The sequence below is a fragment of the Agromyces sp. NPDC055658 genome (assembly GCF_053618155.1).
Genome location: NZ_JBSHHD010000018.1, coordinates 1 through 54542, shown reverse-complemented (window position 1 = coordinate 54542; position 54542 = coordinate 1). Strand labels below are relative to the sequence as shown.

Sequence of the window (54542 nt, the reverse complement as noted above, 5' to 3'; positions counted from 1 at the left end):
GAACTGCCAAATGGAATCGTGATGCAGTCGAACGCGAGGCTCTCGTGTTCGGTATTTCTCGAACGATTCCCGCCACTGAACGCAAGGATCTGACTGCCTTCATCGGAGGTTCATTCACCGGCTATGGAGAGACCCTGCTCAGTGCAGACACGATCAAGGCAGTCGAACGGATTCTCGGCAAGGAAGCTGAGAAGTATCTCCTCGTAGATGGAACAAAGGGTGGCGACAAGCAACTTTTCGCTGCAAGGGTGAAGGGCGGGGATGCCTATTCGGAGTTTCATTTCGGCGCAGGCGAGGCCAGCGTCATCCGTATCGTCAGCGACATTGAGATGAGCTCGGACAATTCTCTGATTCTCATCGAAGAGATCGAGAACGGACTTCACCCGGTCGCCACACGGCGACTCGTCGAATACCTGATCGAGGTCGCCCGACGCAAGTCATGTCAGATTGTCTTCACGACCCACTCAAACGACGCACTCCTCCCTTTGCCCGATGAAGCGGTATGGGCGTGCGGCAACGGCGAACTAATCCAAGGAAAACTAGACGTCAACGCACTCAGAACTCTCACCGGCGAGGTAGATGCCAGTCTCGCGATCTTCGTTGAGGATGAGTTCGGAGAAGAGATGGCGCTGGCCGCGCTCAGGCAGTACTCAAGGACTCATGGCGTGAGCATGCTGGGCGTTGCCATCCACGCTGTTTCAGGCGCGGGCACTGCGAAGAAACTCGCCATCACGCACAACGAAAACCCGGCAATCACGTTTGGAGCGATGGCGATACTCGACGGAGACAAACGGCACGATACAGAACCTGAGAAGTATGTAGTGTGTTTTCCCGGCTCCTCGGATCCGGAACTCTTCGTGGCTCATTTCGTAGCCGACCGTTTGGATGAACTTGCCCCGAGGCTCGCGCTGAACCTCAATCTGCAGTTCTCCGACGGCAACCGAGTCAAGGAAGTCGTACGCGAACGACTACGAACGAATCATGATCCTCACGTGCTGTTCGAGCAGATCGGCGAGGATCTCGAGTTCACATCTGGCACCACCGTCGCACGTGCGTTCTTGACCCAATGGGCGGAGCACAGCCCAAACGATCTCATCGAGATCTTTGCTCCGGCTGCCTCGATTATTCCGGGGCATCCGCCGTTTGCCACTGAGTCTCCGGAAGGCGCCGAACAAGTTGCATCCTGAACTCACCGCCCTCCGCCTCATCGATTCATCCAACTGGCCGACTCGAGACTCGCTCCGGACGTGGAGAATCCCATGCGACTGACCCGTATCGAGTTCAAGGGCTATAAGCGCCTTCAATCGGCACAATGCAACGTCGACGGGCGCACAATCGCCTTCATCGGTCCAAACGAGGCCGGGAAGTCGTCAGTGCTGCAGGGCCTATCGTGGCTTTCGACGCCCAATGGTGTGCTCCCCGCCGCCTACCTCAATCGAGGATCAGCTCCTGGCGAGAAGGATGCCGTCGTCCGCGCCGTCTTTCGAGTTGAGACTTCAGACATCGCCGCAATCGAGAAGCTCGACATCGACGCGGCGGAGAAAATCTCCCTCAACTTGGTACCCGAGTTCCGTGTATCGAAGACCGCCAATGGCACACTCCGTACAGGCCTCGCGAACACTCTGACGCGACGGTCGGCCCCATTCGATCGAGCGCTCGCCACCACGCGTAGCACGCTGTCGTTCTTCCAACGTCGCCCCGAGAGTGTCGACGATCAAGCCATGCTTAACAGCGTCGTCGCGATGCTCGACCGAATCGAGACCGAACTCCAGTCGACCTCCCCTTGGACGGACGAGCGGGTCGATCAACTCGAAGTCGCTTTCGTGACCATACGCGATTGGCACAACTCCTCCGGCACTTCGGTGTTGAACATGAAGCAGGCAAGTCAGAAACTGGCGAGCACCATCCATGCGGTCGGGATCGCGTTGGTAGCAGCGCGAAAGCCAGATCCGAGCGCCGCGATTCGGCAGCTCTTACTGAGGAATATGCCGCAGTTCATTCTCTTCGGCGACGAAGATCGAATCCTTGAGCCCGAATACAACCTCGCGGATCCGACGTTGCTTAGCCAGCCTCCAGCGCCACTTGTAAACGCGCTCCGAGTTGCTGGCTCCACCCCGCACGCTGTTTGGGACGTTGTTCAATCAGGAGATGTTTCTTCTCTTCGAACCCTCGAACGGAAACTCAATGAGCACCTCCGTTCGCGTGTTGAGCCCGCATGGACTCAATCCCGGCTGACTCTCGAAACCGTGATCAATCGCAATGGGATGCTCGAATTCAATATCAATGAACTTGATAGCCCGGACCTAATCGTCACACCGATCGCGGAGCGCAGCGACGGCCTGCGCGCCTTCCTGGCTCTAGTGTGCTTTCTACTTGCGGCTGACCTTGAGACCCCTCCCATCTTGATGATCGACGAAGCCGAACGAAACCTTCATTACGACGCACAAGCGGACCTCGTGCGGGTTCTGACGAACGACTTGCAAGTCTCGAAGGTGCTTTATACAACTCACTCTCCGGGCTGTCTTCCGCTCGACCTCGGTACGAACATCCGTGTGGTGCAGCCCGACAGGGCGGACCGGACGAGGAGCACCCTTGAGAACAACTTCTGGACAGACGCAGAACCGGGATTCTCCAGACTGCTTTTCGCGATGGGCGCGGAGGTCGCAGCGTTCTCCGCGTTCAGACGAGCAGTGCTTGCTGAAGGTGTGAGCGAGATGGTTCTCCTGCCGACTCTCCTTCGCAACGCAACCGGTGGGCGCGAACTCGACTTCCAAGTTGCCTTCGGCCTGTCCAACATGTCGGCACCGACAGCACTCGGGTCGGTTGCTCTTATCACCACATTCCTCGTAGACGGCGATGCGAGCGGTGATGTCAAGCGAAGGCAACTACTCAGCGAGGGCGTCCCAAAGACACACATCCTCCAACTCCCAAGGTCCAAAGCGATCGAGGATCTTGTCGACCGCAACGCCTACCTCGACGCCGTCGATGAGTGGCTAAGCGAGATGGGCAAGGCACGGATAGTCAGGAGCAGTCTCAGTGCATCGAGCTCCATTGCTCGCGCGGTTGATGACTACTGCAAGGACCATCTTGCAATGCCTCGCGGAGCGAGCCACAAGATCATCTGCATCAAGCTGGCTGCTAGGGGCGCCTCGTTGCCTCTCAGCGCTTCCGGCCGACGGACGTTGCAGGCGCTGCGAAAGAAGATTGAGGACGCGCTTGCTGCTCCTTATACGCTCGCGCGATCAGAAGGTACTCCGGACCGATAGCGGCAGGTACGAACGACGAATTAGCTCAACATCTAATGCATCTCTATGACCGATCGCGCGACAAGCCCACGACTGACCACCCACCGACGACATCGAGGTCGCGCCACCCAAACGGGTAGGCCTGCCGTTGACTCCCCCCGCCGACCGGCGTAGACCTGAGGCAGCCCGAGAAGGAGGTGCCGTCATGGCGAAGGATCTCTTGGTCACCCTCGAGGATCAGCCCGGCGAGGGGGCTCGACTCGGCGAGGCGCTCGGCAACGCGGGCGTCAACATCGAGGGCCTCTGCGCGCTCATGGAGCGCGGTCGGGGCGCCGTCCACATCCTCGTCGAAGACGTCGCGGGCGCCAGGGCGGCGCTCGAGTGCGCCGGCATCACGGTCGATGCCGAGACCGACGTCATCGTCAGTCCGGCGCTGCCCGAGCCCGAACTCGACACGCCGGGCGTGTTCGGTGGGATGGCTCGCGCCCTCGCCGAGGCCGGCATCAACATCTCGCTCGTCTACGTGGCATCCCGAAACCGGGTCGTGCTCGCGACGAGCGACAACCAGAAGGCCACGCAGCTGCTGCAGTCGATGATGTAGCGACGACTAGCCGTCTCGAGATCAGTCGCGAACGCCGCGGCGATCGGGATCGTACGCCCTGATCTCGAACTCGCTGGGCGGGGGCAGCTGCGTCATGCTGTCGCCCTCGTACCAGAAGCACTCGATACCGGCGAGCACCTCCTGGCCGGTGTGGGCGTGACGTGTGAAGAGAATGACCTCCCCGGTCCCGTCGCGGTGGATCGCCTCGGTGATGATCCGCATCCCGGGTCGGGCAGCGGGAAGCACGAAGTCGACCGAGGCGCACCCACAGGCACAGCCACCACTGACCTCAACGGCTGCCGCCTGCCGACGGAGTTCGACTGCGCCGGGGAACTCGGGCTCGACGAGCGCGTCGAGGAAGGCACGCTCACGACTGCTCAGCGGGCGCGGAATCGGATTCGCCACATCACCCATCTTGCAGCCCCATGAGGCCCTTCGGGCTGACTGCGCTCAAGCTGCCGCACTACGCATTGATCCCGCCTCCTGAGTCGGCGACGCCACCGAAGCCACCGGCGAACTGACCTTCCATTCGATCCGCATCGGCCCGCGCTCACCGCGTTCGGTCGCGAGCGGAGGCACCGGCTCCCGAGTTGCTTCCTGCGCGACGCCGGTGGTCGACTCGGCGAGACGCTCGGCCACGAGCGTCCACATCGAGAGCCGAGGCCCCCTCGCCCCCGGCCCATGCCGGCACATCGTGACAGGTCACGCGGGCTCGTCGCCCTGATTCGTACTCCCCGCACGTGAAGCCGACGTCTCCGCTTCGACTGACCCGGACCCTTCGCTTGAAGCGACGGTGGCGATGCTCGCTGCCGTCATCGTCGACGATTGAATGGAGAAGCGCCCTGTGTTCGTGATCGAACCGGATCCCGAGCGGCCTCGGAAGCGCCGTGTCGTCGATCGAGAACGAGATGCCGCGCTCGTACCCCTCGGCATGCGCGCGTACGAAGCGATCCGGCTGATGAAGCTCGTGTGGGGCGAGCGGGTGATCCCGTTCGAATACGAGCTCGAGCCCGTCGCCGCCGAAGCCGGCAAGCGCTTCGTCGGTCGCGTCTCTGGCTTCGGCACGAGCCCGATCGCCGCTGAGCAGGCCGGCACCTCCCGATACCGCTTCGCCAATGATGAGGAACGACGCGCTGCCGAGCGACTCGTGGCCGAGGCGCTGCTCGTCTACGGGGACTTCTACGACGGCCTGGACCACCCCGACGGAGTCTTCACCGTCGAGGTGCCGACGGAGGCGTACGGAACCTTCGCCTACACCCTTTCTTCCTTCGGTTACGTGACCAACGCGACTTCGCCCGGCACCACGGCTGGGAGCACCCGATGAGCGGCGAAGAATGCGATCATCGCCGACTCGCCTCCGAAGCGGGCGGATGCCGCTCCTGACCAGCCTCGGAGTCCGAGTGACGCTCGCACCCGGCAATCGGCGTGCAACGCCGAATGATGGATGCCACGGCGCGCGACTTCTCCTCCACAGGGCCACGTGTACGTCGATTATCCACAGGCAGAATCCCAGATCATCACTGATTTCAAGCGATTTCGAATGTCAGTGGGTGGGTACAGGATTGAACCATGGAAGAGACCTCGCCACCCGGGCACACCGCACCCGCGGCGCAGGCCGCGCTGCACGCGCTGGCCGCCCTCGAGCGCGAGGTGGCGAGTCTCCGTGAGGCGTGGACCGGCGCGATGCCGGCGTGGGGCGCGAGCTTCGGCTCGACGCAGTTCGACCTCGAGCAGATGAGCGACCCGGGTCTCATCCGGGTCACCGACGCCCTCGCGAAGACGCGGCGCGACATCGACGCCGTGCTCGCCCGGGTCGCCGCCGAGGTCGCGCGCCGCTCCGGGCCCGAGTTCGGCGAGACCGGGCTCGCGAAGGCGCAGGGGTTCCACAATCCGACCCGGCTCATCGCGGCATCCACCGGGGCATCGCGCACCGACGCGCAGCGGCTGATCGCGGTGGGCACCGCCACCGCCGAGCGGCACACCTTCAGCGGCGAGCGGGCGCCCTCGAGGCATCCGCACGTGGCGGCTGCGCTCGCGACGGCGGCGATCGGTCTCGACGCGGCATCCGCGATCACCTCGATGCTCGACCGGGCGTGGGCGAGGGCCGACGCCTCTCGAATCAATGTCGTCGAAGCGGCGCTCGTCGAGCTGGCGGCGCAGGTTCCGCTCGAGACCCTCCTGCGCGGAGTCCGCGAGGCCGAGGCGAGGCTCGACCCCGACGGCGTCGAACCCCGCGACGACGAACTCCGCACCGAGCGCTCGTTGACGATGCGCGAAGACCGCCACGGCATGGTGCACCTGCAGGCCCGGCTCGACCCAGAGAGCGCCGCGCCGGTCAAGGCCGCGATCGAGGCGCTCGTGAGCGATGCGCTGCGCCGACGTCGGCCGGTCGACGGCGACCACGCGCCCGTCGTCGACGACGACCGCTCGATCCCGCAGATCCAGGCCGACGCACTCGCCGCGCTCGCGCGCCACACACTCGGCTGCACCCAGACCCTCACGCCCCTCGCGAAGACCACGGTCGTCGTGCGCGTCGACCTCGACACGCTCGTGAGCGGCCTCGGGCACGCCAACATCGACGGGCTCGACCAGCCCGTCCCGGCGTCGACCGTGCGCCGCATGGCCGCCGACGCCGAGGTCATCCCCGCTGTGCTCGGCGGCGAGAGCCTCCCGCTCGACCTCGGTAGGGCGGCCCGGCTCTTCACCAAGGCGCAGCGCCTCGCCCTCGGCGAGCGCGACGGCGGCTGCGCCTCGTGCGGCCAGAACATCTCCTACGTCGAGGCCCATCACATCCGCTGGTGGGAGCGAGATGCCGGCCCGACCGACCTCTCGAACGGGGTGATGCTCTGCAGCTTCTGCCACCACCGCGTGCACCGCGACGGGTGGAGGATCGACGCGGGCCCGAGCGAGGTGTGGTTCATTCCGCCACCGCACATCGACCCCGATCAACTGCCGCGGCTCGGCGGCCGGGCGCGATTCGAGCTGCGCGACGGTCGGGCGGCCTGACCGCGCGCGCGGTGCTGTTCGTGGCGCCCGCCTCGCGCGACGCATGGGTTGCCGCCCGCCCAGCGCCACCGGGCAGGGCCTGACCGCACGCTGCGCGGCTCGTGCGCCCAGTCTGAACGACGCGTCGGCGGACCCCGGCCCGGCACCACCCGGGCGGACGCCAACGCTCGCCCACCGCACAGGAGTCCCTCCTAGGCTGAGAGCGTGCCCCGACTCCACGCAGAACCCGACCGCTCCAAGTGGGTGCCCGTCACCGACTCCCTCGGATTCCGCGGCCGTCGCGCCCGCAAGCAGGCGATCGGCATGCTGCTGGCGCAGGCGAAGGGACCGAGCGTCGAGCCCGTGAAGCGCGGTGGCGGATTCAGCGCGTGGGCGATGAGCCAGGCCGTGCCCTTCCTGATGCGCAAGGCGGCGGGGCGGGTGCTCGTCTGGGTCTGGAAGGCCGAGCCCGACCTGCTGGTGGTGATGGCCCAGGTGCAGGCGGCGACCCCCGAGATCCGCATCGCGCGAGCCTCGATGCCGATCGAGTACGACGACACCGAGGAGTTCCGCGGCACCTACCTCGGAGTGGGCGAGAAGCTCGCCATGCCGCTTCCGCCGGGCGGTCGCCCGCCGTTCGCCACGTACACGTGGGATCTCGGCACGCACCTCGTGACCGTCACAGCCGTGTGCAGCGACCGCGAACGGTTCGGAACCGTCATCGGTGCGGTCGACGACCTCGCCCGCGGCATCCGCATCGTCGACGACCTCACCGTCGGCGAATCGGCGCCGGTGCTGCGCATCGATCCCGCCTAGACCGCTCACGCTCGCGGATTGGCCGGCCTCCCGGTTCGAGCCCGACTGAACAACTGTTCGGTGGTGCCCAACGAAAGGTTCGGACGCTTATGGTTCATCAATGAACGTCGTTGAAAACGGGCCCACTCGGGCTAGCCCGGTTTCCGTTTCCGTCGTTTCGGTCACCTTCGGCTCGTTGTCCCTTGTCGTGCTGTTCCTCGCCGCCCTGATCGCATCGTTGTATCTGGACGTGCACACGGACGTCGACATGACCTGGATCTGGATGATGATCGTTGTCGTAGCCCTACTGGTCTACGTTGTCGCCTTGCTACTTGCGATTACCGGTGTGGTGTTTGGGATCATTGCTGCGGTGCGTGATTCCCGATATCCGCTGGTTTGGGTGGGACTCGGGCTTGCGCTAGGAGGAGTCGCCGCGTGCGTCGCGAGCTTGAGCCTCATCACTCCATGATCGCTGTCGGCCGAGCGCGCGGAGCACGGCCGCGCCGTGGGCTGAGCCGCCCCGCACCGGTTACGGCGTCGGGTTCGAGCGCTCCACGACGACGTCGCGTTGCGGGCCGTACTCGAGCGGCGATGCCACGAACGCGATCACCGCGACGAGCGAAAGGGCCGAGACAGCGACGCAGACGCGTGACATGACGACGGAGGTGCGTTCGCCTGCGACGCGGCGCACGGCGACGAAGATGCTCCAGCCGATGAGTGCGCCGGCGGTGTTGACGATGAGGTCGGTGGTGTCGAAGCTGCCCGTCGAGATGACGTGCTGCACCGTCTCGAGCACGAGGCTCGTGGCAAGCGCGGCGAGGCCGGTCTTCCACCACTTCCAGGCCGGCGCGAGGGCTCCGGCGAACAGCCCGAAGGGCACGAAGAGCGCGAGGTTGATCAGGAGCTCAGCCGGTTTGCTCGCCCCGTCGTCTCCGGCCGGTACGAACGGCACCAGCTTGATCGGCCGGGCCAGGCCTGCAGCTTCGCCGATCCACGGCACGTCGAGCTTCCACAGCACCACCCATGCGAGGAGCGCGAGGTACACCGCGAACGCGACGATGAGGATGCCGCGGCTGCGGTTCGTTCGCGGCTGGTTCGAAGAGGTCACAGGGCATTCTCTCGCTGCGAGCCTCGGGAACCGCCGAGCCCGGCGGCCGCAACCTCGCGCACCGCATCCAGCACCACCTGCAGCGCCGGCGAGTCCGCCTGGCTCCGCCGATGCACCGCCGACACCCCGCGCGTCGACGCCGGGCGAACCGTCGGAATCGCCACGAGATCCGGGTGCAGAGCCGGTCGTCCCATCCGCGGCACGAGCGCGACCCCGAGCCCGGCCCGCACGAGCTCGAGATGGTTCTCGAACTCCATCGACTCGTGCACGACCCGCGGCGCGTTCGAGACGCCGTCGAAGAGGCGCCGCAGCCACTGCCGGCAGATGGTCGAGTCGAACGTCGCGATCCATTCCTCGTCGGCGAGGTCGGCCGGCGTCAGTTCAGTGACCCCGGCGAGCGCAAGCCTGTGGTCGCGCCGCAGGATCACGTCCGCGACATCCATGAAGAGGGGCGTCTCGACGAGGTGATCGGGCATCGCGAGAGCGACCCCGCCCCACCGGTGCACGATGCCGAGGTCGCGCTGGCCCGACGCGACGAGCGCGATCGTCTCCCACGGCTCGCTCTCGCGCATCGGCACCCGCAGGTCGGGGTGCTCCGCGCGCAGGCGCGGCAGCACATCGACGAGGATGCCTCGCACGGCGGTGGAGAACGCACCGATGCGCACCTCGCCCGTGACTCGGCGGGGCGCACCGTCGGCAGCACTCACCCCGCCGGCCAGGTGCAGGTCGGCCTCGAGGCGCTCGAGGTCGGCGAGCACGGTCGCCGACGACGTGACGAGGTGGCGCCCGGCGTCGGTGAGCACGACACCGCGGCCGGCCCGCTCGAGCAGGGCCACGCGCGTGCCGCGCTCGAGGCGCTTGATCTGCTGCGACACGGCCGACGGCGTGAAGCCGAGCGCGTCGGCCGCCGCGGCGACGCTTCCGTTGGTGGCCACGGCGCGCAGCGCGACCACGGCTTCGAGATCGATCATGTACGGATGCTACCGAATCGAGCGCAGAAATGATCGCTGGTGTTTCCGGATGCCTCGGCGCGAAGCTGGTTCCATGACGAGACGCGACATGCTGCTGGCCGCCCTGGTGGCGACGATGTGGGGCTTCAACTTCGTCGTGATCGACTGGGGCATGGCCGGCATCCCGCCGCTGTTCTTCGTCGCCGTGCGCTTCGCGGTCGTGGCCCTCGCCGTGGTCGTCGTGCCCCGCCCGCTCGCGAGCTGGAAGACCGTCGTCGGCGTCGGCCTCTTCATGAGCCTCGGCCAGTTCGCCCTGCTCTACACGTCGATCGCGCTCGGGCTGCAGCCCGGCATCGCGGCGCTGCTGCTGCAGGCGCAGGTCGTGCTGACGATCGTGGTGGCGGCGCTCGCCCTGCGCGAGCGCCCGAGCCGCATGCAGACGATCGGCGTGCTCGTCGGCACCGTCGGGCTCGGCGTCGTGGCGCTCGGTCGCGGCGGCGATGCGCCGGCGATCGCGGTCGTGCTGTGCCTGCTCGCCGCGCTGTCGTGGGCGATCGGCAACGTCATCTCGCGCAAGGCCGGCCCGGTCGCGCCCGCGAAGCGCTTCGGCGCGCTGTCGCTGACGGTGTGGTCGTCGCTCGTCGTGCCGCTGCCGGCACTCGGCCTGTCGGCGCTCATCGAGGGGCCCGATGCGATCGCGGCGGGCATCGCGGCGTTCGGCTGGCGGCCCATCGTGTCGACGCTCTACACGGCCGGGCTCTGCACCCTCGTCGGCTACGCGATCTTCAACGCGCTGCTCGCGCGCAACCGCTCGGCGTCGGTGGTGCCGTGGGTGCTGCTCGCGCCCGTCGTGGCGATGGCGTCGGCGGCGCTGCTGCTGGGGCAGATCCCGAACGTGTGGGAGACCGTCGGCGGGCTCGTGCTCGTCGCCGGGGTGTTCATCGCGAATGCGCCGGTGCGGTGGCGCGCAGAGCGGGCGCTTGCCGAGCCCGAACCGGTCGCAGCATCCTCGTCGTCAGCCGTCAGAGGGCACGCGCACTAGGTTCTCGCGAGCCGAAGCCCCTTCTCGGTGAAGTAGCTCACTTCGCCATCGGCATCCTCGATCCCGAAGACGAACTTTCCCGAGGCGGTCGCGCGCACATCGACGACTTGGCCGCGTCCGCGCGGCGTGACCACCTCGGCTCCCGGTGTGAAGATCGTTTCGCTCATGCGCCCGATCATGCTGGCACGCCGCGGGGGCCGGCTCCCCCGTGCGGCGTATCATCTCGCTCGACGATGACGTAGATCGCCGCTCGCGCGGTGGTCTCGATACGCGCTCCGCGCTACTCGACCGACCAAGTGCTCCTCACAACCACCCGCGGTCGCGGGCGATCGTGAGCGCCTCGATGCGGTTGCGGGCGTCGAGCTTGCCGATCGCGTTCGAGAGGTAGTTGCGCACGGTGCTCGTCGACAGGAAGAACCGTTCGGCGATGTCGTGGATCGTCGCCCCATCGGCCGAGGCCCGCAGCACGTCGGCCTCGCGCGCGGTCAGCGGGTTGTCGCGCACGCCGAGCGCCTCGGCGGCCAGCTTCGAGTCCACGACCCGCTCCCCCGCTCGCACCCGCCGGATCGCCGCGGCGAGCTGCTCGACGGGGTCGTCCTTCACGAGGAATCCGTTCGCCCCCGCAGCGAGCGCCCGCGCGAGGTAGCCGGGCCGGCCGAACGTCGTCACCACGACGACGAGGCAGCCGGGCACCGCCGACCGCAGCGGCCCGATCACGTCGAGGCCGCTCGCGCCCGGCAGCTCGATGTCGAGCAGCACGACGTCGGGATGCAGGCGCTCGGCGGCGGCCACCACCTCGTCGCCGCGCTCGACCGCGCCGACGACCGTGAGGTCGGGCTCGAGCTCGAGCAGGGTCGCGAGCGCCGAGCGCATCATGCGCTGGTCCTCGGCGATGAGGATGGTCGTCGCCCCGCTCACCGTCCCGCCTCCCCGGGAAGGGGCACCACAGCAGTGACACGGAACCACGGCGAGACCTCGACCGCGAACTCGCCACCGGCGGCCTCGACGCGCTCGCGGAGTCCGCGCAGCCCGTTGCCGGGCACGAAGGTCGATCCTGCCGCGTCCGTCGACGACACCGCGCGAACAGCCCGCCCGGGCCCGTCGTCCGAGACCTCGACGACCGCGCGGCCGTCGACCACCGAGACCGCGATCACGCACTCGCGCGCCACCGAGTGGCGCAGCACGTTCGTCGCACCCTCGCGCACGACCCACCCGAGCACGGCATCGACCGCGACCGGCAGCGGCCGGTCGGGCAGGGTCACGGATGTCGCGACCCCGGCCTGCTCGAGCGTGCGACGCGCGTTCGCCACCTCGTCGCCGAGGCTCGCCGACCGCGAACCGGCCACCACCGAACGCACTTCGCCGAGCGCCTCTCGCGCGATCTGCTCGACGTCCGAGATGTGCTCGGCCGCGGCATCCGGATCCGGGGTCATCAGGCGGCGCGCCGCCTCGGCCTTCACCGCGATCACCGACAGCGAGTGCCCCAGCAGGTCGTGCAGGTCGCGCGAGAACCGCAGCCGCTCCTCGCCGACGGCCGCGACGGCGAGCCGCTCGCGGGTGCGATCGAGCTCGTGGGCCAGCGCCACGTAGTACTGCACGAGGTAGTTGCCCGCACCGCCCGCGAACGCGGCGAACCCGACGAGCACGGCCGCCTCGAGCGACCACGACTCGAACCCCACGGCGAGCGCACCCGTCGCCGCGATCGAACCGACCACGCCCATCGCCCACCGCCGGCGGACGGCGAGCGAGGCGGCCACCGCGAGCAGGGGGAACAGCAGCGCCTGACCGCCCTGCTGGAGGAAGAAGTAGCCGGCGCAGAGCAGCAGCAGGGCGACGAAGGCGAGCTCCGTCGCGGCACTCGGCCGACGACCCGCCCCGAACGGGCGGGAGACCGCCAATCCGAACGCGACGCCGATGAGCACGACGTACGCGACGCGCGCCGCATCGCCGGCGACGATCGCCGAGACGAACGGGGCGACCAGCAGCAGCGGCGCCGCGATCAGCGCGAGCCACGCGGCCGGGCGGTAGGCGAGCCACGCCGCGGTCCGCGGGGTCGGCTGCGGTTCATCGATCGTCGTCATCACGTCACGCATCCCGGTTCGGCTCCGAATGGGGCTCGGTCCGTCAGCCAATCTACTCAGAGCTCCGTCGCGGTCGGGCGGCGCCGGGCGGCGATCGGCAGTCCGACCATGAGCGTCGCACCCGTGACGAGGTGCATCGCGATGAGCGCGACGATCACCGCCCCAGACCCGCCCGCCCCGATCGGGCCGAGCAGCGAGAGGGCGAGCATCGTCCACCCGACGATGCCGAAGATGCGGGCGCTGAGCCGGGTGAATCGCTCGAGCAGCGCGAGGAACCCCCACGCGGCGAGACCCGCGAAGAGGCCCGCGACGACGATCGACACCGGGGTGATCGTCTGCGCGGTCGTCCCCGAACCGGCGACGAGGTCGAGTCCGGCGAGCGGTACCGCGAAGACCCAGACGATGAGCGGCAGGACGATCGCGACGGCGACGGTCGCCGCCCGTGCGAGCCGGCGGCGGGATGGCGGGGCGTCGACACCGATGCGGTCGGCGACGGCGTTCGGCTGGACTGCTGGTGCGGTCGTGTTCATGCCTTCGACGCTACGAATCGGCGTCGGGCCTCGGCAGAGACGAATGTCACGACTGTGCGTGCGCTGCGGGCGGCTCGCTCGCTCAACCGCCCGAACGCGACGGGCGCCCACGCTCCGAATTCGCAGGGAGCGCTAGGGCTTCGGCCGAGTCGAGCGTAAATTGCGTTATATCGCGTTTGCGATGCGGTGAGGATGCCGCCTCGCAACTGGACGAAGGCGGGGGCCATGAACCTGAATCTCGAACGGCGCGGCACCGCGCCCGACCGCCACGACCATGCCGACGGGGGGTGGTGATCGTGGAGGTCCTCCTCGGCATCTTCATCGCGTTCCTGATCTTCGTGGCGGTCGCGATCACGACGGTCGCGCTCGTCGTGCGAGCCGTCTACCGGCGCATCCGCCGCAACAGGGCGGTCGCCGCCACAGCGCTGCGCACCCGTGCCGGCTTCAGCCACGGTCCGCGCCGCAAGGTGCTCGCCCTGCGCGTGCGACTCGGCGACACCCTCGACAGCGGACAGGCCGCGATCGACCTCGCCGCGCAGAGCGGCGGCGGGCACGGCGAACTGCCGCGGCTCTTCCGCCGCATCAAGACCGAGGGCGAGGCGCTCGGCCTGCAGCTGCGACTGCTCGAGAGCGAGACCGACCAGGCCGTGCTCGCCGCCGAGCTTCCGCTCGCCGCCGATCGTGTCGACCAGGTCGCGGGGCTCGTGCGCCGGCTGCGCTCGGCCGTCGCATCCGGTCTCTCCGGCTCCACCGACGACACGCTGAGCGCCCTGCACGCCGACATGGAACGCGAGGTCGCCGCCCTCGCCGTCGGCGTCGACGAGCTGCAGCGGCTCAACCGTCGCGAAGAACGCGCCGCCGCGACCCGGCCGCCGGGTCACCCCCAGAGCACGCCCGCACGCCGACCACGTCAGACGTTCGACCTGAAGGAGACCCGACCATGAGCGACAACACCTCGCGCGTCCGCACCATCTTCCGCAGCAAGACCAAGAAGGCCCTCGACAAGATCGAGGACCCGCGTGAGACCCTCGACGACAGCTACGAGCAGCAGGTGAAGCTGCTGCAGCAGGTGCGCCAGGCGGTCGCCGACGTGGCGACGGCGAAGAAGCGCATCGACCTGCAGGGGCAGGAGATGGGCGCCCGCTTCCAGCGGCTCGGCGAGCAGGCCCGCGAGGCCATGGCACAGGGGCGCGAAGACCTCGCCCGGGCGGCCCTCGAGCGCCGTGCGCTGCTCGAGTCGCAGGTCTCGAAGCTGCAGGACCAGTACTCCGCGCTGCAGCAGCAGACCGCGCAGTTGCAGCAACGCGAGCGCCAGCTCTCCGAGCAGGTCGCCGCGTTCCGCGTCGAGAAGGAGACCATCAAGGCCACCTACACCGCCTCCGAGGCGCAGGTGAAGGCGAACGAGGCGGTCGCCGGCATCGGCGCGAGCATCAACGACGTCGGCGCCAGCCTCGACCGGGCGAAGGATCGGGTCGCGCAGATGCAGGCGCGCGCCGCCGCCACCGACGAGTTGCTCGCCAGCGGGGCGCTCAAAGACCTCACCGCCGCCCCCGACGCCGACATCGAGCGGCAGCTCGCGACGCTCTCGGCGAAGGCCGAGGTCGACCGTCAACTGCAGGCGATGAAGGATGGCTCGGGCGCGACCTCCTCGCAGCAGCATCGCGAAGGCCCCGACGGGTGGCTGGGCATCGGGCAGGGGTCGAGCACCAATTGAGGTAGCGAGGCGGCGCCTGCCGCTGCCATGATGCCGGTAGCCCGAACCGAGGGAGACCGGATGTCCGAGACGCTCGACCGAACACCCGCCGGCGTCGCTTCGCCCCTGCCGGGCGCGACGATCATCGGCCGCATCCGGGGAATGCTCCTCTCGGCCCTGGGCGCCGCGCTCGGGTACTCGATCCTCGGAACGGCGAGCAAGGGCGGCTGCTTCGACGCGGTGAGCGAAGAGGCCGCCGCCGACTCGGCGTGCGTGAACCTCACCCTGCATCCGAGCCCCATCGTGTTCATCGCGATCGCGGTGGCGGTCATCGTCGCGATGACCCTCGTGCTGCGGCCTGGCCGCTCCGAGGCATCCGCCCTGCGCATCATCGACCGCGCGGTGGTCATCATCATCGCCGGCACGCTCGCCTGGGCGGCGCTGACGATGGTCTCGTTCTTCGCGATTCCGCTCGAGCCGCCGGGCCCGGGCGAGCCCTTCACGATCCCGTTCACGTTCGGCAACGTCGACATCGACATCACGCCCTAGCCGGCGCGATTCGACCGACGGAGCAAGCCGAGGGTCTCGACGCGCGGCGCGCACCGGCGCATCATTTCCCCATGACGACGCCGTCCCTCACTGCGCAGCTCAGGCTCGACCTCAGGCATCGCCTGCGCCCCATGCGGGGCCGCAACCCCGACGAACCGCATCGTGCCGTCACCCCGCTCGAGCTGCTCTACGACCTCACGTACGTCATCGCGTTCGCCGCCGCGGCCGACGAGCTCGCGCACGCGCTCTTCGTCGGCGAGGTCGGACCGGGCATCGGCGCGTACCTGTTCGCGGTCTTCGGGGTGTCGTGGGCGTGGCTCAACTTCACCTGGTTCTCGTCGGCCTACGACAACGACGACGCGCTCGTGCGGGCCGCCGTCGTCGCGCAGATGGTCGGGGTCGTGATCTTCATCTTCGGCCTGCCCGTCAGCTTCGAGGATGCCGCGCACGGAGCCAGCCCGAACAACATGCTGCTCGTCGCCGGCTACATCGTCATGCGCGTCCCGCTGATCGCGCTCTGGCTGCGCGCCGCGCGCGAGGACCCGGCGCATCGGCGAACCTCCCTCGCGTACGCGGCCGTGATCGCGGTCGCGCAGGTCGGCTGGCTGCTCACGACGATCCCCGGCATCCCGACGGGCGCCACCATCGCCGCGATCGTCGTGCTCGCGACCGCCGAGCTCATCGCGCCGGTCGTGCTCGAGCGCCGCTTCGGTCGGGCGCCGTGGAACGCCGGTCACATCGCCGAGCGATTCGGACTGCTCACCCTCATCACGATCGGCGAGGTCATCGCCGGAACGGTCGCAGCCGTCGGCGCTCTCGTCGCTGAGCAGGGATGGTCGATCGCGGCGGTCGCGATCGTCGCCGCAGGGCTCGTGATCGCCGCCGGGCTCTGGTGGGCGTACTACCTCGTCCCGTCGCGCACGATCCTCGAGCGCTGGCCCGAACGCACCTGGGGCTGGCGGTACGTGCACCTGCCCCTCTTCGGCGCGATCGCGGCGGTCGGCGCGGGACTCCACGTCGCCGCGGTCGGCGTCGAGCACCAGGAGCTCAGCCTGCTGCAGATCACCCTCGCGCTCGCGGTGCCGGTCGCGTGCGTGGTCGTGCTCGTCTTCCTCATCTGGAGCGTGCTGATGCACTCCATGGACTTCACGCACGTGCCGCTCTTCATCGCGAACCTCGTGCCGCTCGTGGCCGCGGTCGTCATCGCCACGGTCGTCGACGCCGGGGCGCCGATCGACCTCGAACCCGGTGGCGACCTCACCGCCCTCGTCACGGTCATCGGGCTCGTGTCGCTCTCGTGCGTGATCGAGGTCGTCGGGCACGAGCTCGTCGGGTACTCGCACACGCTGCAGGCCGCGAAGCGGCACCTGCTCGAGCCCGAGATCGCCGCCCGGCACGCCGAGGCCGACGCGGCCGAGGCATCCACCTGAACCTCGCCCGCCCCGGCGAAGGGGGCTACGCCCAGCCGAGCTCCCCGAGGCGCGCGTCATCCAAGCCGAAGTAGTGGCCGATCTCGTGCACGAGCGTGATGCGCACCCGGGTGCGCAGTGCGTCGAGGTCGGGGCTGTAGGCCTGCATGTTGTTCTTGAAGAGCGTGATGCGGTCGGGCAGCTCGCCGTAGCCGTAGACCCCGCGCGTCTTCAGCGGGCGCCCGCTGTACAGCCCGAAGAGCCGCGGCCGCTCCCCCGGCGGCTGGTTCGCGATGAGCACCGCGACGTTCTCGAGTCCGCGCACCATCTCGTCGGGCAGCGCGTCGTAGACCTCTGAGACCATCTGCTCGAAGTCGTCGTCCGAGATCTCGACCATGTACCGATTCTGAACCCCGAACGGGCTCACCCGACCGGAATGCGCAGATCCGAGGCATCCCGTTCGCTGTCGACGGAATCGTGCGGCGGGTCGGCCGGTTCGAGGCGGCTGTCGAAGAAGACCCGCGCGAGGCGCGCACGGAGCCGCTCGAGCGGGCGTCCGCGCGGTGCGGTCGTGGCCGCCGCGATGGCGGCCGTGGCGGGCCGGTCGACGTCGAGCAGGCGCCGGCGCTCGTCGCGGTCGAGCTCCTCGTGCACCTCCACGTACTCGCCGCCCGGCAGGCGCACGATGCGCCCCGTCTCGAACCCGTGCAGCAGCATGTCGCGGTCGCGTCGCTGCAGGCCGAGGCACACTCGCCGCGTGAGCGCGAACGCGACGGCCGGGCCCGCCAGCAGCAGGAGCTGGAACACGAGCACCACGCCCTCGATGCTGACGCTGAACGCGGCCGCGATGACGTCGGCGCTGGCCGCGCCCCAGAGCACGCCGTAGAACACGACGCCCGCCACCCCGACGCCCGTGCGCGTCGGGGTGTTGCGGGGGCGGTCGAGCAGGTGGTGCTCGCGGTGATCGCCGAGGATCCACTCCTCGATGAACGGGTACGCGGCGACGAGCAGGAGGTAGGCGGTGACGACCGCGAGCGGGGCGAGCACGGCGAGCGTCCAGGTGCGGTCGAACGCGACGAGCTCCCAGCCCGGCGGCACCAGGCGCAGCGCCCCGTCGAGGAACCCGGTGTACCAGTCGGGCTGGCTTCCGGCGCCGGCGTCGGCCGGTGAAGCGGGCCCGTACAGCCAGATGGGGTTGATCGTGACCGTCGCCGAGATCGGCATCAGCACCCCCATGACGATGAGGAGCAGGCCGCCCGCCCGAGCCGCGGCGGTCGGCAGCAGCGGCACGCCGGTGCGGCCCGGCCCCGCGAACCGCGGAGGGCGGTGCCGGAGGAGCAGCGCGGCGCGCACCGCGATGAGCACCGCCATGAGCGGCACCACGGCGAGGTGCAGCGGGTACAGGTGCGCGATGATCTCGCCGGGGAAGGCTCCGCCGAACAGCAGGTCCTTCAGCGGGGTGCCGACGAACGGGATGCCGAGCACGATGCCCTCGACGATGCGCAGCCCCGTGCCCGACAGCATGTCGTCGGGCAGCGCGTACCCGCTCCAGCCGCCCGCGAGCGCCGCGACGAGCAGCAGGAACAGCAGCACCCACCCCGCGCGCCGCGGCCGCCGGAACGCGCCCGTGAAGAACGTCACGAGCAGCTGCGCGATGATCGCCGCCGGCAGCAGGAGGGCCGCCCAGTGGTGCGCCTGCCGCACGAGCAGGCCGACGGGCACCTCGAACGAGATGCGCATCGTCGACGCGTAGGCCTCCGAGACCTGCGCCCCGAGCAGCGTCGGGTAGGGCCCGTCGTAGGTGACCGTCGCGTTCGACGGCGTGTACCAGAACATGAGGATGACGCCCGTCACCGTGATGACCACGAGGCACGCCATCGCGACCACCCCGAACAGGTTCGTCCAGTGCACCGGCACGACACGACCCCGCAGCTCCGCGACGAACGCCGCACCACGCCGTCCCGCGGTCGTGCGGCCCAGCCGCTCTGCCGCCCGCTCGGTGAATCCCGTTCGACGCTCCTGCGTTGCCGACACGTCGGTCTCCTCTCAGGCCCTCTGCACATACGACGCCGCAGCGGCCCGATTTGTGACAGGTGCCCTCGAGGAGCGTGCCGGTTCAGTCGACGAGCGCCCCCGCCGACAGGTTCGCGATCGCGCCGGTCATCGAGCCGGCGCGATCGGAGGCGGCGAACGCGAGGTACTCCGCGACGTCGTCGAGCACCGGCAGCCGGCCCAGCACCGTCATGCCCGCCAGCCCGGTGAGCCATTCATCGATGGGGATGCCTCCGGCCGCCGCGGTGCGGCCGAACATGTCGCCCGTGTACGAGGTCTCGAGCGCATCCGACATGGCGTGCGGGCGCACGCAGACGACGCGGACCCCGTCGGGCCCGAGCTCGCCCGCGAGCGCGCGCGAGAACCCCTCGAGCCCGGCCGACTGGGCCGCGTTGCCGAGCAGCCCGCGACCGGTGAGCCGGGCGCCCGGCGTCGAGATCGTGAGGATGACGCCGCCGCCCTGCGCGATCATGTGCCGCGACGCGGCCTTCGCGGTCACGAAGTTCGTCTGCAGGTAGCCGACCACGGGGTGCAGGTAGTCGTCGAGCGAGGTCTCGGCGATCGGCAGGCCCTGCACGTGGTCGAAGCCGACCGCGTTGAGGGCGATGTCGATGCGACCCGCGATCTCGGCCACCTCGTCGACGTGCCGGTCGACCTCGGCCTGGCTCATCGCGTCGACGACGGCGATCGAGACGGCCGCGCCAGCTGCACGGGCGGCGGATGCCGCGGCCTCGAGCCGTGGCAGCGACCGGCCCGCGAGGAAGAGGCGTGCGCCCTCGCGGGCGAACACCCGCGCTGCCGCTCCCCCGATCGAACCGCCACCGCCGTGGATCACGGCCACCTTGTTCTCGAGCAGCATGTCACGACCTCCGAATCTCGTTCTGAATAGTGCAACTTGATAGTTGCACTATTCAGAACAGAGTGCAACCTTTCGATTGCACTTCGGAAGCGAATGCCCGAGACGAGGAGTCGCTCGTCGCGGACCGATCAACCGAGCCCGGCGCGCTCCTCCGAGGCATCCTGCTCGCCCTCGACCGGGCGGCCCGACAGGCCGACCGATCCCTTGCCGGCCCCCGTCGAGAGCGCCGCGGCCACCGCCACCGACTCGTCGACGTCGGGGTACTGCGGCCGCAGCCGCACGGGCTCGCGGCGGCGCTGCTCGCGCTTCGCCTTGCGCGAAGCGGCGAGGAGGTTGAGCGCCTCGACGAGGATCGCGAACGCCATCGGCGCGTAGATGAGGGCCTTGTCGATGTGCACCCCGAAGCCCTCGGCGATCAGGAACACGCCGATCAGCAGCAGGAACGACAGGGCGAGCATCTTCACCGTCGGGTGGCGGTTCACGAACGTGAAGATGAAGCGCGCCGCGAACAGCATGATGCCGAACGAGAGCACGACGACCGTGACGATGACGAGCAGGTTCTCGGTCATGCCCACGGCCGTGATCACCGAGTCGAGCGAGAAGACGATGTCGAGCGCCAGGATCTGCGCGAGCACCGAACCGAACGTGATGCGCCTCGGCGCGGCACCGTGCTCCTCCTCCGCGCCCTCGAGCTTGTGGTGGATCTCGGTGACCGCCTTGTAGACGAGGAAGAGGCCACCGGCGATCAGGATGAAGTCCTTCACCGAGAAGCCCATGCCCCACAGCTCGACGACGTCTTCCTTCAGCGTGATGATCCAGCCGGCGAAGAAGACGAGGATGACGCGGATCACCATCGCGAGCGTCAGGCCGAGGTTGCGCGCCTTGGCCTGCTGCTCCTTCGGGAGCTTCGACGCGAGGATCGAGATGAAGATGACGTTGTCGACGCCGAGCACGATCTCGAGCACGAACAGCGTGACGAAGACGGCGATGAGGTCGGGGGTGAGGGCGAAGGAGAAGTCCACGCCGCCCATCGTAGGGAGCCGCGCGCGTTATGCGGCGCCATCCGTGCGGGGCGTGCGGCGTGGCGTCAGCCGGATCACGGGGATCTCCCGATCGGTGACGCGCTCGTACCTCGCGAAGCCGTGCGCCGTCGACGTGATCTGCGCCCACGCCGCCGCGCGCTCAGCACCGTGCAGCTGCTCGGCGGTGACGTCGATGCGCTTGCCCGCGAACTCGATGCGCACCCGGTCGGGATGCGCCGCGATGTTGTAGTACCACGACGGGTTCTTCGCGGCGCCGTTCGCCGACGCGACGATCAACCGTGCGCCGTCGCCCTCGGGAAACCAGCGCACGGGTGTCACGCGCTCCCGCCCGGTCTTGCGGCCGATCGTCACGAGCGCGAGCTTGTTGCCGCGCCGGTCGCCCTTGCGGCGGATGTGCTCGGCCATGCGCTGGTTGCCCCACCGCTCGAGCCGGGTGCCGGCCGGGCTGCGCGCGCCGCGGGTGCCGTTCGGGGTGTCGAAGGCCATGGGGATCGCCTCCCTCTGGTGGCGAGTGCTTCCCCTCAATCATCCCGCGGATCGGGCAGCGCAGGGGCCCCGAGACGCTCCTTCGTCGCTCCTCGACCACCGGGGTCGGCGGTCAGCGCGACAGCTCGGCCTCCTCGTCGAGGTGGCCGAGCTTGTAGGGGTTCGCGATCGAGAAGATGCGGGTGATGCGCCCGTCCTCGATCTGGAAGCTGATCGCCCCGGCGAGCGCGCCGTCGATCTCGCCGCGGATCGCCGGCTGGCCGTTCACCCAGGTCGGTCGCGCCTCGAACGGCAGGCCGAGCTTCGCGAGGCCGCCGATCAGGTACCGGGCGATCTTGTCGGCGCCCACGATCGGCCTGGGCGCGGCGCCGCGCACGAAGCCGCCGCCGTCGGCGACCGACACGACATCGGGTGCGAGCACGTCCATGAGGCCCTGCAGGTCGCCCGAGTTGATCGCCGCGACGAACCGGGCGACCACCGCCTCCTGCTCGGCGCGGTCGACCGCCACCCGCGGCCGCCGGGCCGCGACGTGCGTCTTCGCGCGGTGGGCGATCTGGCGCACCGCGGCCGGCGTCTTGCCGACCGCGTCGGCGATCTCGTCGTACGACACGTCGAACACCTCGCGCAGCACGAACACGGCGCGCTCGGTGGGTCCGAGCGTCTCGAGCACGGTCAGCATCGCGATCGACACGCTCTCGGCGAACTCCACGTCCTCCGCGACATCGGGGCTCGTGAGCAGCGGCTCGGGCAGCCACTCGCCCACGTACGACTCCCGGCGCCGCGACTTGGTGCGCAGGTGGTTCAGCGCCTGGCGCGTGACGATCCGCACGAGGTAGGCGCGCTCCTCGCGCACCTCGGATCGGTCGACGGCGTTCCACCGCAGCCACGACTCCTGCAGCACGTCTTCGGTGTCGGCCACCGAGCCGAGCATCTCGTACGCGATCGTGAAGAGCAGGGTGCGGTGGGTGACGAACGGGTCGTCGGTCATGATGCCGAGCCTACGACCTCGGCCGCGGCATCCGTCGTCGTCGCCCTCGTCGCGAGCGGCGGCAGGGCGCACGCATCGGCGTAGCCCTCCGAGTGGATGCCGAGGGCGAGGTTCATGCGCGAGCTCATGTTCATGAAGGCGACCTTCGCCGTGAGCTCGATGAGCGCGGCCGGGCCGAGCTCGTCGAGCAGCGCCGCCGACAGCTCGTCGGTGACGGCGGGCGGGGTCTGGCTCATCGCCTCCGCGTACTCCATGACGTTGCGTTCGAGGGGCGTGAAGACGGATGCCTCGCGCCAGGCCGGCACCTGCCGGGCCTTCGCCTCGTCGAGGCCCTCGTTGTGCGCCTTGTAGTAGTTGAAGTCGAGGCACCAGCTGCACCCGATGTAGGCCGCCGTCGCCATCACGGCGTAGCTCGCGAGGTTGTCGTCGAGCTCGTCGAGCGCCTCGATCTTGCGCCCGATGCCCATCGACGCGCGCATGAGCGCGGGATGGTGCGCGAGCACGCCCATCGAGTCGGGCACCTGGCCGAGCATGCGGCGGGCCGCGACCTTCACGACCGTGCCGAAGACACCCGTGAGCTCGGTCGGCGGAATGCGGGTCTGGGTGGTCATCGTGTCCTCCTGCGGTGGTCGACGGCCGGTGTTCGGTTCCCGGAACATTCCGTCGATGCAGGTAAGACACCGGCCCGCGCTCGCGTGTGACAGGTACGGCGAAAACTCCTCGTCGATCGTCGATCGTCGATCGTCGACCGGCGGCGGCCGGGCCACCGCCGCGTGCCTACTCGACCGGCGGAGCCGCCCGGTCGAGCACGATCGCCGCGGGGAAGCGGCCCAGCACCCGGCGGAAGGGCGCCTTCGCGAGGCGCTGCGCCACGGCGGCGTCGACGATGCGCGGGTGCACGAGTTCGACGTCGCGCGCCTTCCAGCGCAGTGATGCGCCGCCGGCGGCGACGACGTTGCGCGCCCAGTTCGTGTTGACGCCCCACGGCAGGCCGATCATCACGATCGCGGCGTCGATCGTCGGCACGATCGCGATCGGGGTCTCGTAGGCGGTGCCGCTCTTGCGGCCCCGGTGGCGGATCACCGCCCAGATCGGCATCCACCTCCGGCCGGCGAGCGCCCGGGCGACCGGCTCGGTCGCATGGACCAGGCGCATGGGCGGTCCGGCCGAGGCATCCTTGCCCGACCGTCGTGAGTCGGCCGGTCGTGCGGAGAGCATCTCGTTCATACCAGGGAGACGATCCAGGCCTCGCGAACGTGACATCGGCCCTTGCCGTCACACCGGGCCCGGGTGGATCGTCGTACTGACATGACCGAATTCGCAGAGCTGTGGACCGAGCACCGACGCGTGGTGCGCGACGTCGCCTACCGGGTGCTCGGCTCGGTCGCCGACGCCGAAGACGTCACGCAGGAGACGTACGTGCGCCTCCTCGCCCGCGGCGACGAACCGCTCGACGACCCGCGCGCCTGGCTCGTCACCGTCGCCTCACGGCTGTCGATCGACCGGCTGCGCGCGCACGAGCACTCGCGGCGCGCCTACGTCGGCCCGTGGCTGCCAGAGCCGATCGTGACCGACGAGCGCACCCTGCCCGAAGACCGCGTCACGCTCGACGACTCGGTGCGCATGGCGCTGCTCGTCGTGCTCGAGCAGCTGACGCCCGCCGAGCGGACCGCGTTCCTGCTGCACGACGTGTTCGACCTCGGCTTCGACCAGGTGTCGGAGGTGCTCGGGGTGAGCGTCGCGAGCGCGCGGCAGTCGGCGTCGCGGGCGCGCCGGCGCATCGCCGCGCACGGCGACGCCCGGTTCTCGGTCGACGCAGGCGTCGCCCGACGGCTCTCGGAGCGGTTCGCCCGCGCCGCCGCCGAGGGCGACCTCGACGGGCTCATCTCGGTGCTGGCGGGCGACGCGCAGGGGCACTTCGACTCGAACGGCTTCTATCCGGATGCCTCGACCGAGGTCGTCGTCGGCGCCGAGACGGTCGCGCGGCAACTGCTGCGCGGCGTCGGCGGGCGCGGCCTCGACTTCGAGACGGCCGAGGTGAACGCCGCGCCTGGCATCGTCGTGCGACGTCGCGGCCGAGTGGTCTCGGTGCTCGCACTCGAGTTCGCGGGCGACCGCATCGCGGCCATCCACGGCATCGGCAACCCGAAGAAGCTCGAGCACCTGCAGTGAGCGGCGGACCTCCTGCCGGCCCGTCCGCCTCCACCTAGACTCACCACGTGACCCACGCCTCCCCCGCACCCGCCGCCGCCACCCGATGAGCCCGGTTCCCCAGGCCGCCCGACGCATCGAGCTGACGCTGCACAAGCCGTGGTTCGCGCTCTACTGGGGTGTCAGGCCGACCGTCGTCATCGGCGGGCGCGGCCAGCCGAGCCAGTGGGGCGTCGGCACCTGGCAGGTGCCGGCCGACCGGGCGACGACGATCGGGGTCTACCTCTACAACCGGGTGTGGCGATTCGGGTCGGCGGAGTTCGGGCTCGGGCCGGGGCATCCGGAATCGCTCGTGTACGTCGCACCGGTGCTGCCCTTCACGCGAGGGCGGATTCGCGCGCGGGAGTAGCTCGGACGGGCAGGCGGGCAGTCCGGTGCGGACTACCGCGTCGGGGAGACTGCCGAGGCGATGACCTGCGCAAGGTCTGCTGGCCGACTCCACATGGGCCAGTGGCCGGTGGGGAGGTCGACGAGATCGACGTGCGTCAGCCGGGCCACCTCGGCGAACATCGGATGCCCTGCGGCGGCCAGCTCCCGGATCTGGTCACTCGAGATGGAGCAGCACACGAGCGTGGTGGGGATGTCGAGGCGCGCGTCGTCGGTGAGGGTGACGGCCTGGCGCAGGACGGGCCCCGGCTCGGGCACGGCGCGGCGACGAAAACGCTCGAGGTCGTCGGGACTCAGCCCGTCGAGGCTGGCTTGCGCTGCGAGCGCCTCGAACGGGGGCAGGGCGAGCTCTTCGAGGTCGGCGGGGGCGTCGGGGGCGAAGACGCTGCCCGGTGCGAGCGGGCCGCTGTCGACCCAGACCACGCGGCGGACCCATTCGGGGTGCCGGTCGAGCACCATGCTCACCGGCGCGTTGGCGCCGCTGTGCGCGACGATCACCGCCGACCGGTGGGCGGTCGCGGCCTCCTGCGCCAGCGCACGCTCGATCGCGTCGACCTGGTCGTCCAGGGTCCGTGACGACCGCTGCGCGTCCTCGGAATCGAGCCCGGGCAGGGTCATCGCGATGGCGCGGTGTCGGGCTGCACGCAGGTGTTCGACGACGTCGTCCCAGGCCCAGGCCCCCAGCCAGTGGCCGGGGATCAGGAAGATGGTCGGTTCCGTTTCATCACTCGTCATGCCTCCCACCCTCGCTGACGGCATGGACAGCTGGGTGTCACTGTTTCTGGCATGAATTTGGGATGATTCACTGGTGAAGAGAGCTGAACGCCTGCATGCGCTCTCGGAGATGTTGCGCCGTCAAGGGTCTCGCGGTGCGACCGCCGACCGACTGGCTGCCGAGTTCGGCGTCTCGGTCCGCACCATCAAGCGAGACCTGGCTTCCCTCGAACGCAGCGGCGCGGCCCTGTGGTCCCGTCCTGGCCCCGGCGGCGGCTACGGGCTGTCTGAGATCGCCTCGCTTCGACCGGTGAGCCTGAGCCCCGCGCAGGCGGTCGCGATCCTGGCTGCGGTGTCCGCCGCCCCGGATGCCCCCTACTCCGACCTCGCCTCGTCCGGAATGCAGAAGATCCTCGACGTGCTCGATCCCGCCGCCCGGGCCAGAGCCCGACGACTGGCGGATCGCGTCTGGGTCGACGCGCCGGCCCCGCCGCGGCGGGCGGTCAGGTCGGCGCTCGAGGAGGCGATGACCGAACAGCGGGTGGTCCGCATCCGCTACACCTCGGCCGACGGCACGAACACCTCGCGCGACGTCGAACCGGTGCTGTTCGCATCGACCGACGGCCAGTGGTACCTGGTCGGCTGGTGCCGACTGCGCGACGCGATGCGCTGGTTCGTGGTCGCTCGAGTCCAGCAGGCCCGTGTCACCGCGATCCCGTGCACCGGACACACCGTCGACGAGATCGGCGTTCCGCCGGCCACGGCACGACCGGTGCACAGACGTGACGACTGACCGACCCGACCGACGTCTTCGGTCAGTGCACCTCACCGATCACCGGGGCGAGGCCTGCAGCCGGGCGCTCCGTCAGCGGCAGGGCGTCACCGAGGATCGGCGCGAGCGCCGAGCGCGCCGGGCCGAGGTACCGGCCGAGCTCGGGCCGGCCGTAGCGGATCGGCACGGGCGCGGTGCCCTTGGCCGGGTACATCTCGAACTCGTCGCGCACCGTGCCGAGGAAGTGCGGGCCGAGGGCGGGGGCGGCGCCGGCGATGACGACCTCCTGCGGGTCGAGCAACGCCGACATGATGCGCAGGGCACGAGACAGGGCGCGCGCGCCGAAGGCCATGCGCTCGCGCGACTCGGCGGTCGAGGCGAGCAGGCTCGTGTCGTGCTCGTCGAACTCGTCGGTGTAGGCGTCGCCGAGCATCGCGCTCATCGAGGCGGCCGACTCGAGGCATCCCGACAGGCCGCACCGGCACGTCGCCCGCGCGCCCTCGAAGACGACCCGCACGTGACCGATCTCGCCGGCCCGGCCGGTCGCGCCGGCCATGAGGGTGCCGCCGTTCGTGACGGCGGCGCCGACGCCCTCGCCGAGGTGCACGACGAGGCGGATCGCGCCGTCGGCAGCGTCGGCGGCCTCGGTCAGCGCCTCGGCATCGACGTCGTTCACGACCGAGGTCGGTGCGCCGATCGCCTCCTCGAGGAGGCTCGCGAGCGGCACGCCGAACCAGCCCAGCTGCACGCTGTCGACGACGACCCCGTCGGCCGTGACGCCGGGCACCTGCACGCACGCGGCGAGCACGCGCGACTCGGCCCCCTCAGCGCGCAGGAGCGAGCGCACGGCGTCGACGACCGCCGAGACCTCGACCTCTCCCGCGAGCTCGACCCGGTTGCTCGCGACCGTGCGCCCTGCGAGGTCGACGAGTGCGACGTCGATCGCGCGGGTCCGCACGACCGCGACCACGATGAGGTGCGTCTCGGTGTCGATCTCGAGACGGGTCGCGCGCTTGCCGCCCGTGCTCTCGGCCGGGCCGGTCTCGGTGACGAGCCCGAACTCGATGAGCTCGGCCACGAGCGACGACGCCGTTGCGGAGGTGAGCCCGGTGCGGCGCGCGATGACGGCGCGGGTGACCGGGGCCGGCTCGCGAGCGATCAGTGCGAGCGCCCGCAGCAGGTTCTCGCGGCGGATCGCCGTCTGCGCGTCGAGTCCACCCGTACTCGCGAAGCGGCGCAGGAGGTCGGACTTGCGCTGCGGGCCGGCGTTGCTCACGGTCATGGTCTCCTCGATCGGGCGAAGTGTGTCGCGGGCGGCACCCGTGATGCGGTCGCGCGGGTGACATCGGGGGGCACGAGATCATCTTGCCCCTTGACGCCTCGACGACGAATCGCATAGGTTCGAACCAACTTAGTTTACTAAGTCAACAAAGTGGGCCTGATGCTCGGGATTTCTTCCCGTGGCGCGAGTCCCGCGGTCGGGGATTGGCCGCGGGACTCCGGCTCCGTCTGCGCGTTCCCTACCGCGATGCGTCGTGCTGCGCGCCGACGGCCGGCGGCATGCGCCGCTGCATCCGAGGCCCCGAACCGCGTCACCCAGAGACAGAGTCGTCGAGAAGTTGGAGGCAATGATGCAATCGATCCGCAAGACGTTGGCCACGGCGGGAGTGTGCGCCGTCGCCCTGGCCGGGGTGCTCGTGCCGCTCCCGGCCGCGGCGGCCCCACCGGCCGGTGCCCTGCCCACGGTGAGCCCGACCCCGCAGTCGATCGATCGCGCCGGCTCCGACCTCAACGTGCCCGCGCGCGTCGAGGTCGTCGTCGACGGCGGCACCGACGCCGCCGCGCTCGCCGCACTGCGCGACACCCTCACCGCCCACGGCGTCGACCGCATCGACGAGCGCGCGAAGCGCTCGGGCACCGCCCCGCTCACGATCGAGTTGGGTGCGGCATCGCGTGGCGACATCCAGGCCGCGCTCGGCGAGACCGACGTTCCCGACCACGCAGAGGGCTACGCGATCCGCGCCGACGCCACGGGCGGTCCGCTCGGCACCGTCGCGCTCGGCGGCGTCGACGCGGCGGGCCAGTTCTACGCCGTCAAGACGCTCGAGCAGCTCTTCGTACCGAAGGACGACGGCGGCTACCGCATCGCCGGCGCCTCGGTGAGCGACTTCCCGTCGATGCCGCTGCGCGGCACGATCGAGGGCTTCTACGGCAACCCGTGGACCCACGAGGAGCGCCTCGACCAGCTCGGGTTCTACGGCGACGTCAAGGCGAACACCTACATCTACGCCCCGAAGGACGACCCGTACCACCGCGACAAGTGGCGCGACCCGTACCCCGCCGACAAGCTCGCCGAGCTCGGCGACCTCGTGCAGACGGCGACCGACAACCACGTGCGGTTCACGTTCGCCCTCTCCCCCGGCAACACCGTCTGCTACTCGAGCGACGCCGACTACCAGGCGCTCACCGGCAAGCTGCAGCAGATGTACGACCTCGGGGTGCGGGCGTTCAACATCCCGCTCGACGACATCGACTACGGTCGCTGGCACTGCGACGCCGACCGCACGAAGTTCGGTGCGCCGAGCGGCCGCACCGCCGGCATCGCGCAGGCCTGGTTCCTCGACCGGGTGCAGAAGGAGTTCATCGAGACCCACGAGGGCGCGTACCCGCTGCAGATGGTGCCGACCGAGTACTACAACACGACCGACTCGGGCTACAAGACCGCCCTGCGCGGCATGGACGAGGACGTCGTCGTGATGTGGACCGGTGAGGGCGTCGTGCCGCAGGAGGTCACGGTCGCCCAGGCGCAGAAGGCCGCGACGGTCTTCGGCGGTCCGACCTTCCTCTGGGACAACTACCCCGTGAACGACTACGGCCAGACCTCCGGTCGCCTGCTGCTCGCACCGTACGACAGGCGCGAGGCCGGCCTCGGCGAGTACCTCTCGGGCATCGTCTCGAACCCGATGAACCAAGCCGCGGCGAGCAAGATCGCGATCTTCGGCGTCGCCGACTTCACGTGGAACGACGAGGCGTACGACGCCGAGCACAACTGGTCGCAGGCACTGCGATTCATCGCGAACGGGGATGCCTCGACCGCCGCTGCGCTGCGCGTCTTCGCCGACCTGAACCACCTCGCGCCGAGCTTCGGAGCGCCGTGGCAGCCGCAGTCGCCCGAGCTGAACGCCCGCATCGCGGCCTTCTGGACGAGCTGGGAGGCCGGCGACAAGGCCGGCGCCGTCGCCGACCTGCGCGAGTACGCGGTCGCCATCGCCGAGGCGCCCGACGCGATCCGGAGCGGACCGACCGACCCGGCGTTCCTCTCCGACGCGAGCCCATGGCTCGACGCGACGACCCTGTGGGGCGAGGCGACCGTCACGCTGCTCGACGCCGTGCAGGCGAGGATCGACGGCGACGAGGCCTCCTCTGCCTCGCTCGCGACCGCGGCGAAGGCGACGGCCGCCGAGGCCGCCGCGATCGTGGTCGATCCGGCCGACAACACCTGGGGCAAGGCCAAGGTGCGCATCGCCGACGGCGTGCTCGACGTGTTCCACGGCCGCATCGGGTTCACCCTCGCGATGTGGGAGGCCGGTGACGTCGTGAACGTCGCGCCCAAGGGCACGGCGACCGCGTCGAGCGTCGAGGTGCCGCAGTTCGGCACCAAGAACGTGAACGACGACAACCTGTCGACGCGCTGGGCATCGGGCTACAGCGACGACTCGTGGGTGCAGGTGAAGCTCGCCGAGCCGACGGTCGTGCGCGGCATCACCCTCAACTGGGAGTCGGCCTGCGCGAACGCCTACGAGCTGCAGACGTCGAACGACGGCGTGACGTGGACGACGATCCGCACGGTCGACGACTCGACCTGCGCGCTCGACCTGTTCACGGTCGACGAGGCCGACCCGGTGCAGTACGTGCGCATGCAGGGCATCGACCGCAAGACCACGTGGGGCTACTCGATCTGGGAGTTCGGCATCTACGCGGCGAAGTAGCACTCCGGTCGGTCGAGCAGGCGCGCGGCGCCGTTTCGACACCACCGGCTGAACCGGTGCCCTTCGGCTCGTGCGAGCGGAAGGGCACCGGTCGTCCGACCGCGGGTCGTCCACTCGAGCTGTGCCGGTTCCCCCTCACGATGAGGCGGAACCGGCACAGGTGGTCGGACCATGCCGGCGCCGACCTCGCGGGCCCACCGGGTCGGGAGCGGCGGCTCAGCGCGAGCGGGCGAGCACGGCGTGCAGCCGCGCCCGGCACTCCGCGACGAACTCGGGGAACGTCTCCCAGTAGTACGCGACGCCCGAGACGGCGACGCCGATCGCCCAGGCGCGGGCTCGCAGCCAGGTCGCCTCGTCGAGCTCTGCCGCCGCGAAGTAGGCGTCGCGGGCCTCGGCCGGCAGGTCCCAGACCGCCGCGTGCTCGGCGTCGGGTGCACCGACCGAGAGCGCGCCGAAGTCGATCACGGCGTGCAGGCGGCCGCCGCGCACGAGCAGGTTGCCCGGGCGCAGGTCGCCGTGCAGCCACACGTGGCCGGCCGTCGAATCGGGCAGCTCCACCGCCGCGCGCCACCATCGTTCGAGCAGGTCGATGTCGAGGTCGTGCCCGACGAGCGGTCGGCACTCGTCGAAGTAGCCGCCGATCCACCGGTCGGCATCGCGAAGGCTTCCGCCGCGGTACCAGCTGAGGTCGCCGTCTCGGGTGGCGCCCATCAGGTCGATCGCGTGCAGCTCGCGGACGAACGTCGCGAGGTCGGCACCGAACGTCGCCCAGTCCTCGACGTTGTGCGCGTCGGGCACGGCGCCGTCGATCCAGCGCACGACGGCCCACTCCGACGGGTACTCGCCGCTCGGCTCACCCGCGTGCTCGGGCGACGGCACGCGAAGCGTCAGCCGCGGCGCGAGCCGCGGCACCCATTCCCGCTCCTTGCGCAGCGACGCCGCCTTGTCACTCGTGCGAGGCATCCGCACCAGCAGGTCGTCGCCCAGGCGGAACATGCGGTTGTCGGTGCCGGCGCCCGCCTCGACGATCGGCAGCTCGGCCCACGCGGGCCGGTCGCGGCGCAGCAGCGCAGCGACGAGCGCGGCGTCGATGTGCAGTTCGTCGTCGTGCAGGCGCATCCGCCCATTCTGCCGGTCAGCGCTCGTCGCTCGGCGCGGTCGCCTCGAACTCAGCGCAACGGCGCGTACTTCGCCACGATGATGCCCGAGTCGTACACCTGCGTGTCGAGCAGTCGCAGGCCGACGGGATGCGGCGAGCGCAGCCGGTCCTCGGCGTTGCCGACGATGAACGGGTGGATTCCCGCGTGCACCTCGTCGACGAGCCCCGCATCGACGAGGGCGGCCGCGACATCGCCGTAGCCGTGCGAGATGATCGAGTCGTACCGGTCGAGGAGCCCGCGCACGTACTCGGCGACATCGCCCTCGATGAGGGTGCAGTTCCAGTCGAGCGGCTCGGTCAGCGTCGTCGACGCGACGTACTTCGGCAGCGCGTTGTAGTGCGCGGCGAATCCCCGTTCGTCGGTCTGCGCCGGCCAGTACTCGCGGAAGAACTCGTAGCTGCGTCGACCGAGCAGCACGGCGTCGGCGCCGAACACGAGTTCGTCGCTCGCGCGCTGCAGCCCCGGATCGTTCTCGTCGAACCAGTGCTCCATCTGGTCGAAAGCCCCGTCGAGCGTCATTTCGAATGAGATCGTGACTTTGCCCATGCGCCCCAGCCTGCCCCGCACCCCGGTCGATGTCACGGACGGATGGCACTGAAGACCGCGAGAACCCGAACGCTGTGCCGCGCGCCGGTGCCGGGATGCCTCGGGCCCGCGCCCGAGGCATCCCGACGTATCATCCGGAATGTCTCCCACACCGATTCCGGCGACGCCGTCACATTCGCACGAGGCATCCGGTCTCAGTCAGCGAGACGGCTGCAGTCCCACCCCTCCGACCGACGGGAGCCCGCATGGAGGCGAACCTCGACGACGCCCTGACCGCGTTCGAGCGCGTGCGCGGAAGGCTGTTCGGCATCGCCTACCGCATGCTCGGCAGCGCAAGCGAGGCCGAAGACCTCGTGCAGGACGCGTGGCTGCGCTGGCAGGGCACCGACCGCACGGTCGTCGACGATCCGGCGGCGTTCCTCGCGACCACCACGACGCGACTCGCGATCAACGCGCTGCAGTCGGCGCGCGCCCGCCGCGAGACCTACGTCGGGCCGTGGCTGCCCGAACCCGTCGACACGAGCGCCGATCCCACGCTCGGCGCGGAGCGTGCCGAGGCGCTCGGCTTCGCGGTGCTCGTCATGCTCGAGAGGCTCAGCCCGACCGAACGCGCCGCCTACGTGCTGCGCGAGGCGTTCGCGTACCCCTACGACCAGATCTGCGAGATCGTGCAGGTCTCGGAGGCTGCGGCGCGCCAGCTCGTGAGCCGGGCCCGCAAGCACCTCGCGGGCGACCGTCGCCGCGCGGTGCCGGCGTCGGAGCAGCGGCGGCTGCTCACCGCCTTCCTCGCCGCGGCGAAGACGGGCGACCTCGTCGCGCTCGAGCGACTGCTCGCCGAGGACGTCGTGTCGTACTCCGACGGCGGCGGAGTCGTGCGCGCATCGAAGGTGCCGGTCGTGGGGCGAGAGCGCGTGGCGAAGTTCGTGCGCGCGTTCCACACCCATTTCTGGGACGGCGTCGACCTCACCGAGGCCGAGACGAACGGTCAGCCGTCGGTGCTGCTCTCGAAGGAGGGCGCGACGTTCGCCGTGATCACGATCGTCACGGGTCGCGACGGCATCGACCAGGTGCTCTGGATGATGAACCCGGACAAGCTCGGCGCGGTGGCTTCCCGTGCCGCCTCGTGAACCGGCCGTCCGGCTTCTCGCCGCGCTGCGAACGGGCGATGACGTCGCGCTGACGGCCTGCCTGCACCGCGACGTGCGGCTCGTCGTCGACACGGGCGACGAGACGGGCGGCGAACTCGTCGGGCGCGGCAGCGTGGTGCGCGCCCTCGTCGAGCGGCTGACGAACGGGGTGGATGCCTCGCTGGAGGCGTCGCAGGTCAACGGCTGCCCGGGACTCGTGCTGCGACAGGTCGACGGCGAAGTGATCGGCGTGCTCGGCGTCGACGGCGGCGACGCGATCGACGGGCTTTGGCTGTCGACGGCGCCGTCGAAGCTCGCCCACTGGAACGGCCGGCCGACGGTCCGGTGAACGGCGCGGTCGACGGCCGGCCGACGCGATCGACCGATTCCGTCGATTCCGTCACAACCGCGCGGCCTGTCCGGTCAGAGCTGTGTGAGGGCGGCGGATCGGCCGCAGCCCGGGACGGAAGGCACCAGTCATGAAGATCGTCGTCATCGGAGGAACGGGCCTCATCGGCTCGAAGGTGGTCGAACTGCTCGCCGAGCACGGACACGAAGCGGTCGCCGCCTCGCCAGGCACGGGCGTGAACACCATCACGGGCGAGGGTGTCGCCGCGGCGCTCGCCGGCGCCGATGTCGTGGTGGACGTCTCGAACTCGCCGTCGTTCGCCGACGACGACGTGCTCGCCTTCTTCACGACCTCGACGAGCACGCTGCTCGAGGCCGAGCGCCGAGCGGGCGTCGGCCACCACGTCGCGCTCTCGATCGTCGGCGCCGAGCGCCTGCCGCACAGCGGCTACCTGCGCGCCAAGGTGGCGCAGGAGCACCTCATCGAGGAGTCGGGACAGCCGTACTCGATCGTGCGGGCCACGCAGTTCTTCGAGTTCGCGACCCGCATCGCCGACGAGGCGACCGTCGACGGCGTCGCGACCCTGTCGACGGGGCTGATGCAGCCGATCGCCGCCGCCGACGTCTCAGCAGCGGTCGCCCGCGTCGCCGCAGGCGCACCGTTGAACGGCACCCTCGAGATCGGCGGGCCCGAGCGCATCGGCCAGGACGAGTTCGTCCGCGCCGGCCTCGCCGCGAAGGGCGACGCGCGCATCGTCGTCGGCGACCCCGAGGCGCCCTACTTCGGCACGAAGCTGCGCGGCACCGAGCTCGTGCCCGAGAGCCCCGGCGCCCGGTTGTCGACCCTGACGTTCGCCGAGTGGCTCTCGGCCCAGGCGGATGCGCCGGCGCCCGCGAAGTAGCCGTCGGGCGCGGCGGCTGAGCCCGGACTCACCGATCCCGGCCCTCGTCGGCGCCCCCGGCGCCGTCGTTCTTCAGGAAGGCGAGCACCGCCGCCACCCGCCGGTGCACGCCGGACTCGGGCAACCGCAGCTTCGTGAAGATCGCGTTCACGTGCTTCTCGACGGTCGAGGTCGAGAGGAACAGCGACTGCTCGATGCCGGCGTTCGTCTTTCCCGCGGCCATCTCGCGGAGCACCTCGAGCTCACGGGCCGAGAGCCGCGCCAACGGGCTCGATGCCCCTGACGCCGTGCGGCGGCGCACGAGGGTGTCGACGATCTGCGGGTCGATCACCGAACCGCCGGTGCACACCTCTCGGAGCGCGTGCACGAGGTCCTCGAGGTCGCCGATGCGATCCTTCAGCAGGTAGCCGAGGCCGGCCGAGCCGTCGGCGAACAGGGCGAGCGCGTAGCTCTCGTCGGCGTGCTGCGAGAGCACGACCACCCCGGTCGAGGGCGACGACGCACGGATGGCGTGCGCGGCCTCGATGCCCTCCATGTGGTGGCTCGGCGGCATCCGGATGTCGGTGAGCACCGCATGCGGCGCGAGGCGGCGCACCGCATCGAGCAGCTCGGTGGCGTTGCCGACCGCGGCGACCACGTCGACCTCGCCCGAGTCCTCGAGCAGGCGCCGCAGCCCCTCGCGCACGAGGTAGTTGTCCTCGGCGATCACGACGCGCAGCACGCCCGGGTCATCCATGCGCGCCTCCCTGCGCCGCGGGCGGCTCCTCGCCGGCCACCCCGTCGACCGGCAGCTCCACGAGCACGGTCGTGCCGGAGGGTTCGCGTGCCGACACGCGCACCGTCCCCCGGAGTGCGGCGACCCGGTCCCGGATGTTCGCGAGCCCGCCGTGCGACACCGGCTCCGCGCCGCCCGCCGGCGCCCCGATGCCGCGACCGTCGTCGCTGATCGAGATGCGCAGATGCCCGTTCGACCGTGCGAGCACCACCGTCGCGTGCATCGCGTCGGCGTGCTTCGCCGTGTTCGCGAGCGCCTCGCGCACGACGTAGTAGGCGGTCGTCTCGACATCCTCGGGGTACCGCTCGGCGCGCACCGCGGCGTCGGCGTCGACCGAGAGCGCGATCGGGTACCGCGCGACACCCGACTCGACGGCGGCGACGAGCCCGTTGTCGCTCAGCACGGGCGGGTGGATCCCTTGCGCGAGCTCCCGCAGGTCGGTGAGCGTCTCGCGGGCCTGGTCCTGCAGTTCGGTGAGCTCGGCCGGGGTGAGTTGACCGCGCTCCAACCGGTTGCGGGCGAGGCGCAGCCCCGCGATCTGCGCCACCACGTTCTGCTGGATGCCGTCGTGCAGGTCGCGTTCGAGACGCCGGCGCTCGTCGTCTTGCGCAGCCACGAGCCGCTCCCTCGAGGCGGTCAGCTCTTCGAGCTGCGCCGCGAGCTGCGCCGTGAGGCGCACGTTCGCCACGGATGCCGCGGCCTGGCCGGCGACCGTGCGCAGCAGTGCGCGCTCGGCGTCGTTGTAGTCGCCGTGATGGCGCGGCCCGACCTCGATGCTGCCGAGGGTCTCGTCGCCGCGGACGAGCTCGGCGGCGAGCGCCGGCGAGGCGGCTCCCCCGTCCTCGCCGGCGACGCCGAGCGGTTCCGCGGCGAGCCCGCCGTCGCCCGACGCGAGCCGGATGCGCACCCACGAGGCATCGAGGCCGTCGCGCACCGCCTCGGCGAGCCGGTTCAGGAGGTCGCGGGGCTCGCCCGCCTCCTCGAGGCGCGCACCCAGTTCGCTGAGCAGTTCGAACTGCCGCTCGCGGTCGCCGAAGAGCCTGCGGTGGATCCAGCGCTGCATCCACGTGCGCACCGGCAGCAGCGCGATCGCGACGAGCGCGGTGATGAGCACCGCGGGCACGACGCGCAGCCGACCCGACAGCAGGATCGCCGGCGTCGCGACCGCGATGCCGTAGAAGACCGTGATGAGCAGGTTCGACGAACGCGAGACGGCTCGCCCGCGGTCGTCGGGGGCGACGTCGAAGGCGCCGTAGCGGAAGATGCCGTGCACGGCGACGATCGGGATGGCGATGAGGGTCGCGTAGACGATCACCTCGCCGACTCCGGGCCACGGCAGCACCGGCCACAGGAGGAACGCCGCAGCCGAGGCCACGACGGTGATCGCCATCGATCGAGTGCGGGCACGCACCTCGGGCGCGCCGAACAGCGCACGCGAGCCGAGCACCGCGAGAGCGAGGAGAACCGCGGGCCACGACTGGACGAAGACCGCGTACACGAACGGCGCCGCCCACTCGAGCCACGGCACGGCGTACTGGTTCGGGATGCCGTCGCCCGAGATGCCGATGTAGGGCGACATCACGAGGTGCGGCGAGGTGAGCAGCGTCAGCGGTCCCACGAGCATCGGCATCCAGAGGAAGGCGACGACGACGCGCTGCCAGCGCCGCTCGGGCACGCCGTCGGGGAACGTCGCGAAGACGATGAGGAACGCCGACGTGGCGGCCGCGTCGGCCGTCAGGCCGATCATGTTGAACAGCGGGAACCACGGCTCCACGATGAGCTCGATGTTGCGCTGCACGAACGTCTCGTATGCCGACCCGACGAGGATGGCCGTCGCCGCGAGCGCGATGAGCACCGCCGTGCGCGACCTCGAGACGGTGAGCAGCCACAGGCCCAGCACGAAGAGCGGCACGGCTCCGAGGATGGGCCATGCGAGCCCGTGGTCGGCGTCGGCCTCGACGAAGCCGCGCTGCACGACGATGTAGACGAGCGCGGCGACCCCGATCGGGCCGAGCGTCGCGAGACAGACCCACCTGCGGTTCACGGTTCCATCGTCCTCCTGTCGGGCATCGCGCGGGAGGGGGCGGTCCGTACCCGCCCTTGGGGGCCAGCCTCCATCCGGCGTGCGGTGCACCGCCACGAGGCATCCGGCCCGCCGTGTTCCGGCGCCGACCGGACTCCGCGACCGTCGAAGGCGAGCGGATGCCGCGGACCGGCGCCGCACGAAGGAGAAGGCATCATGCGCAAGCTGTACTCGGGCCTCGCCTGGACCGTCGCGGGCGCCGTCGTCGTGCAGGCCGCGGCGATCGCGTTCGCGTTCGGCGGCATGCTCAATCTCATCGCCGAGGGCGGCGTCGTCGACAAGGCGCTGCTCGAGAGCTTCCAGGCCGGCGGCGTCGGCGAACTCGGCTTCATGATCCACGGGCTCGTCGGGGGCCTGCTGATCCCGCTCGTGGCGCTCGCCCTCGTGATCGTGTCGTTCTTCGTGCGCGTGCGCGGGGCGAAGCTGTGGGCGGCGCTCACGCTCGGGCTCGTGGCGCTGCAGGTGGCGCTCGGCTTCGCGATCGTCGGCTCGCCCTACCTCGGACTCATCCACGGGGCGAACGCGCTCGCGATCGTGGTGGCGGCCTCCGTCGCCGCGCTGCGCGTGCGCCGGGCGCGACTGGCCGATCGGGCGAGTGCCGACGCCGCGTCGGGGTCTCGCTCCGAGGGGGCGAGCACCGATGCCGTCGCGGCGTGACCTCCTGCGGTGCGCCGTCGTCGGCGTCGCGGTCGCGACCGCGCTCGGCGCCGGTGCGCTCGCGTGGAGCTCCACGCTGCTGGGCGAGTATTCCGTCATGGGCATGGGCTCGGGAGGTACGACCGGCGGAGCCGGGCACGTGGGCCACGGCGGGCAGGGCGCCGCGGCGGGCGGCGCCGCCGAGGCATCCGGCCTGCTCGACACCGTGAGCGTGACCGACCTCGCCGCCGACCCCGACCGCCCGGCCGACGTGCGCGTCGAACTCGTCGCCCGGCAGGGCACCGTCGACGTGCCCGGCGGCCGGTCGATCGAGGGCTACACGGTGAACGGCACGTCACCGGGACCCGAGATCCGCGCCAGGCAGGGCGACCTCGTCGAGGTCGTGCTCGTGAACGAATCGGTGGCCGACGGCGCGACGCTGCACTGGCACGGCATCGACGTGCCGAACGCCGCCGACGGCGTCGCGGGCATCACGCAGGACGCCGTGCCCGTCGGTGGCCGCCACGTCTACCGGTTCGTCGCGGCCGACGCCGGCACCTACTGGTACCACTCGCACCAGGTGTCGCACGTGCAGGTCGAGCGGGGACTGCTCGGCGCGATCGTGATCGAACCGGCCGAGCCGGACGGGCGGATCGCCGCGCCGACCGACGGCTCGCCGATCGACGTCACCGCGCTGCTGCACATCTACGGCGGCCAGCACACCCTGAACGGCCGCGTCGCCGACGAGCGCGTCTCGGCGCCGCCCGGTTCGGCGGTGCGGGTGCGCGTCGTGAACACCGACCAGGGCACCGCCGCCGTGTGGGCGGGAGCACCGTTCCGCGTCGTCGCCGTCGACGGCCACGACGTGCACGAGCCCGGCGAGATCGAGGGGCAGCGCGTGCTCGTACCGGCGGGCGGCAGGGTGGATGTCGCGGTGCGGGCGCCCGACCGCGGCGCTGTGCGGCTGCACGTGGGCGGCGCCCGCAGCATCGTCATCGGCGACGCGTCCGCCGAGGCATCCGCCCCGCCGGTTCGCCAGCCGTCGACGACCCTCGACCTGCTCGCCTACGGAACGCCGGAGCCGCTCACCTTCGACGCGGCCTCGCCCGACCGCAGCTTCGACTACGTGATCTCACGCCGGTTCGGCATCATCGACGGCCGCCCGGGCAACTTCTGGACGATCAACGGCCGCATGTTCCCCGACGTGCCCATGTTCGAGGTCGCCGAGGGCGACGTCGTCGCGATGCACGTCCGCAACGACTCGGGCGACGTGCACCCCATGCACCTGCACGGCCACCACGTCGTCGTGCTCGCGCGCGACGGGGTCGCCGCCTCGGGCAGCCCGTGGGTCGTCGACACCCTCGACGTGCACCCCGGCGAGACGTACGACCTCGCCTTCGTCGCCGACAACCCCGGCATCTGGAGCGACCACTGCCACACGCTCCCCCACGCGGTCGACGGGCTCGTCGCGCATGTCATGTACGAGGGCGTCACGACGCCGTTCACGATCAACGGCGAGGCGGGCAACCGGCCCGAGTGACCGCGGGCGCGCTTCTCGTGTGCCCCGGGTGCCGGGCGGCGGCGGGCGGCGCCTGGCGGCTGGCGGTGAATCCGTTGCGTGTCGCGGCCGACATCGCGGGCGGTGCCCCGGTCGACGGCCGCGGGCGCCGTGGGTTGCCGGCCCTACAGCGCTCCGGTCGCGGGCTTCTCGACGACGCGCCCGCCGCCCTCGAACACGAGCAGGCGGTCGGCGAGCTTGTCGACGAAGAACCGGTCGTGCGACACCACGACCACGGCGCCCGGGAAGTGCGTGAGCGCGCGCTCCATCACCTGCGTCGAGGTGATGTCGAGGTGGTTCGTCGGCTCGTCGAGCACGATCACGGCCGCACCCGAGAGCAGGCACTGGGCGATCGCCACGCGCGCCCGCTGGCCGCCCGAGAGGTTGCCGATCTTCTGCTGCAGGTCGGCGTCGGAGAACTGCAGCATCGCGAGGAACCGGGCGACGCTCTTCTTCGTCGCCGTGAACGCGAGCGAGTCGGGGTAGGCGTTCACGGCGTGGCCCACGGTGTCGGTCAGGTCGAGCTCGGCGTAGACCCGGTTGTACGACACGAACCGCGCGCCCTTCGCCCAGCGCACCGAGCCCGCGTCGGCCGCGGCATCCTCGGTGAGCACGTCGAGCAGGGTCGACTTGCCCGAGCCGTTCGAACCGATGATCGCGACCCGGTCGCCGCGTTGCAGGTCGAACGACACGCCCTCGAAGAGCGGGTCGCCGCCGAAGCCCTTCGTCAGCCCGGTCACGGTGAGCAGGTCGTTCGAGACCTTGAGCCCGTCGTAGATCGAGGTGATGATCTGGTCGATGGGGCGGGGCGCCTGCCGCTTCTTGATGTCGGCGAGCCGGCGCGCGACGGCGTTCGACGGGTTGCGCGCCGCCTCGCGACGGGCGGACGCGGCGGCCTGCTCGTACGCGAGCAGCTCCTCTTCGTGCGCGAACTGCTTCTCGAGCATCTTGAGCCGCGACTGCTTGGCGTGCACGTAGGCCGAGTAGTCGCCCTCGTACTCCTGCAGTCGATAGTTCTCGATCTCGATGATTCGGTCGACGACGCCGTCGAGGAACTGCCGGTCGTGCGACACGACGAGCACGGCGCCCGCGAACGTCTGCAGCCAGTTCTCGACCCACTTGACACCGTCGAGGTCGAGGAAGTTCGTCGGCTCGTCGAGCAGCAGCACGTCGGGCGCCTGCACGAGGATGAGCGCGAGCGCCGCCCGGTTTCGCCATCCGCCCGAGAGCCGATCGACCGGCAGGGCGCGCCGCTCGTCGTCGAAGCCGAGCCGGGTGAGCACCGTGTCGATCGTGGTCTCGTAGGTCCAGCCGCCGATGTGGTCCATGCGCTCGAACAGCTCGCCCTGCTCGGTGAGGAGGCGCGTCATCTCGTCGTCGCCCATGGGCTCGGCGAGCGCGAGCCCGATCTCGTCGAGACGGGCCTGCGTCTCGTGCACGTCGGCGAAGTGGGCGCTCAGGGTCTGCTGGATGCTCTGCTCGCCGTCGAGCTCGGAGAACTGCGAGAAGTACCCGATCGTCGTGCCGAGCGTGACGTCGCGCGTGCCGCCCGACGGCTCGTGGCGGCCGAGCACGACCTCGAGCAGGCTCGACTTGCCGGTGCCGTTCTTGCCGATGAGCCCGACGCGGTCGCCCTTCTTGAGCTTCAGGAACGCCTCTTTCAGCACGGGCCGCCCGTCGAACTCGATGCTCACGTCGTTCAGGCGGATCAGGCTCACGTGGGTCCTCGGTTTCGGGGGTCGGGGTGCGTTCGGCGCGCTGCGGCCGAATGGCGAGACGGATGCCTCGAGCCGGCGTCGAGTCTACCGACGGTGCCTGCGCGCCCCGGATGTTCCGACGACTCGCGTCGACCGTTCGTCAACGTGCGAACGCGGCGTTGCGGGTCCAACTTTCGATGGTCGACTGAGTCCCACGCCGTGTGCAGCGCCGGCTTCGCGCCGCGTTGGCTAGCGTGAGCGGTGGCGGCCGCCCGGCCGCAGGCGGGAGTCTGGGATGGACGTCGGCGACGTGCTGCTCAACGTGGCGCTCATGATCGCGCTCACCCTGCTCTTCCTCGCCGTGCTGACCGCGTTCGTCCGGCGCGTGCTCGGCGTGCGGGTCGGCATCGTGCGCATCGTGATCGCGGGGTTCGTCGGCCTCGCCGCCGAGGTCGGGTTCGAGTCGCAGGTCGTCTGGGGCAAGCAGGACTACAGTGCCGCGCTCCTGCCGGTGCAGCTCGGCATCGTCATGTTCGCGGCGGTCGCGTTCCTGGTGATCGCCGAGATCATCGTGCCGCCCGGATCCATCCAGCGGCCTGACCAGTGGCTGCCGTCGTTGCGGCGCAGCGCCGCGCGCACCCGCCGCTACACCGAGATCTCGCGCATCGCCGTTCGACATGGACTCGTGCCCTTCCGGCCCAACGCCGAGCCGACGGCCGCCGGCCACGCCGAGCGCACCCGGCAGGCCATCGCCCTTCGGGCCGCGCTCGAGGACGCCGGTGGCGCGTTCGTGAAGCTCGGCCAGGTGCTCTCGACGCGCAGCGACGTACTGCCGCCCGAGTTCGTCGCCGAGCTCAGCCGGCTGCAGCAGCGGGTGCCCCCGGCCCAATGGGCCGAGGTGCGCGCCCTGCTCGAGGCCGAACTGCCGCGGCCGATGGGCGACGTGTTCGGTGCCTTCGACGAGACCCCGCTCGCCGCGGCATCCATCGGGCAGGTGCACCGGGCGACGCTCGCGTCGGGCGAGCCCGTCGCCGTGAAGGTGCAGCGTCCTGGCATCGTGCCGCTCGTCGACCGCGACCTCGACATCGTGCTGCGCCTCGCCGACCAGCTCGACCGGTCGACGGAGTGGGGCCGGTCGCTCGGCGTACGCGGGCTCGCCGAGGCCTTCGCCGCGAACCTCCGCGAGGAGCTCGACTACCGCATCGAGGCGGCGAACATGGCGGCGATGCGCGCGACGCTCGCGACGCATCCGGCGCGGGAGCGCGTCAGCGTGCCCCGCCACCACGCCGAGCTCAGCGGCGAGCGCGTGCTCGTGATGGACCTCGTCGAAGGCCGCACGCTCAGCGATCCGGCTGCCCTGCAGGGACGCTCCGGCGACGAACGCGCCGAACTGGCCGACCGTCTCTTCTCCTCGGCCATGACGCAGATCATCGACGACGGCGTCTTCCACGCCGACCTGCACCCCGGCAACATCGTGATCGTCGACTCGGGCGAGATCGTGCTGCTCGACTTCGGATCGATCGGGCGGCTCGACTCCGAACTCCGGCGCCAGATCGGGGAGGTGCTGCTCGCGTTCTACCGCGGCGACGCCCGCAGCTTCGGCGACGCACTGATCGGGCTGGTCGAGCTCCCCGACGACCTCGACGAGGTCGCCCTGCGCCGGCGGATCGGGGCGTTCATGTCGCGCCGGCTCGGCCCGGGCGGCACGGTCGATGCCACCGTCGTGACCGAGATGGTGCGACTTCTCGCCGAGAACCGCATCGCGGTGCCCGGCGATCTCGCCGCAGCGTTCCGCGCCATCGGCACGCTCGAGGGGACGCTCCGCCTCGTGAAGCCCGGGTTCGACCTGCTCACCGAGGCGGAGGGCTTCGCCAAGACCCGGGTCGCCGAGGCGACGCGCCCGTCGGCGCTCTTCTCGACCGCCGTCGACGAGATCGGCGGCCTGCTGCCGATGCTGCGCCGCATGCCCCGGCGCGCCGACCGCATCAGCGCGGCGCTCGCCGACGGACGCCTCTCGTTCAACGTGCGCCTGTTCGCCGACCGTCGCGACCGTTCGCTCGTGCGCGATCTCGTGAACCTCGTCGCCGTCGCGTTCCTCGCGGGGGTGTTCGGCATCATGGCGGCGATGCTGCTCGTCAGCGAGGGCGGGCCGGAGGTCGCGCCCGACTTCACGCTCTACCAGCTCTTCGGCTACCTCCTCGTGATCGTCTCGGGGCTGCTGACGCTCAAGGTGCTGTTCGACGTCTTCCGGCGGCGCACGCCCTGAGCGACGTCGATCGGCGGGGTCGGCGTGGAAGGATCGAACGCATGCCGACGCCCACCCCGATCGACCTCGACAGCTGGCCCCGCCGCGAGGCCTTCGAGCACTACCGGCACCGCGTGCCCTGCACCTACGCGATGACGGTCGAGATCGACGCGACCGCGTTCGTCGCCGCACTGCGCGCCTCGACCCGCAAGACCTATCCGGCGCAGATCTGGGCGATCGCGAACGTCGTCAACCGGCATCCCGAGTTCCGCATGACGCTCACCGACGACGGGGCACCGGCGACGTGGCCGGTCGTGCAGCCCGCGTTCACGGTGTTCAACCCCGAGCGCGAGACCTTCGCCGCGGTGTCGGTGCCGTACGACGCCGATTTCGCGCGGTTCCACGACGCGGCGGCCGAGGTGCTCGCGAGTGCGTCGTCGGCGACCGAGATGTTCCCGCAGGGCGGCCTGCCCGCGAACGGCTTCGACGTCTCGAGCATCCCGTGGGCGAGCTTCACCGGGTTCACGCTCCAGCTCGACGGCGGCTCGAACCACTTCGCGCCGATCTTCACGCTCGGCCGGTACGTCGAGCGCGACGGGCGCACGCTGCTGCCGCTGGCGGTGCAGATCCACCACGCGTCGGCCGACGGATTCCACACCGCGCGCCTCGTCGGCGAACTCGAGCAGCTGTTCGCCGACCCGTCGTGGGTCACCGCCTGAGCACGTCGCTCAGGCGGCGTCGAACGTCACGCGGGGTTCGAGCCCGAGGAAGGCGGCGTAGCGCGCGGCAGCGTCGTCGATCGCCTGCCGCTCGCGCGCGTCGAGCGCCCGATGCGGCCGCAGCGCGAAGGTGACCGCCTTCGCCGTGACCGTGCGCTTCATCGCCGCGACGAGCTGGGCGTCGACGAGGGCCATGCCGATCGCCGTCTCGCGCTCGCGCGGCACGACCCCCTCGGAGTCGATGACCCAACGCGAGTCCTGGTAGCCGCGGTACATCTCGTCGAGCACCTGCAGCAGGTGGCCGGCCGGTTCGAGCGCCCCCGCGGGCGGACCGCCGGGTGCGTGCCAGAAGGTGCGCCCGTCGTGCTCGAACGACTCGAGCCGGTCGGCGGCAGCGGCGATGCCGCGGCGCGCGTCGGTGACGGTGAGCGTCGCCCAGTACGCGAGATCGCGCTCGGTCGCCGGGCCGTGGGACGTGCAGTAGCGCAGCGCGAGTTCGGCGAGCGCCTCGTCGCGATCGAACGGACGCGCGGGCGGCACCCGCTCGCTCATGAGCGCGTACGTGTGCTCGCCGTCGCGCGGCGCACCGCTGCAGACGAGCCCGAGCATCTCGAGCTTGCCGACGACGAGCATGAGCTGCTGCCCCGTGAGCTCGGTTCCGCGTTCGGCGAGCGCGGCGCCGAGGTCGGCCCTGGTGCGATCGGATGCCTCGCCGAGCACCCGCTCGATCGTGTCGGCGATCGCCGTCATGCGATCGGCCACCTGCGTCAGCTGCTGGTCGAACACCGGCAGCACCCGCGGCGCCGTCAGCTCGAGGAGCCAGCGCACGTCGTCGGCGTGCACGTAGTGCCAGGTCGGCCGCAGCACATGGGTGCGGATGACGCGCCCCGACGCGAGCGCATCGGCGAGGTCGGCGGCCTCGGGCGCCGAGGTGCGCGTCGCGACCGCCCACGCCGACTGCGAGGCGTTCTCGGCCTGCAGGGCGAGCAGCGATCGCACGACCTGCTCGGCGTCGTCGCGGGGCGTGGCGAGCGACTGCGATCGCAGCCTCCAGCGGGCGATGTCGCGATCGGTCGTCATCTCTCGAGCGTAGGGCGAGCCGCCGTCATCCCGGCAGGCGGAAACCGTTGCGACCGCAACCGGTGCGCTGCCAACATGGGCTGACCGCAGAACGGAGTCCGATGACCGACGCAGCCGCGCCCGCGAACGCACCGACGTCGCCGCCCGCTCGGCAGTCCGAGCCGCCGAGGTGGGCGATGCTGCTGCTCCGGGTTCGCGGGCTGCTGCTGAGCGGCGCGTTCGCCGCGATCGTCTACGGCGCGCTCACGCACGCGAGCCGCAGCGCCTGCCCGACGCAGACCGGCGACGTCTCCGCCGCGCAGTGCCAGACGTACACGCTCGGTCCGAGCTGGATCGTGGTCGCCGCGATGGCCGTCGCCTTCTTCGTCGGGCTCGGGGCCGCCGCGCGGCGTCCCGATCCGCTCGCCGCGCTGCGCTCGCTCGACCGCACCCGGGTGGTCATCATCTCGATCGCGCTCGGCTCGATCGTCATCAGCCTGGTGTGGTTCTGGATGCTGCCGGTGCAGCAGGTGCTCGACCAGGGCGGCAGCCTCTGGTTCCCCTTCCCGTTCGGTGCGGTGACGAGCGACTTCACCACGACGGGCTGACGCGCCGATCGTCACCGCGACGACGACAGGACGCGCCCGCTGGCGCCCAGCGCGAGCCTTCGGGGCATGAACCCGACGAGCCTGCTGGTCAGCGCGTTGGCCCGGCCCGAGACGACGCTCGCGGGAGTGCGGCGCCGGTCGAGGCGACGCAGGGCGAGCGAGACGACCTGCTCGGTCGTGCGGAAGCGGCCGACCGCCGCGTTCTCGGTGCCCACGACGTCGAAGAACTCGGTCCGCGTGGCTCCGGGGCTCAGCGCGAGCACGCGCAGGCCGGAGCTCCTCGTCTCGTACGCGAGCGCCTCGGTGAAGCTCAGCACGAAGGCCTTCGACGCTCCGTAGACCGCCATGTTCGGGCACGGCTGGTACGCCGCGGTGCTCGCGATGTTCACGAGCGCACCGCGTCCGTCGCGCACCATGTCGGGCAGGAACTCGCGGGTGATCGACACGAGCGCGGCGACGTTCACCTGGACGAGCTCGGCGATGCGCGAGGCATCCGCCTCGGCGAAGGCGCCCTTCATGCCGAAGCCGGCGTTGTTGACGAGCGTCTGGACGCGGATGCCCCGCCCCTCGAGTTCGGCCCGCAGCGTCGACGCGGCGTCGGGTCGCGCGAGGTCGAGCGCGATCGGCGTCGCCGTCACGCCGTGCTCGTGCTCGATGCGCCGGGCGAGGTCGCGCAGCCGGTCGTCGCGGCGGGCGACCAGTACGACGTCGGCGCCGCGGCGGGCGAGTCGCGTCGCGAACTCGGAGCCGAGGCCCGAGCTCGCGCCGGTGATGAGAGCGGTGGTTCCGGTGAAGTCGGTGGTCATAACCGCAAATGTAGACAGTGCCAGCATTGTTGTCAATGCCTACTTTCGGATAGGGTGCAGGGGTGACCGAACGCGCGTACCACCACGGCAACCTGCGCCAGGAGCTCCTCACCCGCGCTTGGGAGACGATCGACGCCGACGGCCTCGACGCCCTCTCGCTCCGGCAGCTCGCGCGCGACGTCGGCGTCAGCCACGGGGCATCCGGCCGCCATTTCGCCGACCGCACCGCCCTGCTCGACGCGATCGCCGTCACCGGCTTCGAGCGCATGAACGCGGCGCTCGAGGCCGCCGTCGCGACCGAGCCTGGCTTCGACGGGCGGCTGCGCGCAGCCGGCCTCGCCTACATCGGCTTCGCGGTCGAGCACCCGGCGATCCTCGACCTCATGTACAAGGCGAAGCACCACCCCGATGCCTCCCCCCGACTGCTCGAGGTCAGCCGCGCGAGCATGGCCGCGGTCGTGGCGCTCGTCACCGAGGCACAGGCGAAGGGCGAGATCCGCGAGGGCGACGTGGAGCGCCAGGCGCTGGTCGTCTTCGCCGCGGTGCACGGCGTCGCCGCGCTCGCGACCGACGACCTGCTCGACGGCGTCGCCTGGCAGGACGCAGCCGACGCGACGATCGCGGTCGTGCTCGGGGCATTCACCGCTGCATGAGCCGACCGAGCCCCACGCGAATACTCTGGGACGCTTGACTGGGACGATCGACCCACAATACGCTGCGTGCCATCGAGCAAGGAGGCTCACATGGCGCACCACGTTCACTCGAGATCCGCCGCAACACCGCTCGCCGACCGTCGGCGACGACGCTCCATCCGCTCCATCCTCGGCATCGCCGCGATCGGCGCACTGCTCATCACCATCCCCGTCGCTCCGGCGGAAGCCGCCGAGAACTGGTGGGATGCCCCCGCCCGCCCGGCCGTCGACGTCGAGCTCAACGTCACCGGGGCCCCGATCACCGGCGCACCCGGCGGCGAAGTGCGCGGCTTCATCGACTCGCACACCCACCTCAACTCCAACGAGGGCTTCGGCGGCCGCATGATCTGCGGCGCCCCGTTCTCGCCGAACGGCGTCGCCGACGCCCTGAAGGACTGCCCCGAGCACTACCCCGACGGCAGCGGCGCCCTCTTCGAGAACCTCACGAGCGACCCCGACGGCCACCACGACCCGGTCGGCTGGCCGACGTTCGAGGACTGGCCGAAGACCACCTCGATGAGCCACCAGGCCTCGTACTACGCCTGGATCGAGCGCTCGTGGCGAGCAGGCCAGCGCGTGCTCGTCAACGACCTCGTCACGAACGGCGTGATCTGCTCGCTGCCGATCATGCCGAAGGACCGCTCGTGCGACGAGATGGGCGCGATCCGCCTCGAAGCGCAGAAGGTGCGCGAGATGGAGTCGTACATCGACGGCATCTACGGCGGCCCCGGCAAGGGCTTCTTCCGCATCGTGACGACCCCCGACGAGGCGCGGGAGGTCATCGAGAGCGGCCGGCTCGCCGTCGTCATCGGCGTCGAGATGAGTGAGCCGTTCGGCTGCAAGATGATCCTCGACGTCGCGCAGTGCTCGAAGGCCGACATCGATCGCGGCCTCGACGAGTTCAAGGCGATGGGCGTGTCGAGCATGTTCCTCTGCCACAAGTTCGACAACGCGCTCTGCGGCGTGCGCTTCGACACCGGCACGCAGGGCACGATCATCAACGTCGGACAGTTCTACTCGACCGGCACGTACTGGCAGACCGAAGCCTGCACCGGGCCCGCGCACGACAACCCGATCGGCAACGCCGAGGTGCCCGAGGAGCTGCCCGGCGCCGACCCGCCCACCTACCCGTCGGGGGCGCAGTGCAACACCCGCGGCCTCACCTCGCTCGGCGAGTACGCCCTGCGCGCGGCGATGTCGCGCAGCATGATGATCGAGCTCGATCACATGAGCGTGAAGGCCGCGGGCCGTGCCCTCGACATCCTCGAGGCCGAGGACTACCCCGGCGTGCTCTCGAGCCACAGCTGGATGGACGACACCTGGACCGAGCGCCTCTACCGGCTCGGCGGCTTCAAGACGGGCTACCCGCATGCGGCCGAGGGCTTCCTCGGCGAATGGCGCGCGAGCGCCGCGCTGCGCGAGCAGTACGGCAAGGGCTACGGTTTCGGCCTCGACTTCAACGGCGTCGGCAGCCACCCGGCGGGAGGAACCGCGCCCGTGCCGGTCTCGTACCCGTTCACCGCGGCCGACGGCCGCACCACGGTCGACCGGCAGGTGAGCGGCGAGCGCACGTTCGACATCAACACCGACGGGTTCGCGCACTCGGGCCTCACCCCCGACTACATCGAGCAGCTGCGGCTCGCCGGCGGCGGACAGGCCCTCGTCGACGACCTCATGTCGGGCGCCGAGTCGTACCTGCAGACCTGGCAGGCGACGCTCGACCACGAGAGCACGCAGAATCTCGCCACCGGCAAGCCGGCGACGGCGAGCTCGAGCGAGTGGAACCCGTTCACGAGCTACGCCCCCGGGCGCGCAGTCGACGGCAAGGGCAGCACCCGCTGGGCGAGCGGCAACTGGGGCGTGAACCCGCAGTGGTTGCGCGTCGACCTCGGCGAGTCGCTGCCGATCAGCCGGGTCACGGTGAACTGGGAGCGTTCGGCCGCGAAGAAGTACGACGTGCAGCTCTCCGACGACGGCCAGAACTGGCGCACGGCGTGGTCGACGACGTCGGGCGACGGCGGACTCGACACGGCCGCCTTCGCACCGACGAGCGCCAGGTACGTGCGCGTGCTGTGCACCGAGCGTACGACCGACTACGGCTACTCGATCTGGGAACTCGGCGTGTTCGGCGGGTGATGCGGGGCCGTGCCGCGGCTCAGCGTCAGCCCGGATGCCTCGGCACGGCCACCCCCGTAGGCTCGCGCCCATGAACGCCCGGGCGCCGGCCACCACCTCGCACGCGTACCTCGTCGCGCTCGCCGACGGCGGCGGCACCGTTCCGGTCGAGCTCGGGGTCGTGCGCCGACTCGTCGAGCGCGGGCACCGCGTCACCGCGATCGTCGACGCGAGCATGCTCGAGGCGGCCCGCGGCACCGGCGCCGACGTCCGCACCTGGAGCGCCGCGCCCGCCGGCGTGTACCGCGACTGGGCGATCCGCAATCCATTCGAGATGGCGCGCGGCATGGCCGAGCACTACCTCGCCGGCCCGGCGGCCGGCCAGGCCGACGACATCGTCGCGGCCATCGACGCGGCGCGCCCCGACCTCGTCGTCACCACGTTCTTCACGGTCGGCGCGATGATCGGCGCCGAGGCTCGAGGCATCCCGTTCGACGTGCTCATGCCGAACATCTACATCGCGCCCGCTCCGGGGCGCCCGCCGGGCGGTGCCGGCCTGAAGCCGATGACCGGCCCGCTCGGCGGCCTGCGCGACCGGGTGGCGTCGAGCGGCACGACGCGGCTCCTCGACCGCTACACGCTCGCGACGCTCAACGACGTGCGTGCGGTCCACGGCCTCGCCCCGATCGGCACCACGTGGGACCAGCTGCACCGCGCGCGACGCGAGCTCGTGCTGACCACGGCCGAGTTCGACTTCGCCGGTGCGTTCGGCCCGAACGTGCGGTTCGTCGGCCCCGTGCTCGATGATCCCGCCTGGGCGGCGGACCCCGAGTGGACGCCGCCGCCCGGTGACGCGCCGCTCGTGCTCGTCGCGATGTCGTCGACCTTCCAGAACCAGGCCGACTGCCTGCAGCGCATCGTCGACGCGCTCGGCGCGCTGCCCGTGCGGGGGCTCGTGACGACGGGGCCCTCGATCGAGCCCGGTGAGCTCCGGGCTCCCGAGAACGTCGTCGTCGAGGCATCCGCCCCGCATGCCGCGGCGATGCACGCCGCGAGCGTCGTCGTGACGCACGGCGGGCACGGCACCGTCATGAAGGCGCTCGCGGCGGGCCGCCCGCTCGTGATCCTGCACCACGGACGAGATCAGGTCGACAACGCCGTACGGGTCACGGAGCGGGGCGCCGGCCTCGCCGTGCCGCGTCGCGCCGCGTCGCCGCGCATCGCGAGGGCGGTCGCCGAGGTGCTGGGCGACGGGCGCTTCCGACTCGCGGCCGAGCGGCTGGGCGCCTCGATCCGGCGGGATGCCTCGAGCGGCGCGCTGCTCGACGAACTCGAGCGAGTCGACCCGGCGGGCGCGGGCACGGTCTCGACCACGCCCGACGATTCGCAGACCCGGGAATACCCGGGGGCATCTGCGAGAAGCCGGAGAGCCGTCACAGCCCCTCCGCGATCTCCTTGATCGCGGCCAGGCGGCGCTCCCACTCGCGCCCCACCGCGTCGAGGCGTGCCGCCGTGGCGCTGAGCGACGCTCCGAGCACGCGGTAGCGCACCTCGCGCCCGACGCGCACGGGCTCGACCAGCCCGACCTCCTGCAGCACGGCGAGGTGCTTCGCGATCGCCTGCCGCGACACCGGCAGGCGCCCGGCGAGGGCCGACGCCGAGGCATCCCCCTCGCCGAGTGCCGCGAGGATGCTCCAGCGCGTCTCGTCGCCGAGCGCCGCGAACACGGGAACCAGCGTCGCAGTGCTCATGCGTCGCCCTCGAGCAGGGCGACGAGCTTGTCGAGTTCGGAGACCCAGCCCTCGGCGTGGTCGGCCATGTTCGCCGCCGGGTCGCTCGTGCGGTCGAACCCGGTCTCGACGACCGTGAGCTCGGTGCCCTCGTCGACCTCGTCGAGGGTGAACGTGAAGACGGTCGTGGTCGTCTCGTCGATCGCGCCGCCCGCACGGCGCACCGCGTCGTCGTTGCCCCAGCGGTACACCACGCTGCGCGGGGCGTCGATCGCCTCGACGCGGATCGGAATCACGCCGTACCCCTCGAACGTCATCGTTCCGGTCGCGCCGGCACCGGCGCCGTCGAGCACCGTCTGCCCGAACCACCGCGAGATGTGCTCGGGCTCGGTGACCGCGCGCCACACCTTCTCGATCGGTGCGGCGATGCGGATCGTGCGTCGCACCGTGAATGCGCCCTCGTCGACGACGGATGCCTCGTTGCGGGTCTGACTCACCATGGTCGCGCTCCTTCCAGCGGATGCTGCAGTGGATGTCTCGGCGATCGATCGATCACCTGCAACTTCATAGTTGCACAAGGTGGATCGGAGCGCAACCCCACGATTGCATGTCGCCGACGGTTCAGCCCATGCGCAGCACGACGCTCCCACGCTTGTGCCCGCCGTCGACGTAGCGGTGGGCCTCGACGATCTCGTCGAGCGCGTACGTGCGATCGATGACGGGGCGCAGCGCGCCAGTCTCGGCGAGGGCGACGAGCCGCTCCATGCCGTCGGCGCCCAGCTCGCCGCCGCGATGGTCGACGACGAGCCCGCTCCGGCGCGCCTGCCGACCCGCCCTCAGCATGCCGGCCAGGTCGGTGATCACGAGCAGCAGCGCGCCGCCGGGACGCAGCAGGTGCGCGACGCGGCCGAACGGCGCGTTGCCGACGCATTCGACGATCACGTCGTAGCGTGCCGGCCCGCCCGACGCGGCCCCCGAGTCGACGTCGCCCGCCGCGAAGTCCTCGCGGGTGTGGTCGACGACGCGAGACGCCCCGAGCGAACGCACGAGCTCGGCGTTGCGTCCGCTCGTGACCGCCGTGACCCGGGCCCCGCGCGCCGTCGCGAGCTGCACGACCGCCGAGCCGACCGCGCCGGAGGCGCCGTTCACGAGCACCTCGCTGCCCGGCCCGATCGCGACGCGGTCGAGGTAGCGGAGCGCCGTGTGTCCGCCGAACACGATGGCGACGGCCTCTTCGAACGAGAGGTTCGCGGGCTTGCGGGCGACCTCGCCGTCGGCCGCGATCGTGACGTACTCGGCGTGGCACCCCATGCGCGAGCCGCGCATGACGACGACCTCGTCGCCGACGGCGAATCGCACGACCCCCGCGCCGACCGCCTCGACGACGCCGGCGGCATCCATGCCGAGCACGCGCAGCCGCGGTCGGAAGAGCCCGATCGTCGGCGCCACGACGAGCGCGAGCCCGCGCGGCACCCGGCGGGTGCGCAGGCGGTGGTCGGCGATGCTCACGGTCGACGCCCGTACGCGCACGAGCAGCTCCCCCGGCCCCGGCTCGGGGCGGGGCACGTCGACGACGCGCGCGACCTCGGGCGCGCCGAAGCGGTCGATCCGGGCGGCCCGCATGGCGCCGCGAGTGGCGGCGGGTGCGTCGGACGTCGATCCCTGGCGTGATGCGGTGGACATGATGCGCTCCCTTACGTCGTAAGTCTTACGTCGTAAGATACGCCGCCGCGGAGCCTACGTCCAGACCCTCCAGCCGATTACCTGACGTTGTACGGTGAACTATGGCCAGAACCGCGACGCGCAGCCCGCTCAGCCGTGAGCGCGTGCTGCAGACCGCGCTGCGCCTCGCCGACCGCGACGGCCTCGACGCCCTCACGATGCGCGCCCTCGCCGACGAGCTCGACGTCGAGGCGATGTCGATCTACTACCACCTGCCCAACAAGCACGCGATCCTCGACGGACTCGTCGAGCAGGTGTTCGCCGAGGTCGAGGTCGAGATCGGCGGCTTCGCACCGCCGACCGAGCGGGACGCCGCGGACTGGCCGACCGCGCTCCGCTCGCGGATCCTCGGTGCGAGGCGGGTGCTGCTGCGGCATCCCTGGGCGCCGAACCTCATGAACACGCGCGGTGCGCCGGGCGTGCTCGCCGTGCGGTACGCCGACGGCGTCGTCGGCATCATGCGGGCCGGCGGGCTCTCGCACGACCTCATCCACCACGGACTGCATGCGATCGGCAGCCGCATGTACGGCTACGTGCAGGAGCTCAACGACGACAACTCGGCCGACCCGCCCGGCGACCCCGCCGAGTTCGCCGCACTGGCCCCGCACCTCGCCGCGATGCTCGCCGACGTCGTGCACGACGACCCCGACTCGACCCTCGGCTGGTGCGACGACCAGACCGAGTTCGAGTTCGGGCTCGACCTGCTGCTCGAGGGCCTCGAACGCCGTCGGGCGGCCGAGGCGTCCACGGCCTAGCCGCCACCCCCGGTATCGCGACCGACCCGACCGGCGTATCGTGGCCGCCGGAAGCAAGGGCCGAACAAGGGGGTTCCGACATGGCCGAGCTCGCACCCATCCAGCCGTGCCTGTGGTTCGACGACCAGGCACGCGAGGCGATGGAGTACTACGTCGGCGTCTTCCCGAACTCGCGCATCACGCGCATCGACGAGTATCCCGACGAGTCGCTCGACGAGCACTTCGCAGGCATGAGCGGCAAGGTGCTGAACGGGCAGTTCACCCTGAACGGGGTCGACTTCGTCTGCCTCGACGGCGGACCGCTGTTCACGTTCAACGAGTCGATCTCGTTCGTCGTCTCGTGCGCCGACCAGGCCGAGATCGACCGCTACTGGGCGGCGCTCTCGCACGTGCCCGAGTCGGAGCAGTGCGGCTGGTGCAAGGACCGGTTCGGCGTGAGCTGGCAGATCATCCCGGCGAACATGGGCGAGCTGACGAAGCGCCCCGAGCAGATCCAGGTGATGATGCGGCAGAAGAAGGTCGTGATCGCCGAGCTCGAGAACGCGTAGCGCGCACTGCGCAGGCGGCGGCCGGATGCCTCGGCGGTCGCTCGGCTCAGCGCCATGCCCGTCGCCGCGATCGTCCGCGCTCATCGCCGTGCTCGCTGCTGGGCCTGCTCGTCGCACTCGGCTGAGCCGACTCCCCCGATCGGTGACCGGCCGGCCGGATGCGCCCGCCGAGGCATCCGGCCAGGGTCGCGCGACGAGCCCGCACGCGATCATGGGCGACCG

The 54542-nt window shown here is 70.7% G+C and carries 56 protein-coding genes (1 of these 56 running past the window's edge); 29 read left to right on the top strand and 27 right to left on the bottom strand.

Translation table 11 applies throughout. The annotated features are described in order from the left end of the window. The 3 genes from ACWGPE_RS10425 to ACWGPE_RS10415 all read left to right on the top strand — a co-directional run. Window positions 1–1187 carry the 3' portion of an ATP-dependent nuclease gene (locus ACWGPE_RS10425; RefSeq protein ID WP_452048656.1) on the top strand. 352 nt of this gene lie to the left of the window's left edge, so the window shows 1187 of its 1539 coding nt (coding positions 353–1539); its start codon lies off the left edge, out of view; it ends in the stop codon at window positions 1185–1187. Between the two features lie 72 nt (window positions 1188–1259). Next, window positions 1260–3266, top strand: coding sequence for an AAA family ATPase (locus ACWGPE_RS10420; protein WP_452048655.1), 2007 nt, complete (start codon window positions 1260–1262; stop codon window positions 3264–3266). Between the two features lie 184 nt (window positions 3267–3450). Next, the gene (locus ACWGPE_RS10415; protein WP_452048654.1) at window positions 3451–3846 is read left to right on the top strand and encodes a hypothetical protein; all 396 of its coding nucleotides are present in this window, start codon (window positions 3451–3453) and stop codon (window positions 3844–3846) included. 21 nt (window positions 3847–3867) lie between these two features. Here ACWGPE_RS10415 and ACWGPE_RS10410 read toward each other — a convergent pair whose 3' ends face one another. Continuing rightward, window positions 3868–4260 (bottom strand): hypothetical protein, encoded by a 393-nt coding sequence (locus ACWGPE_RS10410; RefSeq protein WP_452048653.1) that lies wholly within the window; start codon window positions 4258–4260, stop codon window positions 3868–3870. A gap of 517 nt (window positions 4261–4777) precedes the next feature. Here ACWGPE_RS10410 and ACWGPE_RS10405 point away from each other — a divergent pair. From ACWGPE_RS10405 to ACWGPE_RS10390, 4 genes are all read left to right on the top strand, one after another. Then, entirely contained in the window at window positions 4778–5170 is a 393-nt protein-coding gene (locus tag ACWGPE_RS10405) for a hypothetical protein (protein WP_452048652.1), read from the top strand. A gap of 245 nt (window positions 5171–5415) precedes the next feature. Next, window positions 5416–6852 carry a DUF222 domain-containing protein gene (locus ACWGPE_RS10400; protein WP_452048651.1) on the top strand — a complete coding sequence of 479 codons (1437 nt, stop codon included), beginning with the start codon at window positions 5416–5418 and terminating at the stop codon, window positions 6850–6852. Between the two features lie 204 nt (window positions 6853–7056). Then, window positions 7057–7647: a hypothetical protein gene (locus ACWGPE_RS10395; RefSeq protein ID WP_452048650.1), complete on the top strand. Its 591-nt coding sequence runs from the start codon at window positions 7057–7059 to the stop codon at window positions 7645–7647. Between the two features lie 100 nt (window positions 7648–7747). After that, on the top strand, window positions 7748–8095 hold the full coding sequence (locus ACWGPE_RS10390) for a hypothetical protein (RefSeq protein WP_376931018.1): 348 nt from the start codon (window positions 7748–7750) through the stop codon (window positions 8093–8095). A gap of 60 nt (window positions 8096–8155) precedes the next feature. Here ACWGPE_RS10390 and ACWGPE_RS10385 read toward each other — a convergent pair whose 3' ends face one another. Further along, entirely contained in the window at window positions 8156–8734 is a 579-nt protein-coding gene (locus ACWGPE_RS10385; RefSeq protein WP_452048649.1) for a VanZ family protein, read from the bottom strand. Further along, window positions 8731–9705: a LysR family transcriptional regulator gene (locus tag ACWGPE_RS10380; protein WP_452048648.1), complete on the bottom strand. Its 975-nt coding sequence runs from the start codon at window positions 9703–9705 to the stop codon at window positions 8731–8733. Before ACWGPE_RS10380 ends, ACWGPE_RS10385 begins: the two co-directional genes overlap by 4 nt. Before the next feature lie 73 nt (window positions 9706–9778). Between ACWGPE_RS10380 and ACWGPE_RS10375 the strand changes: the two genes are divergently transcribed. Beyond that, window positions 9779–10726 (top strand): EamA family transporter, encoded by a 948-nt coding sequence (locus ACWGPE_RS10375; protein ID WP_452048647.1) that lies wholly within the window; start codon window positions 9779–9781, stop codon window positions 10724–10726. Here the strand turns inward: ACWGPE_RS10375 and ACWGPE_RS10370 are convergent. The 4 genes from ACWGPE_RS10370 to ACWGPE_RS10355 form a co-directional block, all read right to left on the bottom strand. After that, window positions 10723–10893: a hypothetical protein gene (locus ACWGPE_RS10370; RefSeq protein WP_275506364.1), complete on the bottom strand. Its 171-nt coding sequence runs from the start codon at window positions 10891–10893 to the stop codon at window positions 10723–10725. The genes ACWGPE_RS10375 and ACWGPE_RS10370 overlap by 4 nt on opposite strands. A gap of 136 nt (window positions 10894–11029) precedes the next feature. Further along, complete coding sequence (locus ACWGPE_RS10365; protein WP_452048646.1) at window positions 11030–11644, bottom strand: response regulator transcription factor; 615 nt, start codon at window positions 11642–11644, stop codon at window positions 11030–11032. After that, the gene (locus ACWGPE_RS10360; RefSeq protein ID WP_452048645.1) at window positions 11641–12807 is read right to left on the bottom strand and encodes a sensor histidine kinase; all 1167 of its coding nucleotides are present in this window, start codon (window positions 12805–12807) and stop codon (window positions 11641–11643) included. The genes ACWGPE_RS10365 and ACWGPE_RS10360 overlap by 4 nt, the downstream gene beginning before the upstream one ends. A gap of 56 nt (window positions 12808–12863) precedes the next feature. Next, window positions 12864–13337 carry a DUF6069 family protein gene (locus tag ACWGPE_RS10355; protein WP_275506361.1) on the bottom strand — a complete coding sequence of 158 codons (474 nt, stop codon included), beginning with the start codon at window positions 13335–13337 and terminating at the stop codon, window positions 12864–12866. Between the two features lie 296 nt (window positions 13338–13633). Here ACWGPE_RS10355 and ACWGPE_RS10350 point away from each other — a divergent pair, with 296 nt between their 5' ends. The 4 genes from ACWGPE_RS10350 to ACWGPE_RS10335 all read left to right on the top strand — a co-directional run bounded on the left by ACWGPE_RS10350 (window position 13634) and on the right by ACWGPE_RS10335 (window position 17009). After that, window positions 13634–14281: a hypothetical protein gene (locus ACWGPE_RS10350; RefSeq protein ID WP_452048644.1), complete on the top strand. Its 648-nt coding sequence runs from the start codon at window positions 13634–13636 to the stop codon at window positions 14279–14281. Continuing rightward, window positions 14278–15051 carry a PspA/IM30 family protein gene (locus ACWGPE_RS10345; protein WP_231431925.1) on the top strand — a complete coding sequence of 258 codons (774 nt, stop codon included), beginning with the start codon at window positions 14278–14280 and terminating at the stop codon, window positions 15049–15051. The genes ACWGPE_RS10350 and ACWGPE_RS10345 overlap by 4 nt, the downstream gene beginning before the upstream one ends. Before the next feature lie 60 nt (window positions 15052–15111). After that, a complete protein-coding gene (locus ACWGPE_RS10340; protein WP_452048643.1) occupies window positions 15112–15579 on the top strand; it encodes a hypothetical protein in 468 nt (155 codons plus the stop codon). 71 nt (window positions 15580–15650) lie between these two features. Further along, window positions 15651–17009 carry a low temperature requirement protein A gene (locus tag ACWGPE_RS10335; protein ID WP_275506358.1) on the top strand — a complete coding sequence of 453 codons (1359 nt, stop codon included), beginning with the start codon at window positions 15651–15653 and terminating at the stop codon, window positions 17007–17009. A 25-nt stretch (window positions 17010–17034) separates the two neighbouring features. Here ACWGPE_RS10335 and ACWGPE_RS10330 read toward each other — a convergent pair whose 3' ends face one another. The 8 genes from ACWGPE_RS10330 to ACWGPE_RS10295 all read right to left on the bottom strand — a co-directional run bounded on the left by ACWGPE_RS10330 (window position 17035) and on the right by ACWGPE_RS10295 (window position 23643). Beyond that, the gene (locus ACWGPE_RS10330; RefSeq protein ID WP_231431928.1) at window positions 17035–17385 is read right to left on the bottom strand and encodes a metallopeptidase family protein; all 351 of its coding nucleotides are present in this window, start codon (window positions 17383–17385) and stop codon (window positions 17035–17037) included. 26 nt (window positions 17386–17411) lie between these two features. Continuing rightward, window positions 17412–19022, bottom strand: a complete 1611-nt coding sequence (gene qcrB / locus ACWGPE_RS10325; RefSeq protein ID WP_452048642.1) for a cytochrome bc1 complex cytochrome b subunit — start codon at window positions 19020–19022, stop codon at window positions 17412–17414. Between the two features lie 82 nt (window positions 19023–19104). Further along, on the bottom strand, window positions 19105–19899 hold the full coding sequence (locus ACWGPE_RS10320; RefSeq protein WP_275506357.1) for an SDR family NAD(P)-dependent oxidoreductase: 795 nt from the start codon (window positions 19897–19899) through the stop codon (window positions 19105–19107). A gap of 128 nt (window positions 19900–20027) precedes the next feature. Then, the gene (locus ACWGPE_RS10315) at window positions 20028–20930 is read right to left on the bottom strand and encodes a TerC family protein (protein ID WP_231431930.1); all 903 of its coding nucleotides are present in this window, start codon (window positions 20928–20930) and stop codon (window positions 20028–20030) included. 18 nt (window positions 20931–20948) lie between these two features. Next, on the bottom strand, window positions 20949–21428 hold the full coding sequence (locus ACWGPE_RS10310) for a nitroreductase/quinone reductase family protein (RefSeq protein ID WP_231431931.1): 480 nt from the start codon (window positions 21426–21428) through the stop codon (window positions 20949–20951). Between the two features lie 112 nt (window positions 21429–21540). Continuing rightward, window positions 21541–22416: an RNA polymerase sigma-70 factor gene (locus tag ACWGPE_RS10305; protein WP_452048641.1), complete on the bottom strand. Its 876-nt coding sequence runs from the start codon at window positions 22414–22416 to the stop codon at window positions 21541–21543. Beyond that, a complete protein-coding gene (locus ACWGPE_RS10300; protein WP_275506356.1) occupies window positions 22413–23027 on the bottom strand; it encodes a carboxymuconolactone decarboxylase family protein in 615 nt (204 codons plus the stop codon). The genes ACWGPE_RS10305 and ACWGPE_RS10300 overlap by 4 nt, the downstream gene beginning before the upstream one ends. A 166-nt stretch (window positions 23028–23193) precedes the next feature. Next, window positions 23194–23643: a nitroreductase family deazaflavin-dependent oxidoreductase gene (locus tag ACWGPE_RS10295; RefSeq protein ID WP_231431934.1), complete on the bottom strand. Its 450-nt coding sequence runs from the start codon at window positions 23641–23643 to the stop codon at window positions 23194–23196. An 81-nt stretch (window positions 23644–23724) separates the two neighbouring features. Here ACWGPE_RS10295 and ACWGPE_RS10290 point away from each other — a divergent pair, with 81 nt between their 5' ends. Further along, complete coding sequence (locus ACWGPE_RS10290; RefSeq protein WP_452048640.1) at window positions 23725–24588, top strand: sigma-70 family RNA polymerase sigma factor; 864 nt, start codon at window positions 23725–23727, stop codon at window positions 24586–24588. Window positions 24589–24673: 85 nt separating this feature from the next. Beyond that, complete coding sequence (locus ACWGPE_RS10285; RefSeq protein WP_231431936.1) at window positions 24674–24976, top strand: hypothetical protein; 303 nt, start codon at window positions 24674–24676, stop codon at window positions 24974–24976. 32 nt (window positions 24977–25008) lie between these two features. On the opposite strand, the gene ACWGPE_RS10280 is transcribed toward ACWGPE_RS10285, so the two are convergent. Then, window positions 25009–25749, bottom strand: coding sequence for an alpha/beta fold hydrolase (locus ACWGPE_RS10280; RefSeq protein WP_452048668.1), 741 nt, complete (start codon window positions 25747–25749; stop codon window positions 25009–25011). 73 nt (window positions 25750–25822) lie between these two features. Here ACWGPE_RS10280 and ACWGPE_RS10275 point away from each other — a divergent pair, with 73 nt between their 5' ends. After that, complete coding sequence (locus ACWGPE_RS10275) at window positions 25823–26521, top strand: helix-turn-helix transcriptional regulator (protein WP_452048639.1); 699 nt, start codon at window positions 25823–25825, stop codon at window positions 26519–26521. A 22-nt stretch (window positions 26522–26543) separates the two neighbouring features. Here the strand turns inward: ACWGPE_RS10275 and ACWGPE_RS10270 are convergent, their stop codons facing one another. Beyond that, window positions 26544–27782: an ROK family transcriptional regulator gene (locus tag ACWGPE_RS10270; RefSeq protein WP_275506352.1), complete on the bottom strand. Its 1239-nt coding sequence runs from the start codon at window positions 27780–27782 to the stop codon at window positions 26544–26546. Between the two features lie 346 nt (window positions 27783–28128). Here ACWGPE_RS10270 and ACWGPE_RS10265 point away from each other — a divergent pair, with 346 nt between their 5' ends. Next, window positions 28129–30489, top strand: a complete 2361-nt coding sequence (locus ACWGPE_RS10265) for a beta-N-acetylglucosaminidase domain-containing protein (protein WP_452048638.1) — start codon at window positions 28129–28131, stop codon at window positions 30487–30489. A 216-nt stretch (window positions 30490–30705) separates the two neighbouring features. Here ACWGPE_RS10265 and ACWGPE_RS10260 read toward each other — a convergent pair whose 3' ends face one another. Both ACWGPE_RS10260 and ACWGPE_RS10255 read right to left on the bottom strand, forming a co-directional pair. Next, complete coding sequence (locus tag ACWGPE_RS10260; protein ID WP_452048637.1) at window positions 30706–31608, bottom strand: aminoglycoside phosphotransferase family protein; 903 nt, start codon at window positions 31606–31608, stop codon at window positions 30706–30708. A gap of 50 nt (window positions 31609–31658) precedes the next feature. Continuing rightward, complete coding sequence (locus ACWGPE_RS10255) at window positions 31659–32195, bottom strand: dihydrofolate reductase family protein (RefSeq protein WP_452048636.1); 537 nt, start codon at window positions 32193–32195, stop codon at window positions 31659–31661. Between the two features lie 245 nt (window positions 32196–32440). Between ACWGPE_RS10255 and ACWGPE_RS10250 the strand changes: the two genes are divergently transcribed. The 3 genes from ACWGPE_RS10250 to ACWGPE_RS10240 all read left to right on the top strand — a co-directional run bounded on the left by ACWGPE_RS10250 (window position 32441) and on the right by ACWGPE_RS10240 (window position 34572). Next, the gene (locus tag ACWGPE_RS10250; RefSeq protein WP_452048635.1) at window positions 32441–33322 is read left to right on the top strand and encodes an RNA polymerase sigma-70 factor; all 882 of its coding nucleotides are present in this window, start codon (window positions 32441–32443) and stop codon (window positions 33320–33322) included. Next, window positions 33309–33671 carry a hypothetical protein gene (locus ACWGPE_RS10245; RefSeq protein ID WP_452048634.1) on the top strand — a complete coding sequence of 121 codons (363 nt, stop codon included), beginning with the start codon at window positions 33309–33311 and terminating at the stop codon, window positions 33669–33671. The genes ACWGPE_RS10250 and ACWGPE_RS10245 overlap by 14 nt, the downstream gene beginning before the upstream one ends. 130 nt (window positions 33672–33801) lie before the next feature. Continuing rightward, a complete protein-coding gene (locus ACWGPE_RS10240) occupies window positions 33802–34572 on the top strand; it encodes an SDR family oxidoreductase (protein WP_231431943.1) in 771 nt (256 codons plus the stop codon). A gap of 28 nt (window positions 34573–34600) precedes the next feature. On the opposite strand, the gene ACWGPE_RS10235 is transcribed toward ACWGPE_RS10240, so the two are convergent. Then, on the bottom strand, window positions 34601–35308 hold the full coding sequence (locus tag ACWGPE_RS10235) for a response regulator transcription factor (protein WP_231431944.1): 708 nt from the start codon (window positions 35306–35308) through the stop codon (window positions 34601–34603). Beyond that, the gene (locus ACWGPE_RS10230) at window positions 35301–37391 is read right to left on the bottom strand and encodes an ATP-binding protein (protein WP_452048633.1); all 2091 of its coding nucleotides are present in this window, start codon (window positions 37389–37391) and stop codon (window positions 35301–35303) included. The genes ACWGPE_RS10235 and ACWGPE_RS10230 overlap by 8 nt, the downstream gene beginning before the upstream one ends. Before the next feature lie 195 nt (window positions 37392–37586). Here ACWGPE_RS10230 and ACWGPE_RS10225 point away from each other — a divergent pair, with 195 nt between their 5' ends. Together ACWGPE_RS10225 and ACWGPE_RS10220 are read left to right on the top strand one after the other, a co-directional pair. After that, a complete protein-coding gene (locus ACWGPE_RS10225) occupies window positions 37587–38087 on the top strand; it encodes a hypothetical protein (protein ID WP_452048632.1) in 501 nt (166 codons plus the stop codon). After that, entirely contained in the window at window positions 38071–39606 is a 1536-nt protein-coding gene (locus ACWGPE_RS10220) for a multicopper oxidase family protein (protein ID WP_452048631.1), read from the top strand. The genes ACWGPE_RS10225 and ACWGPE_RS10220 overlap by 17 nt, the downstream gene beginning before the upstream one ends. Window positions 39607–39749: 143 nt before the next feature. Here ACWGPE_RS10220 and ACWGPE_RS10215 read toward each other — a convergent pair whose 3' ends face one another. After that, complete coding sequence (locus ACWGPE_RS10215) at window positions 39750–41342, bottom strand: ABC-F family ATP-binding cassette domain-containing protein (protein WP_452048630.1); 1593 nt, start codon at window positions 41340–41342, stop codon at window positions 39750–39752. 274 nt (window positions 41343–41616) lie between these two features. On the opposite strand from ACWGPE_RS10215, the gene ACWGPE_RS10210 reads away from it, so the two are divergent. Continuing rightward, window positions 41617–43587 (top strand): AarF/UbiB family protein, encoded by a 1971-nt coding sequence (locus ACWGPE_RS10210; protein WP_452048629.1) that lies wholly within the window; start codon window positions 41617–41619, stop codon window positions 43585–43587. Between the two features lie 41 nt (window positions 43588–43628). Further along, window positions 43629–44285 (top strand): CatA-like O-acetyltransferase, encoded by a 657-nt coding sequence (locus tag ACWGPE_RS10205; protein ID WP_231431950.1) that lies wholly within the window; start codon window positions 43629–43631, stop codon window positions 44283–44285. Window positions 44286–44294: 9 nt separating this feature from the next. Here ACWGPE_RS10205 and ACWGPE_RS10200 read toward each other — a convergent pair whose 3' ends face one another. Then, window positions 44295–45365, bottom strand: a complete 1071-nt coding sequence (locus ACWGPE_RS10200; protein WP_452048628.1) for a winged helix DNA-binding domain-containing protein — start codon at window positions 45363–45365, stop codon at window positions 44295–44297. Between the two features lie 101 nt (window positions 45366–45466). Here ACWGPE_RS10200 and ACWGPE_RS10195 point away from each other — a divergent pair, with 101 nt between their 5' ends. Continuing rightward, complete coding sequence (locus tag ACWGPE_RS10195) at window positions 45467–45952, top strand: hypothetical protein (protein WP_376930997.1); 486 nt, start codon at window positions 45467–45469, stop codon at window positions 45950–45952. Window positions 45953–45963: 11 nt separating this feature from the next. Here the strand turns inward: ACWGPE_RS10195 and ACWGPE_RS10190 are convergent, their stop codons facing one another. Then, a complete protein-coding gene (locus ACWGPE_RS10190; protein ID WP_452048627.1) occupies window positions 45964–46758 on the bottom strand; it encodes an SDR family NAD(P)-dependent oxidoreductase in 795 nt (264 codons plus the stop codon). Between the two features lie 62 nt (window positions 46759–46820). Between ACWGPE_RS10190 and ACWGPE_RS10185 the strand changes: the two genes are divergently transcribed. The 3 genes from ACWGPE_RS10185 (at window position 46821) to ACWGPE_RS10175 (ending at window position 51024) form a co-directional block, all read left to right on the top strand. Further along, window positions 46821–47411, top strand: a complete 591-nt coding sequence (locus ACWGPE_RS10185) for a TetR/AcrR family transcriptional regulator (protein ID WP_452048626.1) — start codon at window positions 46821–46823, stop codon at window positions 47409–47411. 90 nt (window positions 47412–47501) lie between these two features. Next, window positions 47502–49586, top strand: a complete 2085-nt coding sequence (locus ACWGPE_RS10180; protein ID WP_231431955.1) for a galactose-binding domain-containing protein — start codon at window positions 47502–47504, stop codon at window positions 49584–49586. A gap of 70 nt (window positions 49587–49656) precedes the next feature. Further along, complete coding sequence (locus ACWGPE_RS10175) at window positions 49657–51024, top strand: glycosyltransferase (protein WP_452048625.1); 1368 nt, start codon at window positions 49657–49659, stop codon at window positions 51022–51024. Here the strand turns inward: ACWGPE_RS10175 and ACWGPE_RS10170 are convergent. From ACWGPE_RS10170 to ACWGPE_RS10160, 3 genes are all read right to left on the bottom strand, one after another. Continuing rightward, a complete protein-coding gene (locus ACWGPE_RS10170; protein ID WP_452048624.1) occupies window positions 50999–51316 on the bottom strand; it encodes an ArsR/SmtB family transcription factor in 318 nt (105 codons plus the stop codon). The genes ACWGPE_RS10175 and ACWGPE_RS10170 overlap by 26 nt on opposite strands. Next, the gene (locus ACWGPE_RS10165) at window positions 51313–51795 is read right to left on the bottom strand and encodes an SRPBCC domain-containing protein (protein ID WP_452048623.1); all 483 of its coding nucleotides are present in this window, start codon (window positions 51793–51795) and stop codon (window positions 51313–51315) included. The genes ACWGPE_RS10170 and ACWGPE_RS10165 overlap by 4 nt, the downstream gene beginning before the upstream one ends. A 121-nt stretch (window positions 51796–51916) precedes the next feature. Next, the gene (locus ACWGPE_RS10160) at window positions 51917–52978 is read right to left on the bottom strand and encodes an NAD(P)-dependent alcohol dehydrogenase (RefSeq protein ID WP_452048622.1); all 1062 of its coding nucleotides are present in this window, start codon (window positions 52976–52978) and stop codon (window positions 51917–51919) included. 101 nt (window positions 52979–53079) lie between these two features. On the opposite strand from ACWGPE_RS10160, the gene ACWGPE_RS10155 reads away from it, so the two are divergent. Continuing rightward, window positions 53080–53772, top strand: coding sequence for a TetR/AcrR family transcriptional regulator (locus ACWGPE_RS10155; RefSeq protein ID WP_452048621.1), 693 nt, complete (start codon window positions 53080–53082; stop codon window positions 53770–53772). An 80-nt stretch (window positions 53773–53852) separates the two neighbouring features. Continuing rightward, window positions 53853–54320 (top strand): VOC family protein, encoded by a 468-nt coding sequence (locus ACWGPE_RS10150; protein ID WP_231431961.1) that lies wholly within the window; start codon window positions 53853–53855, stop codon window positions 54318–54320. Window positions 54321–54542: the final 222 nt, after the last annotated feature.

Coding starts and splice junctions, on each gene's coding strand:
- ACWGPE_RS10420 (WP_452048655.1), top strand. CDS start 1,260: ATGCGACTGACCCGTATCGAGTTCAAGGGCTATAAGCGCCTTCAATCG.
- ACWGPE_RS10415 (WP_452048654.1), top strand. CDS start 3,451: ATGGCGAAGGATCTCTTGGTCACCCTCGAGGATCAGCCCGGCGAGGGG.
- ACWGPE_RS10410 (WP_452048653.1), bottom strand. CDS start 4,260: ATGGGTGATGTGGCGAATCCGATTCCGCGCCCGCTGAGCAGTCGTGAG.
- ACWGPE_RS10405 (WP_452048652.1), top strand. CDS start 4,778: ATGCGCGCGTACGAAGCGATCCGGCTGATGAAGCTCGTGTGGGGCGAG.
- ACWGPE_RS10400 (WP_452048651.1), top strand. CDS start 5,416: ATGGAAGAGACCTCGCCACCCGGGCACACCGCACCCGCGGCGCAGGCC.
- ACWGPE_RS10390 (WP_376931018.1), top strand. CDS start 7,748: ATGAACGTCGTTGAAAACGGGCCCACTCGGGCTAGCCCGGTTTCCGTT.
- ACWGPE_RS10380 (WP_452048648.1), bottom strand. CDS start 9,705: ATGATCGATCTCGAAGCCGTGGTCGCGCTGCGCGCCGTGGCCACCAAC.
- ACWGPE_RS10375 (WP_452048647.1), top strand. CDS start 9,779: ATGACGAGACGCGACATGCTGCTGGCCGCCCTGGTGGCGACGATGTGG.
- ACWGPE_RS10370 (WP_275506364.1), bottom strand. CDS start 10,893: ATGAGCGAAACGATCTTCACACCGGGAGCCGAGGTGGTCACGCCGCGC.
- ACWGPE_RS10360 (WP_452048645.1), bottom strand. CDS start 12,807: ATGACGACGATCGATGAACCGCAGCCGACCCCGCGGACCGCGGCGTGG.
- ACWGPE_RS10355 (WP_275506361.1), bottom strand. CDS start 13,337: ATGAACACGACCGCACCAGCAGTCCAGCCGAACGCCGTCGCCGACCGC.
- ACWGPE_RS10345 (WP_231431925.1), top strand. CDS start 14,278: ATGAGCGACAACACCTCGCGCGTCCGCACCATCTTCCGCAGCAAGACC.
- ACWGPE_RS10340 (WP_452048643.1), top strand. CDS start 15,112: ATGTCCGAGACGCTCGACCGAACACCCGCCGGCGTCGCTTCGCCCCTG.
- ACWGPE_RS10335 (WP_275506358.1), top strand. CDS start 15,651: ATGACGACGCCGTCCCTCACTGCGCAGCTCAGGCTCGACCTCAGGCAT.
- ACWGPE_RS10330 (WP_231431928.1), bottom strand. CDS start 17,385: ATGGTCGAGATCTCGGACGACGACTTCGAGCAGATGGTCTCAGAGGTC.
- ACWGPE_RS10320 (WP_275506357.1), bottom strand. CDS start 19,899: ATGCTGCTCGAGAACAAGGTGGCCGTGATCCACGGCGGTGGCGGTTCG.
- ACWGPE_RS10315 (WP_231431930.1), bottom strand. CDS start 20,930: ATGGGCGGCGTGGACTTCTCCTTCGCCCTCACCCCCGACCTCATCGCC.
- ACWGPE_RS10310 (WP_231431931.1), bottom strand. CDS start 21,428: ATGGCCTTCGACACCCCGAACGGCACCCGCGGCGCGCGCAGCCCGGCC.
- ACWGPE_RS10305 (WP_452048641.1), bottom strand. CDS start 22,416: ATGACCGACGACCCGTTCGTCACCCACCGCACCCTGCTCTTCACGATC.
- ACWGPE_RS10300 (WP_275506356.1), bottom strand. CDS start 23,027: ATGACCACCCAGACCCGCATTCCGCCGACCGAGCTCACGGGTGTCTTC.
- ACWGPE_RS10295 (WP_231431934.1), bottom strand. CDS start 23,643: ATGAACGAGATGCTCTCCGCACGACCGGCCGACTCACGACGGTCGGGC.
- ACWGPE_RS10290 (WP_452048640.1), top strand. CDS start 23,725: ATGACCGAATTCGCAGAGCTGTGGACCGAGCACCGACGCGTGGTGCGC.
- ACWGPE_RS10285 (WP_231431936.1), top strand. CDS start 24,674: ATGAGCCCGGTTCCCCAGGCCGCCCGACGCATCGAGCTGACGCTGCAC.
- ACWGPE_RS10280 (WP_452048668.1), bottom strand. CDS start 25,749: ATGACGAGTGATGAAACGGAACCGACCATCTTCCTGATCCCCGGCCAC.
- ACWGPE_RS10270 (WP_275506352.1), bottom strand. CDS start 27,782: ATGACCGTGAGCAACGCCGGCCCGCAGCGCAAGTCCGACCTCCTGCGC.
- ACWGPE_RS10265 (WP_452048638.1), top strand. CDS start 28,129: ATGATGCAATCGATCCGCAAGACGTTGGCCACGGCGGGAGTGTGCGCC.
- ACWGPE_RS10260 (WP_452048637.1), bottom strand. CDS start 31,608: ATGCGCCTGCACGACGACGAACTGCACATCGACGCCGCGCTCGTCGCT.
- ACWGPE_RS10255 (WP_452048636.1), bottom strand. CDS start 32,195: ATGGGCAAAGTCACGATCTCATTCGAAATGACGCTCGACGGGGCTTTC.
- ACWGPE_RS10250 (WP_452048635.1), top strand. CDS start 32,441: ATGGAGGCGAACCTCGACGACGCCCTGACCGCGTTCGAGCGCGTGCGC.
- ACWGPE_RS10240 (WP_231431943.1), top strand. CDS start 33,802: ATGAAGATCGTCGTCATCGGAGGAACGGGCCTCATCGGCTCGAAGGTG.
- ACWGPE_RS10235 (WP_231431944.1), bottom strand. CDS start 35,308: ATGGATGACCCGGGCGTGCTGCGCGTCGTGATCGCCGAGGACAACTAC.
- ACWGPE_RS10225 (WP_452048632.1), top strand. CDS start 37,587: ATGCGCAAGCTGTACTCGGGCCTCGCCTGGACCGTCGCGGGCGCCGTC.
- ACWGPE_RS10220 (WP_452048631.1), top strand. CDS start 38,071: ATGCCGTCGCGGCGTGACCTCCTGCGGTGCGCCGTCGTCGGCGTCGCG.
- ACWGPE_RS10210 (WP_452048629.1), top strand. CDS start 41,617: ATGGACGTCGGCGACGTGCTGCTCAACGTGGCGCTCATGATCGCGCTC.
- ACWGPE_RS10205 (WP_231431950.1), top strand. CDS start 43,629: ATGCCGACGCCCACCCCGATCGACCTCGACAGCTGGCCCCGCCGCGAG.
- ACWGPE_RS10200 (WP_452048628.1), bottom strand. CDS start 45,365: ATGACGACCGATCGCGACATCGCCCGCTGGAGGCTGCGATCGCAGTCG.
- ACWGPE_RS10195 (WP_376930997.1), top strand. CDS start 45,467: ATGACCGACGCAGCCGCGCCCGCGAACGCACCGACGTCGCCGCCCGCT.
- ACWGPE_RS10190 (WP_452048627.1), bottom strand. CDS start 46,758: ATGACCACCGACTTCACCGGAACCACCGCTCTCATCACCGGCGCGAGC.
- ACWGPE_RS10180 (WP_231431955.1), top strand. CDS start 47,502: ATGGCGCACCACGTTCACTCGAGATCCGCCGCAACACCGCTCGCCGAC.
- ACWGPE_RS10175 (WP_452048625.1), top strand. CDS start 49,657: ATGAACGCCCGGGCGCCGGCCACCACCTCGCACGCGTACCTCGTCGCG.
- ACWGPE_RS10170 (WP_452048624.1), bottom strand. CDS start 51,316: ATGAGCACTGCGACGCTGGTTCCCGTGTTCGCGGCGCTCGGCGACGAG.
- ACWGPE_RS10165 (WP_452048623.1), bottom strand. CDS start 51,795: ATGGTGAGTCAGACCCGCAACGAGGCATCCGTCGTCGACGAGGGCGCA.
- ACWGPE_RS10160 (WP_452048622.1), bottom strand. CDS start 52,978: ATGTCCACCGCATCACGCCAGGGATCGACGTCCGACGCACCCGCCGCC.
- ACWGPE_RS10155 (WP_452048621.1), top strand. CDS start 53,080: ATGGCCAGAACCGCGACGCGCAGCCCGCTCAGCCGTGAGCGCGTGCTG.
- ACWGPE_RS10150 (WP_231431961.1), top strand. CDS start 53,853: ATGGCCGAGCTCGCACCCATCCAGCCGTGCCTGTGGTTCGACGACCAG.